This is a genomic window from Stenotrophomonas terrae (assembly GCF_039674165.1).
Lineage (GTDB): Bacteria > Pseudomonadota > Gammaproteobacteria > Xanthomonadales > Xanthomonadaceae > Stenotrophomonas > Stenotrophomonas terrae_A.
This window is the reverse complement of the sequence record NZ_JBDJMY010000014.1, coordinates 1-57671: the sequence shown is the minus strand read 5'-3', so window position 1 is coordinate 57671 and position 57671 is coordinate 1. Positions and strand designations below refer to the sequence as shown.

The following is a 57671-nucleotide window of genomic DNA, read 5'->3' as shown; positions in this document are numbered from 1 at the left end:
GATGAAACGCCGTCTATCCATGTTGTTGCCTGTAACCGGGATGTAGCCCAAGAGTAGCAGCGCCCAGCGGTAGAGCCGAGCCATGCTCGGCTGGGGCTTTACCGGGAAGGCTTCTGCCGAGCATGGCTCGGCACTACAGGTGAAGCGCTGCATCGCCGTGGGTAGAACCCGCTTACATATTGCGGCGGTACTCGCCGCCCACGTCGTACAGGGCGTGGCTGATCTGGCCGAGGCTGTGGGTTTTCACTGCTTCGATCAGCGCCTCGAACACGTTGCGGCGGTCGCGTGCGGTCTTCTGCAGGTAGGCCAGGCCGTGGCCATCGTGGGCTTCCTCGTTCGCGGCCAAGCCTTCAATCTCGTGCGAATGCGAGGTTTCGCCGGCCGGCGCCAGCGCATTGCGATTGCGCTGCCAGCTGTGCACGTTTTCGATCTGCTGGCCCTTCTCTTCCTCGGTCGAGCGGATCAACTCGATCTCGGTCGCCACTTCACCGGCATGCTCCTTGGGCAGGAACATGTTGACGCCGACCAGCGGCAGGCTGCCGTCGTGCTTCTTGTGCTCGTAATACAGCGACTCTTCCTGGATCTTGCCGCGCTGGTACATGGTGTCCATCGCGCCCAGCACGCCGCCGCGCTCGCTGATCGCCTCGAACTCCTTGTAGACGGCTTCTTCGACAATGTCGGTGAGCTTGTCGACGATGAAGCTGCCCTGCCACGGGTTCTCGCAGAAGTTCAGCCCCAGCTCCTTGTTGATGATCATCTGGATCGCCACCGCGCGGCGTACGCTCTCCTCGGTCGGCGTGGTGATCGCCTCGTCATAGGCGTTGGTATGCAGGCTGTTGCAGTTGTCGAACAGCGCATACAAGGCCTGCAGCGTGGTGCGGATGTCGTTGAACTGGATCTCCTGCGCGTGCAGCGAACGGCCCGAGGTCTGGATGTGGTACTTCATCATCTGGCTGCGCTCGTTGGCGCCGTAACGCTCGCGCATCGCGCGGGCCCAGATGCGGCGCGCCACGCGGCCGATCACCGTGTACTCCGGGTCCATGCCGTTGGAGAAGAAGAACGACAGGTTGGGCGCGAAGTCATCGATCTTCATGCCACGCGCCAGGTAGTACTCGACGATGGTGAAGCCGTTGGACAGGGTGAAGGCCAGCTGGCTGATCGGGTTCGCACCGGCCTCTGCGATGTGATACCCGGAAATCGACACCGAATAGAAGTTGCGCACCTTGTTGTCGACGAAATACTGCTGGATGTCGCCCATCATCCGCAGCGCGAACTCGGTGGAGAAGATGCAGGTGTTCTGCGCCTGGTCTTCCTTGAGGATGTCGGCCTGCACCGTGCCACGCACGGTGGACAGGGTTTCGGCCTTGATCCGCGCATAGGTTTCGGCATCCACCAGCTGGTCGCCGGCAACGCCGAGCAGTGCCAAGCCGAGGCCGTTGTTGGTCGGCGGCAGCTCGCCGTGGTACTGCGGGCGGCTACGGCCTTCGAACAGCTTGGCGATCCTGGCTTCCGCCTCGGCCCAGCGCGCGGGGTCTTCCTGCAGGTATTTCTCTATCTGCTGGTCGACGGCGGTGTTCATGAACATCGCCAGGATCATCGGCGCTGGGCCGTTGATGGTCATCGACACCGAGGTGGTCGGCGCGCACAGGTCGAAGCCGGAGTACAGCTTCTTCATGTCGTCCAGCGTTGGGATGTTGACGCCGGAGTTGCCGATCTTGCCGTAGATGTCCGGCCGCGGTGCCGGGTCTTCGCCGTAAAGGGTGACGCTGTCGAACGCGGTGGACAGGCGCGCGGCCGGCTGGCCCACGCTCAGGTAATGGAAGCGACGGTTGGTGCGCTCGGGCGTGCCTTCACCGGCGAACATGCGGATCGGGTCTTCGCCGCTGCGGCGATACGGGTAGACGCCGCCGGTATACGGGTACGAGCCCGGCAGGTTTTCCTTCTGCAGGAACACCAGCAGCTCGCCCCAACTGCGGTAGGTAGGCGCGGCGATCTTGGGGATCTGCTGGTGGCTGAGCGATTCGCGGTAGTTCTCGACGCGGATGGTCTTGCCGCGCACCTGGTACTCATTGACCGGCTCGGTGATCGACTTCAGACGTGCCGGCCACTCGCGCAGCAGCCGCAGTGCTTCGGAATCAAGCGACTGCACGGCGTCGTTGTAACGCTGACGCAGAGTCAACAGTGAACGATCAACCTGAGCCCCTCTCTCGGCGGGAGAGGGGTTGGGGTGAGAGCGCGACGCATCGGCATTGTCGACAGCCCTACCTTCTCCCCCGGAGGAAGAGGGGAGCAAGGCATCGCCGGCATACAGATCCAAGGCATTCGGCAACGCTGCATCGTCTAGCTCCTTCAAGGCCTGCCACAACCCCTGCGCGCGCTCGGCAACCTCGGCCTGCGATTCAATGCGGGCATTGATGCCCCTGCCCTGCTCGGCGATCTCGGCCAGGTAGCGCACGCGGCTGCCCGGTATCAATACCGTGGCGCGCGGCTCTTTCAGCGTTGTATCGATCTGCGGCGCCAGCTCGGCCTTGGTCTTCGCGCTCAGCAGGCGACACAGATTGGCGAACATCCAACTGATGCCCGGGTCGTTGAACTGGCTGGCGATGGTCGGGTAGACCGGCACATCTTCGTCCTTCATGGTGAAGGCGACGCGGTTGCGCTTCCACTGTTTGCGCACGTCACGCAGTGCGTCTTCGGCACCACGCTTGTCGAACTTGTTCAGCACCACCAGCTCGGCGTAATCGAGCATGTCGATCTTTTCAAGCTGGCTGGGCGCGCCGAAATCGCTGGTCATCACATACATCGGGAAATCGACCAGGTCGACAATCTCCGAGTCACTCTGGCCGATACCGGCGGTCTCGACGATCACCAGATCGAAGTGCAGCGACTTGAGGAAGCCGATGCAGTCACGCAGCACCGTATTGATCGCCGCATGCTGGCGGCGGGTGGCCATCGAGCGCATGTACACGCGCTTGGAACGCAGCGAGTTCATGCGGATGCGGTCACCCAGCAGCGCGCCACCGGTGCGGCGGCGGGTCGGGTCCACCGAGATCACCGCAATGCGCATCTGCGGGAAGCTGGCAAGAAAGCGATTGAGCAGTTCGTCGGTCACCGATGACTTGCCCGCACCGCCGGTGCCGGTAATACCGATCACCGGCGTGGCACCTGCCGCCAACTGCCACTGTTTGCGCAGGTGGGCCAGCTCCGCTTCGGAATGACTGCCATCTTCCAGCTCCGACAACACCCGGCCGATGCCGATCTCGTCCTCGATCAACGGCGTTTCGATGTCATCGTTGCGCGCAGCGGCGTCACGGGCCTTGCCGGCACGCGCCACCACATCTTCGATCATCTCCACCAACCCCATCTTCATGCCGTCGTTGGGATGGTAGATGCGCTCCACGCCGTAGGCCTGCAGCTCGCGGATTTCTTCCGGGGTAATGGTGCCGCCACCGCCGCCGAATACCTTGATATGGCCAGCGCCCTTTTCCCGCAGCATGTCGACCATGTACTTGAAGTACTCGACGTGGCCGCCCTGGTAGGACGACAGCGCGATGGCATCGGCATCTTCCTGCAGCGCGGCGCGCACCACGTCTTCCACGCTGCGGTTGTGGCCGAGGTGGATGACCTCCGCGCCCTGCGCCTGGATCAGGCGGCGCATGATGTTGATGGCCGCATCGTGGCCATCGAACAAGCTGGCGGCGGTGACAAAGCGCAGCGGGGTGGTTTCAGGCTGCGTCTGCGGGAGCTGGGAGGCGGGGGTACTCATGGGCCGTGCAACATCCGGTTTCTATTGCAACCGATGATAGAACCGCTGGCCCTGCAGGTCAGGTTGCAGCGCAGCGTGACCTTTTGCAGGTTTGCGCTCCCGATGGGCATACGGGGCGCCACCTGCAGCAAAGCCGGCGGCCATGGAGGGTAGCCAAGCCTGAACATTCCCCCAGCGCGAATGGATTAGAATGGCCCATCCGCGACCCGTCACTGCCCCGACGAAGTCGCATTTTTTGTTTTCCGGCCAGCCATTTTGGCCACACGATCACTGACGTTGTGGCAAACACGCCATCGGAGCCCGCATGTTGTTCGAAACCCTCGAGACCTCCGGCCATGAGCAGGTTCTGTTCTGCCAGAACCGCGATGCCGGCCTGAAGGCAATCATCGCCATCCACAACACCACGCTGGGTCCGGCCCTGGGCGGCGTGCGCATGCGCCCCTACGCCAACACCGACGATGCGCTGCGCGACGTGCTGCGCCTGAGCCGCACCATGACCTACAAGAACGCCCTGGCCGGGCTGAATGTGGGCGGCGGCAAGGCGGTGATCATCGGCGACCCCAAGACCGCCAAGAGCGAAGTCCTGTTCCGTGCCTTCGGCCGCCAGGTCGAAGCGCTGGCGGGCCGCTACATCACCGCCGAAGACGTGGGCACCGACGTCAACGACATGGAAAACATCTACCTGGAAACCGGCTTCGTCACCGGCGTGCACCAGGTCCATGGTGGCTCCGGCGACCCGGCACCCTTCACCGCCTATGGCGCCCTGCAGGCACTGATGGCCTCGGTAAAACGCAAATTCGGCCATGAGGAAATCGGCAAGCTCAGCATCGCCGTGCAGGGCCTGGGCCATATCGGCATGGAATTGGTGAAGCTGCTGCGCGAACGCGGCGCCAAGCTCTATGTCACCGATCTGGACCCGGTACTGGTGCAGAAGGCCGTGGCTGAATACGGTTGCGAGGCGGTCAAGCCCGACGCCATCTATGACGTGGCTGCCGACGTGTTCGCGCCCTGCGCGATGGAAGGCGCCATCGACATGACCACCCTTGAGCGGCTCAAGGCCAAGGTCATCTGCGGCACCGCCAACAACCAGCTGGCCAGCCATGCGGTCGGCGATGAGCTGTACAAGCGCGGCGTGCTGTGGGCACCGGACTATGCGGTCAATGCCGGCGGCGTGATGAACGTGTCGCTGGAGATCGACGGCTACAACCGTGAGCGCGCGATGCGCCTGATCCGCAGCATTTACCACAACCTCGGCAAGATCTTCGACCAGTCCGAACGCGATGCGGTTTCACCGCAGCGCGCGGCCGACCGCATCGCCGAAAACCGGCTCGAAGCCATCGGCAAACTGAAGATGCCGATGGGCCGCGCGGTCCCGCGCATGAACCGCCTGCGCGGCGAGTAAACAGCACCGCAAAAACACAGAAGGCGGGCGATCATCTCGCCCGCCTTCTGCTTTGTGGGCCTGCAAAGGCCGCGCCGATCAGAACGCCTGTTGCAGCCGCAACGACACCTGGCGGTTGTCACCGCGCGGACCGAAGCGCTGGTCATAACCCAGCGACAGCCGGGTATTGCGGGCCAGCCACGACTCCACCGACAGCCCGAACAGGCCGCCAGCGCGGGCAGGCTGCAGGCCGGCAATCGGCGCCCAGGCATCCACACCCACAAAACTGGCGTCCAGACTCAGGCCATTGCCGCCCACCGCCTGCTGCCATTCGGCATAGCCGTTGAACGCCACCTGCTTCCACAGGTACTGGCCACGCAGGCCGGCCAAGGCCTGCACGCGGCTGCTGCTCCAGTCATCGGCGCGCAGGCCAAAACCGTAGCCACCCTGTTCATTGAAGGCACCACCGTCGATACGCGTGTAATCGGCGCCCAGATACGGGGTGAGCTGGGCCGAACCACGCCCCAGCCGATAGCCGGCTTCCACGCTGCTGGACAGGAAGTTGCCGCTGTAACGCGCATGCACGCCGGCACGTTCGGCGCCCAGCAGCAGGCCACGGTCCAGCTCGCGCTGGTACTGACCAAACCCGGCCTGGCCCAGCACATAGGCATCGCCGCGCTGCCAACCCGCATACAACTGTGACTGGGTCTGGCGGTCGCGGCCGCGATCCTGGGTTACCCCGCCGTTACCGTTGGCACGGGTTTCACCAAACGCAAAGCCCAGCACGGCGTTGCCGGAGAGCGCCGCTTCGCCACCCATCATCCAGCCGGCAACACTGTAGTCACTGCCCAGGTAGCCACCCTGGCCGCTACCGCCCAGGTTGCGCATCCACACACCACTGGCCGCTGCCCGCGTGCCGCCTTCGGCAAACTGGCTGGACAGCGCGCGGCGGCTCATGTCGATGCTGTCGAAGGTCATTGCCGTGGCCGTGGCATGGGCTTGCCCGCTCAGGCTTTCCAGGCTCTGCGCCAGGCCGGAAAAACCGCCGCCCACGCCTTGCACGGAGCCCGCCGCCGCACCGAATGCCGTGGCCTGCAGGCCGGTATCGGTATCCAGCAGTTCGAAGGCCTGCTCCACCCGCTGCGCCGCCGACATCGCGCGCAGGCCGACGCCGGCCGTGTTCGCCATCGCGGTGACACTCACCTGATCCAACTGCAGCCAGGCGTTGTTGGCGTCGTAGCCATATTTGGCATCCAGCAGGGTCACGCCGGTGACACCGGTTGCCGCTGTCGCGAACTGTCCGGTAACCCCACCGCCGGCATGCAGCAGGTCCTGGCGACGGCCGTTCTGCGGCACATAGCCATTGACCGCACCACTGACCGTCACCCCGCCGTCCAGGCTGGCAGTGCCCGTCACCTGCAGGGCATTGGAGCCCAAGGCAACCATCAGCTGCGCGCCGGAGCGCTGCAGGTAGTTGCCCTCGATCGTTGCCGAACCCACATTGCTGAGCGCGATGACGCTGGCGCCATTGTCCACGTTGCCCACCACGCGTGTGGTGCCGCCCATGAACTGCAACGCAGCAGCACTGGGATTGGATTGCGCATCGATGGTGACGTTGGAACGGATCGAGCCTCCGTCCAGCAAGGCGAGCGTGCCCCGCTGGATGCGGGTAGCGCCGGCGTAGGTGTTGGCGGCCGACAACCCCAAGGAGCCGCTGCCACTTTTCACCAGGCCACCGGCGCCACTGATCGGATTGCTCCACACAGAACCCAGCCCGGTCTGGTTCACATCAACCTTGATATCGCCCCAGTCCGCCTTGCCCGGACCCTTCACTGCCTTGCCCACATTGAGCAGGCCATAGCCGAACACCGCATCCGGGCCGGCATCGCCCAGGTCGGTGGCGGTACCCAGCAGGGTCTGCCGCACCAGGTCGTTGTTGAAATAGGGGAAAGCCTGCCACACCAGTGCCGCCGCGCCTGACACCAGCGGTGCCGCATACGAGGTGCCGCTGCCATAGAAGTAGGCCAGATTGTTGGCGGTACTGTCGTGGCCGATGAACATCGATGTGCCCGGCGCCACCAGACAGTAATTCTTGGCCACACCGCAGGCGTTGGAGTAATACGCCAATGCAGTTGGATTGGCTGTATCCAGTGCCGCCACCGCCAACCAGCCGCGCTCCAGGTCCGCCGCCGGGTAGGTACCGGGGCCGCCCACCTTGCTCGGCAGCGCCGCCATGTCCGACGGATTGGCCTTGGACTCGTTGCCGGTGGCAAACACCACCAGGCCGTCATTGTCCTTGATGAAGGGGCGGTACTCGTTGGCGATCTCGGCGGTCACCGTAGGCCGGGTCCAGTACAGGCCGCCCCAGGAGTTGTTCATGATGCGCATGCCGTCGCGGATCAGGTCGGCATGGATGGGCGCCAGACCCAGCGCGCCGGTCACCTCATTGCCGTTACCGGAACCGTCGTCGGTAGGTGCCTTGTCGGCGATGATGCGTGCCGACAGGATCTGCGCCCCCGGCGCGATACCGCCCGGCCATTGCCCGGCGGGTGCGCCGGCAGCCAGCTGCGCCACCGTGGTGCCGTGGCCGACCACGTCGTCCACCGACAGGTTGTTCTGGGTTGAACTGATGTAGTTGCGATTGGACAGCACCCGCCCCGCCAGCGTCGGGTGGTTGCGCATCACCCCCGAATCGATCACGCCGATGGGGTAGCCAGCACCGGTCAGGCCCATCGCATGCGCGGCCTTGGTATTGGTCAAGGCCAAGTGGGCGTCAAACGCCGGTTGCGGGGTCACTGGTGGGGTGACGACGGGCGGTTTGGTGGTTGGCGGCGGGTTCACCGGTGGTGTCACCGGCGGCGGCGGATCGGATTTGGGTCCACTGCCACTTCCGCAGGCGGCCAACGCCAGCGCCAAAGAACTGACCAATACGCCGCGCGCCACGCTACGGCTTTCCATTGCACTGCTCATTACTTTCCCCTCCGTCCTGTGGATGATTCGCCAATTCAGGTATTACCTGATTTCGGTAGCGCTCCGGCTACCTTCTATACTGCAACGACAATCCCCTGTCTGTGGGGATGTGCCGTTGGTCCAATGTGCCCGGCCCCGCGGACGTTCGATAATTGCCGCAAGGTATAACCGAGATTGCTCATGTCTGACATCGTCATCGCCGCCGCCAAGCGTACCGCCATTGGCTCCTTCCTTGGCCAGTTCAACGGCGTCCCCACCCCGACCCTCGGTGCAGCCGCGATCAGCGCGGCCATGCAGCAGTCCGGCATCCCTGCCAGCGACGTGTCCGAAGTGATCATGGGCTGCGTGCTGCCCGCCAACCTCGGCCAGGCACCGGCCCGCCAGGCCGCGCTGGCCGCCGGCCTGCCGACCAGCACCGGCGCCACCACCCTCAACAAGGTCTGCGGCTCGGGCATGAAAGCCATCATGCTGGGCCATGACCTGATCAAGGCCGGCTCGGCCAGCATCGTGGTCGCCGGCGGCATGGAATCCATGTCCAACGCCCCGCACATGCTGCCTAATTCGCGCACCGGCAACCGCTACGGCAATTTCCAGGCGGTGGACCACATGGCGTGGGACGGTCTGACCAATCCGTACGACGGCCAGGCCATGGGCGTGTTTGCCGAGGCCACCGTGGCCAAGTTCGGCTTCACCCGCGAAGAACAGGACGCCTACGCCATCGAGTCGGTCAGCCGTGCCCAGGCCGCCGTGGCCAATGGTGCGTTTGCCGATGAGATCGTTGCCGTCAAGGTTGCCACCCGCAAGGGTGAAGTGGAGTTCAACCAGGACGAGCAGCCGGGCAAGTCGGACATCAGCAAAATCCCTACCCTGCGCCCGGCTTTCAAGAAGGACGGCAGCGTCACCGCCGCCAGTTCCTCCAGCATTTCCGACGGCGCCGCCGCGCTGGTACTGCTGTCTGCCGACGATGCCGCCAAGCGCGGCGTGCAGCCGCTGGCCCGCATCGCCGCGCATGCCACCTTCTCGCAGGAACCGGAGTGGTTCACCACCGCACCGATCGGCGCGATCACCAAGGTGCTGGAAAAAGCCGGCTGGAACATCGGCGACGTTGACCTGTTCGAAATCAACGAAGCCTTCGCTGTGGTGGCCATGGCACCGATCCGCGAACTGGGCATCCCGCATGCCAAGATCAACGTCAACGGTGGTGCCTGTGCATTGGGTCATCCGATCGGCGCTTCGGGTGCCCGCTTGGTGGTTACGCTGGTAAATGCATTGCGCACACGCGGCCTCAAGCGGGGCATTGCATCCCTCTGCATCGGCGGCGGCGAAGCAACCGCTATCGCCATTGAATTGATTTGATTGAAAAATTTCAGATATTTTCAAACCTGAATGCGGGACCGCTTGACAGTCAAAATGGGCTTGTCATCATGTTCCCGGCGCGCAATGGCGCGTTGCCTAATTTCACGACGAGGATTCACAAATGAGCATCAACAAGCTGCTGATCGCGATGACCCTGGGTCTGGCCCTGACCGCCTGCTCGAAGCAGGAACAGGCTGCTGACGCTGCCGCTGACGCCAACCAGGCTGCTTCGGAAGCACAGGTCGCTGCTGACCAGGCTGCTACCGCCGGCGCTGCTACCGCCGACGCTGCCCAGGCTGCTGCTGACACCGCCGCTACCGCTGCTGACGCCGCTGGCGAAGCTGCTGGCGCCGCTGCTGCTGCCACCACCGACGCTGCTGCTGGCGCCGCTGCTGACGCTGCCAAGGCTGCTGAAGACGTTGCTGGCCAGGCCAAGGACGCTGCTGAAGAAGCCAAGAAGTAATAACTTCTGCTTCCAAGCTAGTCTTGAAAAGCCGCTGGTTCGCCAGCGGCTTTTCTTTTGCCTGCAGCAAACCGCGCGACACCAGCGCATGGCTGCGGCAACCAGCTCGCATACCCGCCATCGCCCTGCACAGCGATTGCCGGAGCGGTTGCGCAGGCCCAGTCCCGCGCAGACGCCAGGGCTCACCAGCGCAGCGATGCGCGACAACAACGCAACAGGCACGCGCCGCCACGACATCCATGTCTGGCCCTTGCCCCGTCTGCGGCGCACACGACGCTGTTCCTCCCGCGTTGCCGCACGCGATGAGCCGTCTTCATCGTCAAGAGTGGATGTATCGCCTGCAGCAAACACCGCGCAGGCAACCCACTGGCTTGCGCGCATCAACTTGCTTAACCGATGCCCTCTGGAAAGCTTGGTCTTGACGCGATCTGAATACGCCAGCACCTAGGCTGTGGCCATCACTCAGACAACGGAGAGGCCCATGAAATCATTTATCCCCGTACTGGCCGCAGGCTTGATTCTGGCGCTGGCAGGGTGCAATGACCGCAACGCCGAGCAGGCCAAACAAGATGCCGCCGCAGCCGCTGACCACGCCGGTGATGCCGCACGCAACGCGGCCGCTTCGGCTGCCGACGCCACCCGCGATGCGGCCGATTCCGCAGCAGCTGCTACCCGCAGTGCAGCCGCCGAATCGCAACAAGCCCTGGACAAGGCCGCTGACGCCACCAGCAAAGCTGCCGATGATGCTTCCGTAGCAGCCAAGGACGCTGCCGCTGATGCCAGTGCCGCTACTGCGAACGCCGCACAGAAGGTGGCCGATGAGGCCCACGATGCCGCCGAGCACGCACGCGACAAGGCGGACGCAGCCAAGCATTGATAGACTTCACCGCGCAGCCGTCAGGTGACGGCTGCGTGGCATTCGCGCGGGATGCGTGATGCCATCGGGGGCCGGATGCAAACCATCCGAGCGGGCAGGTGATCCAGCGCGCATGGCAGCACGCGCGCATCACCTTGGTCATGCGGTCAAGGGCGCGATGCAGAAACGCACTAGCAGTAAATTCGCGCTGATATTCTCGGCGCTGGTTTTTGTCGCCATTGGCGTTGGTGTTTTTGTTGGTGCGCGACACTTCATTGCCGACGCACGGCTGGTGGCACACACCCATGAAGTCATCAGCCGCATCGACGAGATCCAGTCGACGGTGCTGGATGCCGAGTCGGCGGAACGTGGCTATCTGCTGACCGGCAGCCAAGCCTATCTGTTGGACTACCAGATGAGCGTCGAGCGCCTGCCACTGCTGCTGGCCGCGCTGTCCAGATCGGTTACCGACAATCCCGACCAGGTGCACAACGCCAGCAAGCTCAAGGAGCTGGTGAACCGGCGGCTGCAGCAGATCCAGCACGTGGTCGACATCTTCGATGCGCAGGGCCTGGACAGCGCCCGCGCGGCAATCAACCAGACCGCATCCCGCACCACCAGCGCCATCCGCGAACAGGTGCGGACCATGGTCGAGCAGGAACACGAGCTGCTGGTGGAACGCGCCGCCAGCTCGCGCCGCAGTGCCGACCTGCTGCTGGGCCTGGCGTTTGCCGGCATTCCGTTTGGCCTGGCCGTGGTCGCCTCGGTGTACGGCATCCTGCTGTCCGAACTGCGACGCCGCAGCCGCGCTGAAAAACGCGCAGCCAACGCCAGCCAGCAATTGGCCGGCAACCTGGAACAGATCGAGCGCTCCAGCGCCGACCTGCAGACGCTGGGGCGCTACACCGGCCTGCTGCAGAGCTGCGCCAATCCGGAGGAAGCACTGGACATCAGCGCACGTACGTTGGAAGCGCTGATGCCCAATGTCGCCGGCTCGGTCTATCTGCTGCGAGCATCCAATGACCGCGCCGAAAACATCGTCAGCTGGGGTACGCCACTGATCGAAACCAGTGCGTTCCTGGTACCCAGCGATTGCTGGGCAATCCGCCGTGGGCAACCGCATGTCATCGATGATCTGCTGCGCGACGCAAGTTGCCCGCACATCACTCGGCCCGAGCCCGGAAAAAGCGTGGCCACCGCCTGCATCCCGATGTCGGCACAAGGCACGCAGATCGGCTTTTTGTTTCTGTCCGGCGCCGGCCCTGGCCCGCTGCCGCGCCTGCACATCGCCGAATCGGCGGTGGAGCAGCTGTCATTGGCGCTGAGTAACCTGCGCCTGCGCGAGTCACTGCGGCTGCAGTCCATCCGCGATCCATTGACCGGCCTGTACAACCGCCGCTACCTGGAAGAATCGCTGACCCGGGAAATCGCCCGCTGCGGCCGCCGCGACTTCCCGCTGTCGGTGATCATGCTGGATGTGGATCACTTCAAGCAGTTCAATGACACCCACGGTCACGGCGGCGGCGACGCGTTGCTGGCCGCCATTGGCCAGCTGCTGAGTTCGCGCCTGCGCGGCGAAGACATCGCCTGCCGCTATGGCGGCGAGGAGTTCACCGTGATCCTGCCCGAATCGGACAACAGCAATGCGCTGCGGCAGGCAGAGGAACTGCGCCTTGCCCTGTCGCAGATGAGCGTGCCGCTGGCCGGCAAAACGCTGCCGCCGATCACCGCCTCGTTGGGTGTAGCGACCTACCCGGTCGATGGCGTGGCCGGCCTGACCTTGCTGCGCAAGGCCGATGCTGCCTTGTACCGGGCCAAGCGCAGCGGCCGCAACCGCGTCGTGCCCTTTGATGCCACGCTGGACGGCGCCGGCTGATCAGCTGTGCGGCAGCGCCCGTTCCAGTATTTCGCCAAACCCAACTTGCGCCGGCAGGACGCCATACACACCGGCCGCACGCGGTAACCGTGTCTGCACGAACCATGCTGCGAGCGGGCTGCCTGCGCGCAACAAGGCCGCTGCCTGCAACAACACCGCAATACCGCTGACCAGGCTGCGCGCACCGGCCTGTTCCAGTTCAGCGCCCTGCAGCTGGGTCAGCACAGCATCCAGCGCGTGATCGTAGCCAGCGTCGCGCCCGGCAACCTGCTGCAGCTCAGCCTGCAGCGCACCCCGGGTTTCCGGTTCGCGTTGCAGTGCGCGCAGCACGTCCAGGCATTGCACGTTGCCACTGCCTTCCCAGATCGAGTTCAACGGCGCCTGCCGGTACAGACGCGGCAACATCGACTCTTCCACGTAACCGGCGCCACCCAGGCATTCCTGCGCTTCGTTGACGAAGGCCGGTGCGCGCTTGCATATCCAGAACTTGCCGATGGCGGTGGCAATGCGTGCAAATGCCGCTTGCTGCGGATCATGGCCTGCGGCGTCCACCGCACCAGCCACACGCATCGCCAATGTGGTGGCCGCCTCCGATTCGATGGCCAGATCGCTCAATACATTGGCCATCAACGGATGCTCGACCAAGCGCTTGCCGAAGCTGCGCCGGTGCCGCGCGTGATGCAGCGCCTGCGCCAAGGCCATGCGCATCTGCGCGGCCGAGCCCAGCATGCAATCGAGCCGGGTCAGCATCACCATCTCGATGATGGTCGCCACGCCACGCCCCTCGTCACCTACACGGCGCGCCCAGGCGCCGCAGAACTCCACTTCGCTGGACGCATTGGCCCAGTCGCCGAGCTTGTCCTTGAGCCGCATCAGGTGAAAATTATTACGCCGCCCACAGGCAAGTCGACGCGGCATCAGGAAGCAACTCAAGCCGCCCGGCGCCTGCGCCAATACCAGCCAGCCGTCGGACATCGGCGCGGAGAAAAACCATTTATGCCCGACCAGGCTGTACTCGCCCTCGCCCGCCAAAGGCGTGGCCAAGGTGGTATTGCTGCGCACATCCGAGCCGCCCTGCTTCTCGGTCATGCCCATACCAACGGTGATGCCCGGCTTGTCGCCGATGGGCAGGTCACGGGCGTCGTAGAACGGCGCTGCCGCCTTGCTGGCCCACTCGGCCAACGCCGGCTCCTGCCGCAGCACCGGTACTGCGGCATGGGTCATGGTCAACGGGCAGCTGGTGCCGGCCTCGGCCTGATGATGCAGGTAACTCAGTGCGGCGCGCGCTACGTGCGCGCCCGGCTGCGGTGAGCGCCAGGACAAACCGGCGACGCCACGGGTTTTCGCCGCGGCCATCAAGCGGTGGTAGGCCGGATGGAAATCAACGCTGTCGATCCGGTTGCCCTGCGCGTCGTGGGTACGCAGCAGCGGCCGCTGCCTGTTGGCATCAAAGCCGATCCGGTACAGCTCGCCGCCAGCCAGTGCGCCGTACTGCTGCAATACGGCTGTAAAAGCCTGCGCACCTTCGCGCGCCACGCTCTGCTGCAGAACCTGATCATCCAGCCACAGATCGCGCTCGCCGAACGGCGGCGGCTGGTTGTCGACGACATGGGTTTCAAACGGTGGCGGCTGCGGCAGCATGGCGGCGACTCGGGGAGGACCGCCCTTGATTCTGCCGCATGCGCCCGTCGCCTGCGCGTCGTTCAGCGCTTCACGGCGACCTCGGCCAAGGCTGCGATGAAGTCATCCTGCAGTGCCAGCTTGCCGAACAGTCCGTGCTGGGTGCCGCTCAACACGCGCAGCATATGGCCGCGTCCGCCGGGCATGCGCCCCATCGGCTTGAACAGCAGGTCACGGCCGTTGGCGACCCAATCGCGATCGGATTGGAAAATCGGCGTCAGCCAGCGGCTCCAGAACTGGTACAGCCATACATGCGCCTTGCGCAGTTGCTGGTACTGCGCCAGCGCCGCGTCGATGTCCGGCTGCGCACGCAGGGCATCACGCAAGGCCATCGCATCCATCAGCGCCATGTTGACGCCCTGCCCCAACTGCGGGCTCATCGAATGTGCGGCGTCGCCGGCCAATACCAGCCGGCCGCGGTACCAGCGGTCCATCACCGCATCGCGGTAACTGGCGCGGGCCAGCTGCGTCTGCAAGCGGACCCCGGCAAGGCGCTCGCGTGCCTGCGGCCACAGCGTGGCGATCTCATCCAGCCACGGCTCCAGACCATCGCGCTCCCAGGCCTGGAAACCATCGCGCGGCAGGCTCCAGAAGAAGCTCAGGCGCTGCTCGCTGTCGCCCGGGCGGCTGCCCACCGGCAACAGCCCGATCATCTTGCGCGCCGCCACATAGCGCTGGCGCAGCTCATCGCCGTGCTGCCAGTCCCCGCGCGGCAGCAGGCACCACAGCGCGCCCCACGGGTAAACCCGGTCCAGCCGCGTGCCCTGCACCTGCGCGCGCAGCCCCGAGGCGGAGCCGTCGGTGGCGATCACCAGATCAAATGGCCCGTGCCAGTGGCCGTGCTGGTCCTGTACGCGCTGCAGGCTGTCATCGATGGCGCCGATGCGGCTGTCCACGCGCAGCGCCTGGCGGCCGTCCCAGGCTGCGTCCAACAGCGAAAACAAGGCCCCGCGCTGCATGCCGACGCCACACAAGCGCGCGTCCAGCCCGGCATAGTTCATGTCCATCACCGCGCGCCCGCACGGGGTTTCGCCATACAGGCGGCGCACCACCGCGCCGTGCTCGAGCACCTGCGGCATCAGCTGCATCTGCCACAGCGCCTGCAGGCCACTGGGCTGCAGCAGGAAGCCCGCCCCTACCGGACCCGGCGTGGCCGCCTGCTCGAACACCTGCACCCGGTGCCCGTCGCGCGAGAGCAGTACCGCCAGCGCCTGGCCGGCCGTGCCGTAGCCGACGATGGCGATATCCAGTGTCTTGTTCATTACAGTCCCTCCCTGGGCGACCGCCTTTGCTAAAAAAAAACCCCGCCGAAGCGGGGTTTTTCCGCACAGCCGGGTGGATTACTCGGCCGGCGTGATGTTCGAAGCCTGGGCGCCCTTCGGGCCCTGGGTCACGTCATAGCTGACGCGCTGGCCTTCCTGCAGGCTGCGGAAGCCCTTGGAATTGATCGCGGAGAAGTGCGCGAAGACATCGGCGCTGCCGTCCTCCGGTGAGATGAAGCCAAATCCCTTGGCGTCGTTGAACCACTTGACGGTACCGTTCGGCATGGTGATGCGAGACCTTCTTCGATGAATGGATTGATGTACGCTGAATGAAGCGCACTGGCGGAGTATGCAAAGCTTAAGCCGGGATGACAATCACCCCCGGGCCAATTCACCCACCAAAGTCGGCAAACCAGACGAAGCTGCGTCCACATTGGCCAAAACCTCGGCCATGGTGATCTCTGCCGCGTCACCGCAGCCGGCGGCCCAATTGGCCACAATCGCCAGACAGGCGTATTCCAGCCCCAGTTCGCGCGCCAGCCCGGCCTCGGGCATGCCGGTCATGCCGACCAGATCACAGCCATCACGGCGCATCCGCGCGATTTCCGCATTGGTTTCCAGCCGCGGCCCCTGGGTGGCGCCGTAGCAGCCGCCGTCCTGCATCGCCACACCCTTGGCCTTGGCCGCCGCCAGCACCTTGGCGCGGAACGCGGGGGTATAGGGGTGGCCGAAGTCCACATGCAGCACCTCGCTGCCGGGCTCCTCGCTGAGCGTGGAAATGCGGCCCCAGGTGTAGTCGATCAGCTGGTCCGGACAGGCCAGCACGCGCGGGCCGAAGTTGTCACCAATGCCACCCACCGTGTTCAAGGCCAGCACCCGGCTGGCGCCAAGCTGCTTGAGCGCGGCCAGATTGGCGCGGTAGTTGATCTTGTGCGGCGGGATCGAATGACCTTCGCCGTGGCGGGCAAGGAACGCCACCCGCTGGCCGTTCAACATGCCCACCCGCACCGGGCCGGACGGGGCGCCGTAGGCGGTTTCCACTTCATGGGTCTGGACATCGTCCAGCGCCGCCAACTTGTAAACGCCGGTGCCGCCGATCACGGCCAGGGCAATAGGTTCCATGCTCATTCCTGATGTTCCCGTTGGGCACGCGCAGGCCACGCGCATGGCGTGGCCTGTGTGCGGTCAAACCGATCGCCGATGCCAGGCATCGGCTGCCGGTATTACTGCTTCATTGCGTAGATGGCCGGCAGCGAGCGCAGCGCTTCGTTGACGTCCATGCCGAAGCCGAACACGAAACGGTCGGGCAGCTCGATGCCGGAGTAGTCGGCCTTGACGCCCGCCAGGCAGCGGTCGTGCTTCTTCACCGTCAGCACGGCGATGCGCACATCGGTAGCGCCCTGCTCCAGGCACCATTCGCGCACGCCCTGCAGGGTGAAACCTTCGTCCAGGATGTCGTCGACCAGAATCACCCGGCGGCCGAACAGGGCCGACACCGGGCGGTGCTTCCAGACCAGGTCGCCGCCGCTCTCGCCGTGGTAACGCGAGGCCTGCATGTAGTCGAACTGCGCGTCCTGACCACGTGCGCCCAGCTCCAGCGCCAGCTGGCCGGCGAACGGCAGCGCGCCGTTCATGATCGAGATGAACACCGGCACTTCGCCCTTGTAGTCGCGCGCGATGGCGTCGGCGATGCCGGCGATGGCGGTGTCGATGGTGGGGCGGTCGACCAGCAGGTCGGCCTGGGCCACGGCTTGTTCAAGAGTGAGTTTGCTGGACATCAGGCGGTTCTTCCAAGGTTTTCAGACAGATGATTACGGGTATCAGTGTGGCGGGCATCGGCCAGCAGGCCGCCCCAGCCCATCGCGCCGCGGCCGATCAGGCTCAGCAGCGCGGCGGTGTTCAAGCTGCGGCCGGACACGGCCTGCAGCGATTCTTCGACCAGCTCCGGGTGGCACACCAGCACCACGTCACAGCCGGCATCCAGGTGTGCATCGACCCGGGCCTTGACCCCACCGGCCGCGAACGACGCCGCCATGCCGATGTCGTCGGAGAACACCACGCCGCGGAAGCCCATCTGCTCACGCAGGATCTGATTGATCCAGCGCGGCGAATAGCCTGCCGGCTCGGGTGCCACCTGCGGGTAGATGACATGGGCCATCATCACCGCATCGGCACCGGCAGCGATGCCGGCACGGAACGGTATCAGGTCGTGCGCTTCAATTTCGGAGAGCGGGCGCGGGTCGACGGCGGTGTCCACATGGGTGTCTTCGCGCACCGTGCCGTGGCCGGGGAAATGCTTGAGCGTGGCCGCCATGCCGACCGAATGCATGCCGCGCACATAGGCTGCGGTCAGTGCAGCAACCACCTGCGGATCTTCGCCGAATGCACGGTTACCGATGGCCAGGTTGGCATGGCCCACGTCCACCACCGGGGCAAAACTCAGGTCCAGCCCGGTGGCGCGGATTTCGCTGGCCATCAACCAGGCATGCTGTTCGGCCAGCGCCAGGGCGGCGTCCGGATCGCTTGCATACAGCTTGCCGAAGCCTTCAAGCGGCGGCAGCTCGGCATAGCCGTCGCGGAAACGCTGCACGCGCCCGCCTTCCTGGTCGACGGTGATCAGCAGCGGCCGCGCGGTGGCGGCGCGGATCGCCGCGGTCAGTTCCGTGACCTGCTCACGCGAGGCGAAGTTGCGCTTGAACAGCACCACCCCGGCCACCGCGTCGTGCTGCAGCCAGCCTCGCTCCTGGGCGCTCAGTTCAGTACCGGCAACGCCGATCAAAAGCATGCAAGGACTCCAATCCACCGCGGACTGCGGCCTAGCGGAGCATTGTCGCAGATGGCGCCCGCCGCGTCAGAGCCCGCGTTCAGACGCTGCAGCCATCCGGGCCACAGGCCTGTTCATCCTGGCTGGCAGCCGGCGCGGGTGCCTGTTCAGCGGCTACCTTGCGCAGCACCTGGGCGAATACTTCCGGCGGTTGCCCGCCCTGCACTGCGTACTGGCCGTTGATGACGAAGGTCGGCACCGACTGGATGCCCAGCGCCTGCGCCTGGCCGATCCCGGCCTGGACTTCAGCCAGCCCCTCGTCCGAGGCCAACATGGCCTGCACCCGCTCGGCCGGGATATCGCCGGCAGCAGCGGCGGCGATCAATACCTGCGGGTCGGCCAGATTGCGGCCTTCGGCAAAATGCGCGCGGAACAACGCCTCACCGACCTGCTCCTGCACACCGTACTGCCCGGCCAGCCACAGCAGCCGATGTGCCGGCAGGGTACTGACCTTGACTTGGCCCTGGCTGAAATCCATTGGCAGGCCCATGGCCTGGGCAGCGGACTGGGTCTGCGCCAGCATCTGCTGGGTACGCTCGACCCCGCCGAATTTGGCCGCGTAGGCCTCCATCAACGGCACCGGCGTGGTGCCCGCCTCCGGATCAAGCAGGAACGGATGCCAGTGCACGTCCAACTGCGGCGCGTCCTCACCCAGCAGCTCAACGCCACGCTGGAAGCGGTGCTTGCCGATCCAGCACCAGGGGCAGACGACGTCGGACCAGATATCGATGCGCATGAGGGTTCCTAATATCCAATGTAGTGCCGAGCCATGCTCGGCAGGGGCTTCACCAGCAATGCCGTTGGTGCGGCGTCAGCCGCGAAGCCGGTGGCACATCCGATGGACACATATCTGCAATTGCAACAAACCCGGTTACCCGGTGGCTATCGGCTTCGCGGCTGACGCCGCTCCTACAAACAGCGTTTTACCACTGGCAATAGGGTTTCGACGCCAAGGCCAGATTGTAATAACGCAATTCGTCGGTCACTTCCGCACCGGCCCAATCAGGCTTGGCGAACACCTGGTCGGCGCTTTCCAGCTCCACTTCGGCCACCACCAGACCGGCGTTGTCGCCGAGAAACTCGTCCACTTCCCACAACAATCCGCCGTGCTGAACGAGGTGCCGGCGCTTGTCGATCAGGCCACCAACGCACAGCTGCAGCAGCTCCCGCGCCTCACTGACCGGCACCGGGTAATCGAACTCCTGGCGGGTATGGCCGAGCTCGCGCGACTTGATGTTCAAGTACGCCTCCTCGCCCTGGATGCGCACCCGCACCGAGGCTTTCTGCGCGCCACTGTCCATGGCCGCCATATCGTTGATATAGCCCTGCGCCATCGGAATCACCGCATGCGCGGCAGCGCGCCAGCTGTCATCGGTGACAAGGAACTTGCGTTCGATCTCGATGCCCATGGCTTAGTGCTTCTCGAACACGGCAATGCTTTCCACATGCGCGGTATGCGGGAACATGTCCATCGCACCGGCGGAAACCAGGGTAAAGCCCCGCTCATTGACCAGGTAGCCGGCATCACGGGCCAGCGAGCCCGGGTGGCAGCTGACGTAGACGATGCGTTTGAACTGATCCAGCGGCAACTGCTTGAGCACGTCGATCGCGCCCGAACGCGGCGGATCCAACAACAGCTTGTCAAAGCCCTGCTGCATCCACGGCGCACTGCTCTGATCCAGGGTCAGATCGGCGGCGTAAAACTCGGCGTTGTGCAAACCATTGCGCTCGGCGTTTTCCTTGGCGCGCGCGACCAGACCGGCCTCACCTTCCACGCCGACCACTGCGCGCACGGTGCGCGCCAGCGGCAAGGTGAAATTGCCCAGACCGCAGAACAGGTCAAGCACGCGCTCGTCCGGCTGTGCGTCCAGCAGAGTCAGCGCATGCGCGATCATCTTCTGGTTGAGCTTGGCATTGACCTGGATGAAATCCAGCGGCTGGAACGCCAGCTCCACATCCCATTGCGGCAACGCGAACGACAGCGCCACGCCCTCGGCGGGCCACAACGGTGCAACCGTGTGCAGGCCACCGGACTGCAGGTAGATCGCAAAACCGTGTGCCTGGCCGAACGCGATCCATGCCTGCCGATCCGCATCGCTGAGCGGCTGCAGGTGGCGCACGGTCAGCGCGATGGCGGCATCGCCGGCGATGAACTCGATCTGCGGGATGTCACGCTTGCCATCCAGCGTCTCGATGAATTCGGACAGTGCCGCAACCTTGCTGCCGATCTCCGGGATTACCGTCAGGCACTGCGACAGGTCGGCAACAAAACGGGGGTCCAGCTCGCGGAAGCCGACCAGGGTCTTGTCCTTCTTCTCGACGCGGCGCACCGAAAAACGGCCCTTGCGGCGATAGCCCCAGCTGTCACCCACCAGCGCCGGCAACACGCTGCCAGGGCTGACGTGACCGATGCGGGTCAGGTTCTCGGTCAGCACATGCTGCTTGGCCACGATCTGCTGCGACTCTTCCAGATGTTGCAGCACGCAGCCGGAACACACGCCGAAATGCGGGCAGCGCGGCTGCACGCGATCCGGCGAGGCCTTGAGCACTTCCACCGTCTTGGCTTCGTCGAAATGCCGGCTCTTGCCGGTCTGTTCAGCCATCACCGTTTCACCCGGCAGTGCACCGTTGATGAAGGTGACTTTGCCGCCCTCGCCGTCGCGGCGCGCAACGCCACGGCCATCGTGGCTCAGGTCGAGGATGTCGGTCTGGAACGGGGTTTTGTCTATGCGGGGGGATCTGGATCGGGCCACGTGGCAAAAGGCTGCGGGCAAAAGGGCGCACATTGTCGCAGATGCGCGCCGCGAACACCCCGACGGCTTGCACAACGCCACGCCCTCGCTAATATGCGGGCTGTAGCTGACATGGAGGCAGCAGATGAATACGCATCACCAAGGAAACCTACCGCGCCTGTTACTGGTCGAGGACGACATGACCAGCCAGGGCTTCTTCCAGTTCGTGCTGGAATCGCTGCCGGCCAAGGTTGATATCGCCGATTCCTGCGCCAGTGCGCTGCGCCTGGCCCAGGCCGGCGCTTACGACATGTGGCTGCTCGATGTGAATCTGCCCGACGGCAACGGCGCCAACCTGCTGCGCATTCTGCGTGAGCGGCATCCGCACACCGTTGCGCTGGCGCATACCGCCGACACCAGCCAGGAAATACAACGCACGCTGCAACAGGCCGGTTTCCAGGAAACGCTGGTCAAGCCCATCAGTCGCGATGCTTTGCTCAAAAGCGTGCGCCGCGCCCTGGCCAAGTCAGCGACAAAGGCCGAGGGCGAGGTTGCCGAAGCCGCGCTGGATTGGGACGAATCAGCGGCGATGAACGCGCTCAATGGGCAACAGGCGCATGTTCGTGCACTGCGCGAATTGTTCCTGTCCGAGTTGCCCAGCACCCGCGATGCGGTCAGCCACGCGCTGGAAGAACACGACGATAAAACCCTGCATGCACAACTGCACAAACTGCAGGCCAGTTGCGGTTTTGTCGGTGCTTCGCGGCTGGCCTATGCGGTGCGCCAGTTGAACCACGACCCCGCATCGATGCAGGCACGCCAGCAGTTCGGCAGCGCCGTCAGCGCACTGCTGCGCTGATCCCCTCAAATGCCCGATGTAGTGCCGAGCCATGCTCGGCAGGGGCGTTCCCGGTAAAGCCTCTTGCCGAGCATGGCTCGGCACTACGGTTGGATTTTGGGTACTGCGCCTGCCGAGCGTGGCTCGGCACTACGCTTGCGGGCGGGCCAGTTCGCCCAGCATTTCCCAGGATTTCAATCCACGCCCGCCGAGGTGATGCAGCAATACCGCACGCATCTGCAGGCGCAGGCTGGCCAGGTCGCTGTTGCGGGGCTGCTGGTCCAGGGCCAGCGCCAGCAAGGCACTGCCGGTGGCCAAGGTGCGGCGCTCGTTGTTGCGTTCATTGAGCAGGCGTAACGGGCCCTGCAGCGGGTCCAGCCGATAGCGGGCGGCCGGATCGATCGGCTCGCCGTCGGCGGCGCTGCTCCAGTCAAAGCCAACGCCCAATGCATCCAGCAGGTCGCGCTCGAAGCGCCGCAACGACCAGGCCAGCGTCGCCGGCTGGTCCAGCTGCGCACGCAGCTGGCCATAGGCCACATACAACTCGGGTAACGGGTCCTGCCGTGGCGTCAGACGCATTACCAGCTCATTGATATAGAAACCGGCCAACATCGCGTGACCGTGCAGGCGCGGGGCAACGTCCTGGCTTTCGGCACGGCGCAGCTGCGCCAACTCGCCAGTTTGCTGCGCATCGAAACGGATTGCCTGCAAAGGCTGCAGGGCAGCACGCAGCGCCTGTTTCTTCGGCCCCTGCACACCGCGCGCAAGCAAGCCGATGCGTCCATGCTCCAGGCTCAGCACCTCGACCAGCAGACTGGTCTCGCGCCAGGGCCGGGCATGCAGCACGTAAGCGGGCTGGTCTTCAATGCGCATTGCGGGGGAGCCGTGGGTCGGGATAGGCAACCGCCTGCGGCCGTAGCGGCGCAGGCTTCATCCAACATCTTAGCGGCCGGGCCCAAGGCGCAGGCAAGAAGCCGAAACAACCAGGCGTGTCGCGCCCCTGCCCTGTGTCAGTCGCGGGCGGCCGCCATGGCTGCCGCCCCTTTCGAACCAGCCATTGCCGGCCAGGAATTACTGCTCGCCGTAACCGAAGGCCTTCAGCGCGGCCTCGTCATCGGACCAGCCTTCACGCACGCGCACCCAGGTTTCCAGGAACACCTTGGCACCGAACAGCCGTTCCATCTGCAGGCGGGCCTTGGCGCCGATTTCCTTCAGGCGGGTGCCACCCTTGCCAATCACAATCGCCTTCTGGCCTTCGCGCTCGACCCAGATCACCGCGCCGATACGCAGCAGCGCACCGTCTTCGGCGAAGCGCTCGATCTCCACCGTGGTGGCGTACGGCAGTTCTTCGCCGAGCTGGCGCATCAGCTGCTCGCGGACCAGCTCGCCGGCCAGGAAACGCTGACTGCGGTCGGTGATTTCGTCTTCGCCATACATTGGCGGGGCTTCCGGCACCAAGCCGATCAGGTCGCGTACCAGCGACTCCAGGCCGTTGCGCTTGAGCGCCGAAATCGGGTGCACGGCAGCGAAGTCGCGGCCAACGGTAATCTCCTGCAGGAACGGCAGCAGCGCCCCCTTGTCCTTCATCCGGTCAACCTTGTTGACCACCAGCACCACCGGGATACCGGCGTCGCGCAGCACGTTGAACGCAAGGGTGTCTTCTTCGTCCCAGCGGCCGGCTTCGATAACCAGCAGGCCGGCGTCCACGCCTTCCAGCGAGGCCCGGGCGGCACGGTTCATCACCCGGTTCATCGCGCGCTTCTGCTGGCGATGCAATCCGGGTGTGTCGACCAGCACCAGCTGCCCTTCCGGGTAGGTGGCGATGCCGAGCAGGCGGTGACGGGTGGTCTGCGGGCGGTTGGAGACGATGCTGACCTTGGCGCCCACCAGGGCATTGGTCAGGGTCGATTTACCGACGTTGGGGCGGCCGATGACGGCGACGCTGCCACAGCGATGAGAGGAGGTGTCGTTCACTTGGAATCCAATTGCTCTATTGCGGCGGCTGCCGCCTGTTGTTCGGCCAGCCGTCGCGAAGTGCCTTCGCCTTCGGTACTTACGGCAGGGTCAGCCACGCAACAGCGCACATGGAAGTGCTTGGCGTGGTCGTCGCCGGTCTCCGATACCAGCTCGTATACCGGCAGAGGCTTCTGCCGGGCCTGCAACCATTCCTGCAGGCGTGTCTTGGGGTCTTTCTCGGGCTTGCCCACCGGCACCGCCGACAGCGAGGCTTCGAACCACGGCATGATCCGTTCGCGGCAGGCTTCGAAACCGGCGTCCAGGTAGATCGCGGCAACCACTGCCTCGACCGTGTCGGCCAGGATGGAGTCGCGGCGGTGGCCGCCCGACTTCATCTCGCCCGGGCCCAGCGTCAGCCGCTCGCCCAGCTCCAGGCTGCGCGCGATCACCGCCAATGCGCCTTCACACACCAGCGAGGCGCGGGCGCGGGTGAGCGCGCCTTCGTCAGCCTTGGGCCAGCGCGTGAACAGCGCCTCGGCGATCAGCATGTTGACGATGCTGTCGCCAAGGAATTCCAGGCGCTCGTTATGCGGCGCACCGGCACTGCGATGGGTCAGGGCCTGCTTCAGCAAACCCTGATCCTTGAATGGATGACCGATCAGGTCACCCCGTTGGAACGTTCTAGTCAACACTGCTTCCAGTCAATTCCTGCGAATTCTCGAAGTTGCCGACGATGTCCAGGTTACCCACCAGCGGACGGCGCACTTCGTACTTGACGTTCATGCGGACACCACCATCGATGCGCTCGAACTTGATGTTGTCACGGGTCACCGACTCGGAACTGTTGATGTCCATGCGCTTGAAGAACAGCTCCAGCGCCTTGTTCGGATCCGAGCTTCCCGGTTCCTGGGCCAAGGACTTCATCGAAGTCTTGACCGCGTAGAACTCCTGGTACATCGGGAACAGCTTCATTGCCACGTACAGGCCGAAGCCCACCACCGCCAACACCATCAGGAACGAGGTCAGCGTCATACCCGCTTGCTTGTGCTTCATTGCGATCTCCCCAGAAACGCGTTGTCCACTCATTGAATGCCCGTCCCGATACGTGACGGCTCGAAACTACCCTTGCAGAACCAGCCTTCACAGTTCAGCCAGATCAGGAAGGCCTTGCCGCGCAGGTTCTCTTCCGGCAGGAAATGGGTCTGCTGCCAGAAGCGACTGTCCTCGCTGTTGTCGCGATTGTCACCCATCACGAAGTACTGGCCTTCCGGCACCACCCAGTCGCCCTGCCCGCGCGGGTCGGCACGACCCAGCAGTTCCAGGATGGTATGGCTGCGACCCGGCAGCTGCTCGCTGAGCAGCGAGGCGCCGGTCATTTCTGCGCCACGGCCCTTGCCGACGTACTCGCCGCGGTCTTCGTAGACCATCGGCACGCCGTTGATCGACAAGGTATCGCCATGAAAGCCGATGCGGTCGCCCGGCAGGCCGATCACCCGCTTGATCCAGTTCTGGTCAGGCGCGTGCGGCGGCTTGAACACCACCACGTCGCCGCGCTTGGGCTCGGACACCGGGATGATCTTGGTGTTGGTGATGGGCAGGCGGAAACCGTAGGAGAACTTGTTGACCAGGATGAAGTCACCGATCAGCAGGTTGGGCATCATCGAGCTGGACGGGATCTTGTACGGCTCGGCCACGAAGCTGCGCAGGATCAACACCACTGCCAGCACCGGGAAGAACGCGCGCGAGTAATCCACTACCGCCGGCTCTTCGCTGTCCAGCAGGCTGGCCTTTTCGGCGCGGCGCTTGCGCAGGTACAACTTGTCCAGCAGCACCACCAGGCCCGAGCCCAGGGTCAGCACGACCAGGATGATTTCAAACCATTTCATTCGGTGTTCCTTCGGAATGGGACTGGTGACGGGGGCCGCCGGATGCGCGATTGCTGAAGCGGATGCCGCCCTCTGCAATCACGCGTCCCAAGCCCCCGATCACGGTTACTTGTCCATCTGCAGCACAGCGAGGAAGGCTTCCTGCGGGATCTCCACACGACCCACCTGCTTCATGCGCTTCTTGCCTTCTTTCTGCTTCTCCAACAGCTTCTTCTTACGCGAAACGTCGCCACCATAGCACTTGGCCAAAACGTTCTTGCGCATGGCCTTGACCGTGGTCCGGGCGATGATCTGCGCGCCCACCGCGGCCTGGATGGCCACGTCGAACATCTGCCGGGGAATCAGGTCCTTCATCTTTTCGCAGAGCTCGCGGCCGCGACGATCAGCATGGCTGCGGTGCACGATCAAGGACAGGGCATCGACCTTGTCGCCATTGATCAGCACGTCCAGACGCGCGAACGGGCCGGCCTCGAAACGCACGAAGTGGTATTCCAGCGAGGCGTAGCCACGGCTGACCGACTTGAGCTTGTCGAAGAAGTCCAACACCACTTCGGCCATCGGCAGCTCATAGCTGATCTGCACCTGGCTGCCCATGTAGTTGATGCCGATCTGGCTGCCACGCTTTTCTTCGCACAGCTTGATGATGCTGCCGATGTATTCCTCGGGGGTGAGGATGTTGGCGCGGATGATCGGCTCGCGGATTTCGGCCACGGCATTGCCCCCCGGCAACTTGGCCGGGTTGTCCATCATCAGGATGCTGCCGTCGGTCTTGAGCACCTCGTAGATCACCGTCGGCGCGGTGCTGATCAGGTCGAGGTTGTATTCGCGCTCCAGGCGCTCCTGCACGATTTCCATGTGCAGCATGCCGAGGAAGCCGCAGCGGAAGCCGAAGCCCATCGCCTCGGAGCTTTCCGGCTCGAAGCGCAGCGCGGCGTCGTTCAGGCGCAGCTTGTCGAGGGCTTCGCGCAGGTCCGGGTAGTCCTCGGCGTCGACCGGGAACAGGCCGGCGAACACGCGCGGCTGCATTTCCTGGAAACCGGGCAGCGGCTCGGCGGCCGGGTCGGCCAGCAGGGTCAGGGTGTCGCCGACCGGCGCACCGTGCACGTCCTTGATGCTGGCATTGATCCAGCCCACTTCACCGGCACGCAGCGCAGGCATTTCCTTGCGCTTGGGGGTGAACACGCCGACCTTGTCGACCAGATGCCAACGGCCGGTGGACATGACCTGGATCTTGTCGCCGGGCTTGATCTGGCCCTGCATCACGCGCACCAGCGAGACCACGCCCAGGTAGTTGTCGAACCAGGAGTCGATGATCAGCGCCTGCAGCTTGTCGCTGCCACGGTCAACCGGCGGCGGAATGCGGTGCACGATGGCTTCCAGCACCTCTTCCATGTTCAGCCCGGTCTTGGCGCTGACCGCGACTGCGTCGGAGGCATCGATACCGATCACCGCCTCGATCTCGGCCTTGGCACGGTCGATATCGGCGGTGGGCAGGTCGATCTTGTTCAGCACCGGCACCACTTCCAGGCCCTGTTCGATGGCCGTGTAGCAGTTGGCAACCGACTGCGCCTCCACACCCTGCGCCGCATCGACCACCAGCAGCGCGCCTTCGCAGGCGGCCAGCGAACGGCTGACTTCATAGGAGAAGTCGACGTGGCCGGGGGTATCGATGAAGTTCAGGAAGTAGGTCTGGCCGTTGCGGGCCGTATACGGCACCGACACCGACTGCGACTTGATGGTGATGCCACGTTCGCGTTCGATCGGGTTGTTGTCCAGGACCTGCGCTTCCATTTCGCGCGCGGTCAAGCCGCCACACAACTGGATGATGCGGTCGGCCAAGGTGGACTTGCCGTGGTCAACGTGGGCAATGATGGAAAAGTTGCGGATCATCCGCATTGAATCATGTGACATAGGTGGCGGCGGCGGCGCTGCGTCGTCAGGATAACGGGGCATTATCGCATGCCGGAGCCGGCCCCCGCACAGGGTTTGGCCGGCAGATGAACGAAAGGAGCCGCCCGAAGGCGGCTCCTGTAGGCACGACAAGGCCTGAGCGGCTTATTCGCCGGCCCGGATCGGGACAAAGGCACTGTTGGCGCCGGCGCGGATCAGCAGCATGACCACGTCACCCTTCTTGTAACCGGCCAGCTCCCGGTTCAGCGCGGCGACACTGCCTACCGGGGTACGCCCGACCTGCAGCACCACCATCCCCGGAGCCAGACGTGCCTCGCGGCCGGCCTGGCTGTTCACACCGGTGATGCGTACACCTTCACCGGCATCCAGACCCAGCTGGCGACGCTCGGCGGCGGTCAGGTCGGCCACTTCCAGCCCCAGCAAGGCATTGGCGCCCACCTGCGGCTTGCCCTCATCGGCACCGGCGGCGGTGTTACCCGGCCGCGCAGCATCTTCAGCCAGCTCGCTCAGGGTCACGGTGACCTCACGCGGCTTGCCTTCACGCATGATCCCCATCCGCACCTTGCTGCCGGGCGCCATCGCGCCAATCATCGGCGGCAGCTCGCTGGCATCGTTGATCTGGGTGCCATTGACCATACGAATCACGTCACCTACCTCGATCCCTGCCTTGGCGGCCGCGCTGTCCGCCACCATCTCGTTGACCAGCGCGCCACGGCTATCCGGCAGCTTGAGTCCCTCGGCGGCATCGCTGGTCAGCGGACCGACCAACACACCCAACTGGCCACGGCTGACCTTGCCGGTCTTCTTGATCTGCTCAACCGCATTCATCGCCAGATCAATCGGGATCGCGAAGCTGATGCCCATGTAACCGCCGGACGCGGAGAAGATCTGCGAGTTGATGCCGACCACCTCACCGCGCGTATTCAGCAAAGGACCGCCGGAGTTGCCCTGGTTGATCGCCACGTCGGTCTGGATGAACGGCACATAGCGCTGATCGTTGCCACCGGTATTGCGGCCCAGCGCACTGACGATGCCGGCGGTGACCGAGTGGTCCAGGCCAAACGGGGAGCCGATCGCCACCACCCACTGGCCGGGCTTGAGCGTATTGGAGTCACCTACGCGCACGGTCGGCAGGTTGCGGCCTTCGACCTTCAGCAAGGCCACGTCGTACTGGGCGTCGCTGCCGACCACCTTGGCGGTGAACTCGCGGCGGTCGCTCAGGGTGATCTTGACCGACTCGGCGCCATCGATGACGTGGTGGTTGGTCAGCACATAGCCGTCATTGGAAATGATGAAGCCCGAGCCCATGCTGCGGCCACGCGGGCCGCTATCCGGCCCCTGCTGGCCCGGCCCCGGCATCTGGAAGTCCGGCCCGAAGAAACGGCGGAAGAACTCCGGCATCTGCTCCATGTCCGGGCCTTGCTGGGCAGTGCGCGGATTGCGGCGGGCGCCAATCACGGTATCCACCTTGACCACGCCCGGACCGACCTGATCGACCAGCTGGGTGAAGTCAGGCAGGCCCTGCACCAGCTGCGGTGCGGGCGCGGCGCGGGTAGCGGCCACCTGTTCGGTCGGCGCATTCGGCGCCGGGCTCTGCGCGCAGGCCACCAACGGCAGGGTCATCGCCAACAGGCCAAACACCTTGTTTTGGATAAGTGGGGTCATCAGCTCGAGCCTCCAATTCAGTCAAAGCGGGAAAGAACAGCCAAGCCCGGTACGCCCAACCACAGCGCACAAACCTGGAATCCGGGGAAAACCGGTCGCCCAGAGGTGGACGACCGGCAAGCACTACTTACTGACGCGGCAACAGCCTGCGCGACTCGCCATCGTCGGCGCTTTGTGCCGGCATGCGCGGTTCAAACGGGTAGAACGTCGCCCCACGCTGCTCCTGTGCCGGGAAACTTGCGTTAAGCGCCCCCTGCGACAGCGTCGGCGCAACCGACGAGCGCGGCCAGGGCCGGGCATGCAGCACGCCGTTGCCGGTGGCGAACGGGTCCTGACGCAAGGCCGGCGTTGCCGGCAGCACCGGTGCGGCGGCAATCGCCCGCTGCGGCTCGGCCATGCGCGCAGTGCCGGCGCGTGCCGCCTGCTGGGTGCGGGTGGCGCTGCCACGGCGGGCCGTGGCGTCCTGACGACGACTCACCGCTGCGGCAACCGCAGGCGCGGCCGCAACCAGGCCAGCGACATTGCCCGCATCCGCCGAAGTCGGCGCAGAGGGCTGCACAGGCGCGGGAGCGACTTCGGCAGTAGTGGCAATCACCGGAGTAGGTGCATTGGTCTCGGGCAACTGCTCACGGGCCATGAACAAGGCCACCGCCGCTACCGACGCCGCCAACGCGGCACCGCCGCCCCAACGACGCCAACCACTGCGGGACTTGCCCGGCGCAGCGGGTGCGACAATCACCGGCCCGTTCTGCTGGGCATCGGCGTCCATCGCCTGGCGCACGCGCGCACTGAAATCCAGCGGGGCCGGTGCGCAGGCTTGGCCGCGCATCACATCGCCCAGCACCTGCCAGCGCTCCTGGCAGGCGGAAAGCTCGCTGTCGTGTTCCAGCCGGCGCAGCATGAAGCGCGCCTCATCGGCCGCCAGCTCGCCATCCACCAGCGCCGACAGCTGCTGGCGGTAATGCAATTCGAATTTGTCCGGCGCAGCTGCGGCCGGGTTACGGTCTTGCGTGCTCATACGCGACTCCGTTCACGGGTAGCGCTGGGGGTATCCAGCAAGGGACGCAGCTGTGCATCGATTGCCTCACGGGCACGGAAGATCCGCGACCGCACCGTTCCGATAGGGCATCCCATTTTCTGCGCGATATCCTCGTAACTCATGCCTTCCACCTCTCGCAACGTAATGGCCGAGCGCAGCTCTTCGGGCAACGCGTCGACCGCCTTCATCACGGTCTGTTCCAGTTCCTGGCGCATCAACTCACGCTCGGGCGTGTCGTTGTCACGCAGCCGGACCCCGCTGTCGAACTGCTCGGCGTCACCGATCTCGATGTCGTCGGTGGGCGGGCGCCGGTTGTGTGCTGCCAGGTAGTTTTTTGCGGTATTCACTGCGATCCGATGCAACCAGGTATAGAACTGGGCGTCGCCACGGAAATTCCCGATCGCGCGGTAAGCGCGGACGAAAGTGTCCTGGGCCACGTCCTGACATTCACTCCAGTCGGCGATGTAGCGCCCGATCAACGCGATGATCCGATGCTGGTACTTGCGTACCAGGACATCGAACGCCGCGCTTTCGCCGCGCTGCACACGCCGGACCAGTTCCAGGTCCAGCTCCTGCGGTGTTTCAACCTCGGCCATAACGGGCCGCACTCCTGTCAGCCCAACCGACGTCGGGCAATAAGACCGCTGTTCGCGGCAAAAGTTCAGCACCCTGTCGCAGCGGTACCGCACCAGCTTTTAACTCCCGTTCGGTTAGCCTCGCGGGGCGCTGACCAGATAAGCCCAACACACTTCCTGACATTGGGATTTGACGGCGGGGAAACAACCTCTGGATCATAGCGGTCTTCTCCATACACAACCGGATGGAACGTCCCATGCTTTCAGGCTTCGACGGGCTCCGCTTCAATCATTGGCACACCGAACTGCGCGAAGACGGCGTGGCTGTGCTCAGCCTCGACCGCAAAGACAGCCCGGTCAATGCCATGTCGCAGGACGTGCTGCTGGAACTGGGCGACATCATCGAGCGCCTGGCCATCGACCCGCCCAAGGGCGTGGTGGTGCGTTCGACCAAGGCGGCCGGCTTCATCGCCGGCGCCGATCTGAAGGAATTCCAGGAATTCGACCGCCGCGGCACCGTCAACGACGCCATCCGCCGCGGCCAGACCGTTTACCAGAAGCTGGCCGAGCTGCCCTGCCCGACCGTGGCCGCGATCCACGGCCACTGCCTGGGTGGCGGCACCGAGCTGGCCCTGGCCTGCCGCTACCGCGTGGCTTCCAACGACCAATCCACCCGCATCGGCCTGCCGGAAACCCAATTGGGCATCTTCCCGGGCTGGGGCGGCAGCTCGCGCCTGCCGCAGCTGGTGGGCGCGCCGGCGGCAATGGACATGATGCTGACCGGCCGTACCCTGTCGGCATCGGCCGCGCGCGCCATCGGCCTGGTCGACAAGGTAGCTGCCCCGGCGGTACTGCTGGATGCAGCCGTGGCCCTGGTACAGACGGGGGTGACCCGCCCGTTCAAGCAGCGCGCCACCGCCTGGGCCACCAACACCTTCCTTGCCCGCAAGATCCTGGCCCCGCAGATGGCCAAACAGGTCGCGCGCAAGGCCAAGAAGGACCAGTACCCGGCGCCTTACGCGCTGATCAGCACCTGGGAGCGCACCGGCGGCAGCCCGATCCAGAAGCGTCTGGACGCCGAGCGCCGCGCCGTGGTCAAGCTGGCCAGCAGCCCGACCGCACGCAACCTGATCCGCATCTTCTTCCTGACCGAGCGGCTCAAGGGCCTGGGCGGCAAGGACTCGGGCATCAAGCATGTGCACGTGGTGGGTGCCGGTGTGATGGGCGGCGATATTGCTGCCTGGGCCGCCTACAAGGGCTTCAATGTGACCCTGCAGGACCGCGAGCAGCGCTTCATCGACCCGGCCATGGCCCGCGCGCAAGCCTTGTTCGACAAGAAGGTCCGTGACGAGAGCAAGCGCCCGGAAGTGGCCGCACGCCTGAAGGCCGACCTGGCCGGCGACGGCGTGGCCCAGGCTGATCTGGTGATCGAAGCCATCATCGAGAACCCGGAAGCCAAGCGCGAGTTGTACCAGACGCTGGAGCCGAAGATGAAGGCCGACGCGCTGCTCACCACCAATACCTCGTCGATCCCGCTGGTCGAGCTGCGTGACCACATCCAGCGCCCGGCGCAGTTTGCCGGCCTGCACTACTTCAACCCGGTGGCACAGATGCCGTTGGTGGAAATCATCCACCACGACGGCATGTCGCCGGAGACGGAGAAGCGCCTGGCGGCATTCTGCAAGGCACTGGGCAAGTTCCCGGTGCCGGTCGCCGGCACCCCGGGCTTCCTGGTCAACCGCGTGCTGTTCCCGTACATGCTGGAAGCCGCAACCGCCTACGCCGAGGGCATCCCCGGCCCGGTGATCGACAAGGCTGCGGTCAAATTCGGCATGCCGATGGGCCCGATCGAGCTGCTGGATACGGTGGGCCTGGACGTGGCCGCTGGCGTCGGCAAGGAGCTGGCGCCATTCCTGGGCCTGCAGATCCCGGCCGCATTGGCGACAGTGGAGCCGAACAAGCGCGGCAAGAAGGACGGCCAGGGCATCTACAAGTGGGAGAACGGCCGCGCGGTGAAGCCTGAAGTGGCCAAAGACTATCAGGCGCCGTCGGATCTGGAAGACCGCCTGATTCTGCCCCTGCTCAACGAAGCGGTAGCCTGCTTGCACGACGGCGTGGTGGCCGATGCCGACCTGCTCGATGCCGGCGTGATCTTCGGCACCGGCTTTGCCCCGTTCCGCGGCGGCCCGATCCAGCATATCCGTGCGACTGGCGTGGATGTACTGGTCGAGAAGCTGAAGACCTTGCAGGCCCGGCACGGTGATCGTTTCGCACCGCGGCCGGGCTGGGACATGCCGGAGCTGCGTGAGCCGGTTGTTTGATTTTTAGTGGCTGATTGAATGAAAAACGGAGCCGAAAGGCTCCGTTTTTCGTTCCACCTGTAGTGCCGAGCCATGCTCGGCAAGGGGTCTTGCCGGCAATTCATCAGCGGTGTTTGTAGGAGCGGCGTAAGCCGCGAAGCCAAAGATCAATCAGATTGCAGTTGTTCCGGTAATTCCAGCAATGCCAGCTTCGCGGCTTACGCCGCTCCCACAATGCCAAAGCGCCACCGGTAAAGCCCCTGCCGAACATGGCTCGGCACTACCTTTAGCGGTGCACATGCCCATGATGACCTTGATCATCCGGCCCGTGCGCATGACCTTCGTGATCATGATCAGCACCGCCCGCCTTCTTGTCAGCACAATCGTCGCCACAGTGATCAGCTTCCACCTGCACCGTCACGTGGTCGATATCAAACCGCTCATGCAGCAGATCGGCCAACTGCCGACGCAGTACGTCCGGCGCCTGTCCATCTTCCATCACCACGTGCACGGTCAAGGCCGGCGTGCTCGATGCCAGCGCCCATACATGCAGATCATGGATACCGGCCACGCCAGCATGACCGCGCAGCGCCTGCTCGATATCGGCCAACACCACGCCCTTGGGCACGCCTTCCAGTAATACGTTGATCGCATCGCGCAGCAGCACCCAGGTGCGCGGCAGCACCCACAAACCAATCAGTACCGCCAGAATCGGATCAACCAAGGTCCAGCCGGTGAAGTGGATGATCAGACCGCCGATGATCACCGCCACCGAGCCAAGCATGTCACTCCACACTTCCAGGTAGGCGCCCTTGACGTTCAGGCTCTCGCCACTGCCCGCACTGAGCAGACGCATCGCGATCAGATTCACCACCAGGCCGAACGCGGCAACCCACATCATCCCGGTCGAGGCAATCGCCTGCGGCTGCTGGAAGCGTTGCGCGGCCTCAAACAAGATATAGATGCCAACGCCGAACAACAGCAGGCCGTTCGCCACCGCACCCAGTGCTTCCAGGCGGGCGTAACCATAAGTGCGCCTGGCATCGGGCGGGCGCCGGCTCAGGCGCACGGCGGTCAGCGCGATCATCAGCCCGAGCGCATCGGTGGCCATATGCGCGGCATCGGACAGCAGCGCCAGGCTGTTGGTCCAGAACGCGCCGATGACTTCGACCACCAGGTAAGCGGTGGTCAGTCCCAGCGCCCACCACAATGGTTTTTCGTGGCGGATCTCGCTGGGCAGATGATTGTGGTCGTGACTCATGGCTGGCTCCTTATGGCGGGGCCAGCTTAGTCAGCCTGTTGTGGCGGAGACTATTACATCGCCGCCACCGATTCAGCGATCAGCGCGGACCCAGTACGGTCTGCATGTCATCACCCTGCGGCATGCCCGAACGCATCTGCACCGTGCCGTCCGCGTCCTTGAACAGAATGCCCGGCGTGCCCTGGAAGCCGAGATCAAGCATCAACGCTTCATTGGCACGCAGCTTGGCCTGTACCGCAGCCGGCACCGTCGCCAGCGGCTTGATGCCGCCCTTGTCGAAATCACGCTCGTTCTGCACCAGCGCCTGCTCCGGCGAGGCTGCACCGAGAATCGCCGCAGCCTTGTTGGCGCTGTCCTCGCGGATCACGCCGACCAGGATCTGCCGGATCTGCACCTTGCCCGCTGCCACCCACGGCTGCGCCGCCTGCCAGAAATGATTGCAGTACGGGCAGTTCGGATCGGAGAAGGAATAAATGATGCGCGGCGCATCCGCCTTGCCATCGCGGACCCAGTGGCTGGCTTCCACCTTGGCCCAGGCCTGCTGGCCCATCGGCCCGGACACCAGCTCCTTGAGCTTGGCTGCGCTGACATCTTCGCCCTTGGCGTTGACCAGGGTGCCCACCACCGCGTACTGGCCATCCTTGGATACGTACACGCCCAGCGGGCGTTGGCCGGCGACACCGGCGTAGCCGGTCAGGCCAACCGGCGTTTCGAACGTGCCCATGAACTCCACTCCCTGCGAACGCAGGGTCTTCACCACGGCCGGTTCATCGGCCGCGGCCGGCTTGGTGGCAGGCGCAGCCGGAGCCGGAGCACTGGCGGTCTGTGCGCAGGCCAGCGGCGACAGCGCCATGGCGGACAACAACAGCAACATGGAACGGGAACGCATCATCGTGTGTCTCTTTCAGTAAAGGAGTTATTGCATCTCGCGCAGACGCGCTTCCAAGGTGGCGCGCGACAACTCGCCCATATGCACATTGCGCAGCCGCCCATCGGCAGCAAAGAACAGCGTTGTCGGCAATGCGCGGGCGCCGGTCTGCTGCATCACCCGCGAGTCGGCATCCAGCAGCACATTGCTCAACTGCATTTTTTCAGCGCGCAGATAGTCGGCAACTTCGTCGCGGGTTTCGCCCTGGTTGGCGAATACGAACTGCACATGCGGGTGCGCCAGCTGCGCCTGTTCCAGCACCGGCATCTCGCGCCGACACGGCCCACACCAGGTCGCCCAAAGATTGATCACGGTGGGCTTGCCAGCGAAGGCGGCCAGCGGCGCCGGCTTGCCCTGCATATCAACCAGCACTGCATCGGGCAACGGAATCGAAGACCGCTGCAACGCGAACAGCGCCATCCCGCCGATCAGCCAGAACGCCGCGCCAGCGGCGAGTCCCAGCAACACTGGCTTGCGCAGAAGGCGTTGGCGCGTTTTCCACAACGCATAAGCGGCGGCGACCAGCAGACCGGCCCAGATCGAATAACCGCCATCGCCCAGGCGAATGATGGACAGCGGCTGCGTCAGGTAGTCACTGGCATGCATAGCCACATGGGCCAGGCGTGCACCCAGCAAACCCAGTAGAAACGCATCCAACACCACCGCGCCGGCACGGCTGCGCATTCCATCGGCAGCCGGTGCCAACGCACGCGCGAAGAACCAACCAATCGCCAGCGCCAACAATGCAACCAACGCCATCAACGGAAACGGACCGGCGCTGATCATTCAGCCAATCCGATGCCGCCAAGCACAACCCAACTTGAACAAACAGTGAATTCAACCATCAACACAAAGTCCTCAAAAAACTGCTGTTGTTGCCGATAATGACCGGCTGCCTCTTGGCACTTTACCGGTCGTACGCATGAATATCGCCCCCTCGCCCCATCCCTCTTCCGACACCGACAGCAGCGCGCTGGCCGACGCCTGGAAACTCAGCCTCGAGGCTGCCGGCCCCGCCGCAGGCAACGTGCTGGCCGATCTGGCCGAGGGCCATGCCGCCGAACTCGCCGCACATTTTTACAAGGTCATGATGAATGACGCGCGTGCCTCACGCTCGATGTCACATGATCAGGTGCGGGTGCGCCTGCAACCGGCGATGCAGCGCTGGGTACGTGATCTTCTGCGGGCCAGCACCGCCGACGTCGAACAGTTGATCGCCCACCAGCGTGTCATCGGCGATGTGCACGCACGCGTGGGCATACCGGTGGACTTGGTCACCCGCGGCACCCGCGTGCTGAAACAACGCCTGTTCCAGTTGATCGGCGAACAGGCCGGGCATGGCGAAACCGCACACGCGGCCATCGCCAGCCTTACCGCTTCGTTCGATATCGCGCTGGAGGGTATGACACTTGCCTATTCCAATGCACGGGAACGTTCATCACGCACCGATGCGGCGTACCGCCTGTTCTCGCTGGTGCAGAACGTCAGCACCGAGCGCGAACGCCAGCGCGCCTTGCTGCTGGACTGGGAAAACACCTTGCTTTACGCACTTGCGGCGCAGGGCGACATGGGCGGTTTCCAGACCCTCGCGCGCTCGGAGTTCGGCCTGTGGTTCAACCACAAGGGTATTCCGAGTTTTGGCGAGAGCTCGGAAACCCGCCAGATCAGCGCCCTGATCAGCGAGGTTGACCAGTTGCTGCAGCACACCCTGCAGCAGGACGGCGACCCCGCCGTGCGCAGTGCGCAGCTGCAGGAGGTACGCACCAAGGTCAGCCAGGCGCGCAGCCTGCTGGGCATGTTGTTCGAACGCATCGGCGAACTGGATGCCGGCTGCGACGCCTTGACCAATCTGCTAAATCGGCGCTTCCTGCCCACTGTGCTGCGCCGTGAGATAGAACTGGCGGAAAAGTCATCCGACGGCTTTGCCGTGCTGTTGCTGGACCTGGACCATTTCAAGGCAATCAACGACACCCATGGCCACGAAGCCGGCGACCGCGCCCTGCAGCATGTGGCCGGCATCCTCAGCCAGTTCACCCGGGGCAGCGATTACGTGTTCCGCTATGGCGGCGAAGAGTTTGTGGTGGTGCTGGTCGCCGTCGACGAACGGCAGGCCCTGGTGATCGCCGATGGCCTGTGCCGGCGCATGGCCGATACCCCCGTCACCCTGGCCGATGGCCAGCTGCTGGAGATCAGTGCCAGCATCGGCGTGGCCCTGTATGACGGTCACCCCGACTACGAGAGAGTAATGGCACGCGCCGATGCCGCCATGTACCAGGCCAAGAAGCAGGGACGCAACCGGGTGGTACTGGGCAATGACGCCCTGCCGGTTGCACCGGGACGCAGCGGGCTGCGCCGCGATTGAGCGCGCGCAACCAACCGATAGCACATGCCGTGCGGGCAGCAACGGCCTAGGCTGGGCACGGGTGCATCAGGTCACCCGACTCCGGAATCCGTCATGCCCGCAACCCGCGCCCTGCTCATCGCGCTGCTGTGCAGTGCCCTGCCCCTGTGGCAGGCCAACGCCCGCGAAGTGCCTGAACCGGCCGACCACGTACCGGCCGATGGCCCTTACCTATTCCGCGACGGCAAACGGCTGCAGGCGCAGTGGATCTGTGACGACCAGGTCATCACCCGCCAAGTCAAACGGAAGCGCGACATCGCCCGCGGCGTGATGCCCGAATGCGGCTACCCGCATCCATTGCACATCGCCCCACTTGCCGATCCCGCCGTAGCCATATTGCCGGCGGTGCCGCGCATCGTCGCCGTCTCCGACATCCACGGCCAGTACGGTCTGCTGCGGCAACTGCTGCGCGCCAACGGCGTCATCGACCCGAACGACAACTGGGCGCTGGGACAGGACACGCTGGTGATCGCCGGCGATGTATTCGACCGCGGCCCGCAGGTCACCGAAGCATTCTGGCTGCTGTACAGCCTGCAGCAGCAGGCCGCGCAGGCTGGTGGCGCAGTGCACTTCGTGCTCGGCAACCACGAGACCATGGTGCTGTACGACGACCTGCGCTACGTCAATCCCAAGTACCTGCGCAGCGCGCAGCTGCTGGGCCGCAGCTACCCGCAGTTGTATGGAGCCGATACGGTGATCGGCCAATGGCTGCGGACCCGGCCGGTATTGCTGCGCATCGGCGATACCTTGTTCCTGCATGGCGGCATTTCGCCCGAGGCCTTGCCGCTGGCTCTGGATCAAACCACAACCAACGCGGCCTACCAGGCATCGCTGGGCCGGCCCAAGGCCGAGGTCAAAGCCGATCCAATCACCGCACCGCTATACGACGGCAAGACCAGCCCGATCTGGTACCGCGGCTATTTCGACGGGCGCCTGGACACGGCCGGCGTACAGGGCGTGCTCGACCAGCTCGGGCTCAAGCGCATCGTCGTCGGCCACACGTCCATGCCGCATGTCAGCAGCTTCCATGGCGATCGCATCATCGCCATCGACAGCAGCATCAAGGATGGTCAGAACGGCGAACTGTTGTTCATCGAGAACGGCAAGCTCAGCCGCGGCTTGCTGGATGGCAGCCGCGTGCCATTGGCGACCGGTCAGATGGAAAGCGAGGACTGAAGAACACGTCGCAAAAAGCTCTCAGAAATTGACTCTTTATGACGTCAGGTTTCATCTGACATTCACATAGCAATAACCTCATCTCGACCATGGTAAATGAGCAGGCTCGGCGCAGATTCGAGGGAGGCGGTCGGCGCGCGGGTAGCGGTTGAACTGGTGATCCCGTGGCAGGAATCCGTTCCGGCCGCCAATGGTGTTTCTCCCCCCGGAACACGCGATGAAACCACTGACGCTGGCCACATTGCTGCCATTTGCACTGCTGCCCGCCACGGCAGGCGCGCAGGACTCCGTTGCCGCCCTGCGCGCAGAAATCGCCCAGGCCCAGCAACACCTGCAGTCGCTCAACGCTCGGCTTGATGCACTGGAACAAGGGCAGCCCAGTCCTTCGGCGAAACCTCCGCCATCGCCGACCTCGGCATCGCAGCTCACAACCGCGCCGCCCAACCCCGAGACTCCGCGCAACAGCCAGTCATCGATTGCGCAGACCATCATTCCCGCCCGCGATTCGGTTGCCGATCCGTCTACCGGCGCCTCGCGCCCGGACAACGCCCCCTCGCCCAACGACCCGGAACTGAAAGGCTTCATCGCCATTCCTGGCACCCAGACCCTGATCCGGCTCGGTGGCTACGCCAAGCTCGACGCCATCGCCGATAGCCGCGCCGCCGGCGACACCGAGCAGTTCATTCCCTCGTCGATGCCGGTGGATGGCCCGCACCGCGATGTCTCGCATTTCGGCATGCATGCCAAGCAGACCCGTTTCAGCTTCGAAGCGCGTCGGCCAACCACGCATGGGAACCTGCGCTTCTACCTGGAGAACGACTTCTTCGGCAGCAGCGACAGCTATGAGTTCCGCCTGCGCCATGCCTACGGGCAGCTGGGCAACACCTATGCCGGCTACGGCTATTCCACCTTCATGGATGCCGACTCGCTGCCGGATACCCTGGACTTTGCCGGGCCCGGTGCGGCCGGCTACCTGCTGGTTGCCGGCATCCACCACAGCTTCGCGCTGGGCAAGGGCAATACCTTGACCGTGGCCGCCGAAGATCCGGATTCACAGCTGGCCAACATCGGCCAGAACGACAGCAGTGTGGAGCACCTTCCCGATGTCAGCCTGATCGCGCGCATGGAGCGCGATTGGGGCCATCTGCAACTGGGCGCGGTGCTGCGCAGCCTGCGCTATGACGGCGACGGCCGCAGCGACCGCACGTTTGGCGGCGGCCTGCAGTTGAGCGGCTCCTATGCCGTGGCCGAGCGCGACCTGTTGCTGTTCGGGCTGGTCGGCGGCAAGGGCATCAGCCGCTATACCGCCGACCTCACCGGATCCAACCTGGATGCCGCCATCGATGGCGACGGCCGGCTCAAGGCGCTGCCGCTGCGCGGCGGCTTCTTCGGCTACACCCATTACTGGTCGGAGCTGTGGCGGTCCAACCTCATCTACGGGCAACTGCAGATCGACAGCGCCGACGCGCTGGCCAGCGATGCGTTCCGCCGCAGCCGCTATGCCGCACTGAACCTGCTCTGGAGCCCGGCACCGTCGTGGACCATGGGCATGGAGCTGCTGTACGGCCAGCAACAACTGCAGGACCGCCGTGATGCGGACACGCTGCGCCTGCAGGGCAGCCTTCAATACAACTTCATCAAGTAACAGGCAGCCGATGCCTGCACGCACCACGTGCAGCTCGCCACCCAACGATTCACGCAATGTCCTTCCCATCGAATGAACCGGCTTAGCCGGTGAAAGGAGATAGTCATGGCAGGTCAGAAGAAAATCGGGGTCGTTGGCGCGACCTTCCTGGTGGCAGGCAACATGATGGGCTCAGGCGTGTTCCTGCTGCCATCGAGCCTGGCCAAAATCGGCACCGCCTCGATCTGGGGTTGGCTGGTAACCACGGCCGGTGCGTTGCTGCTGGCCTTCGTATTCGCAAAGCTCGGCAAGCTGGCGCCCAAAGCCGGTGGCCCCTACGCCTATGCACGTGACTGGTTCGGCCCGTACATGGGCTTCCAGACCAATACCATCTACTGGTTCGCCAACTGGATCGGCAATGTCGCCATCCCGATCGCAGCCGTCGGTTACTTCAGCTACTTCTTTCCCATTCTTTCCGAACCATTGCCCCGCTGCATCGCGGTACTGCTGCTGGTATGGGCATTGAGCTTTGCCAACGTGATCGGCCCGTCCTTCGTCAGCCGCGTGCAGACGGTGACCACAAGCTTCGCGCTGGTGCCGATCCTGGGCATTGCCATCTTCGGCTGGTTCTACTTCGACCCCACCATCTTCAAGGGCGCCTACAACGTTTCCGGCCAATCCAATTTCGGTGCGGTCTCCAGCGCGGCAGCGCTGACCCTGTGGGCCTTCATTGGCGTGGAATCGGCGTCGGTTACCGCCGGCGTGGTGGAAAACCCGGAAAAGAACGTGGCCCGCGCAACCCTGGCCGGGGTATTCCTGGCGGCAATTGCCTATATCGCCAGCTCGTCGGTGATCATGGGCATGGTACCCAACGCCGACCTGCAGGTATCGGATGCGCCGTTCGCGTTGGCCGCGGCAAGCGCGGTGGGTGGCTGGGGCGGCGCGTTGGTGAGCCTGTGCGCCTTCGTCGGTGCCGCCGGTTCATTGGGCGGCTGGATCCTGTTGACCGCGCAGAGTGCCAAGGCGGCCTCGGATGATGGTCTGTTCCCCAGCGTTTTCAGCAAGATCAACAAGGACGAGGTGCCCGTCAGGGGCGTGCTGATCGTCGCCGTGCTGATGACGCTGGCGGTGCTGATCACCTCCACCTCGGAAACCGCCTCAGCGCAGTTCGACGTGATCACTTCGGCGGCGGTGGTGCTGACCCTGCTGCCCTATATCTACTCCTGCGTGGCCTGCTACTTCGTGGTCGAGCGCTCGCATACGCTGGCCCACACCGGCGCGTTCTGGCTGTTGACCAGCATCACCGTCGTCTACTGCCTGTGGGCCATCTATGGTTCGTCCGGCAGCATCGTGCAGTACGCCTTCCTGTTCGTACTGTTCATCACCGTGTTCTATCCGTTCTTCAGCGATGAGCGCCGCAAGCAGCGCCTGGCCAAATTCACTCCGACCGGCACTGCACGTGCCACCTCGAACTGATCCCCCGCTCGGTAGATAGGAACAACGCCATGTATTTCAAATCACTGGACTACCCGATCATCATCATCGATGCCGACTACGAGTCGCCGCGCATCAACGGCATCCTGATCCGCGCCCTGGCCGATGAGCTGCGCAGGAACGACCAGCGCGTGCTCTCCGGCCTGAACCTGGACGATGCCCGCGCCGGCGCACGCACCTATGTGGCCGCCTCGGCGGTACTGATCTCCATCGACGGTACCGAGGACGACGACGATCAGTTCCAACGCCTGCTGGCATTCCTGCGTGAGCAAAGCCAACGTCGCGCCGACCTGCCGGTGTTCCTGTATGGCGAACGCCGCACCATCGAGAAAATACCGAGCAAGCTGCTCAAGTTCGTGCACGGCTACATCTTCCTGTTCGAGGACACCAAGAGCTTCATCGCCCGCCAGGTGATGCGCGCGGCCGAGTCGTACATGGGCAAGCTGCTGCCACCGTTCTTCAAGGCCCTGGTGCACCATTCTGCGGAGTCCAACTATTCGTGGCATACGCCAGGCCATGCAGGCGGCGTCGCCTTCACCAAGTCACCGGTGGGGCGTGCGCTGCATCAGTTCTATGGTGAAAACACCCTGCGCAGCGATCTGTCGATCTCGGTGCCGGAGCTGGGTTCGCTGCTCGACCATACCGGCCCGATCCGTGAGGCCGAAACCGAGGCCGCACGCAACTTTGGTGCGGACCATACCTTCTTCGTCACCAATGGCACCTCCACCGCCAACAAGATCGTCTGGCATGGCACGGTCGGACGCGGCGACATCGTGTTCGTGGACCGCAACTGCCACAAGTCGCTGCTGCACGCGCTGATCATGACCGGTGGCATCCCGGTCTATTTCACTCCCAGCCGCAACGCGCACGGCATCATCGGCCCGATCAGTCTGGATCAGTTCTCCGCAGAAGCACTGCAGAAGATGATCCAGGCCAATCCCTTGGCCAGCAAGGCGGCCAAGCCCGGCGTCAAGCCGCGCATCGCGGTGGTCACCAACTCCACCTATGACGGGCTTTGCTACAACGCCGAGAAGATCGCCGACAACCTCGGCACAGCGGTGGACTTCCTGCACTTCGACGAAGCCTGGTACGCCTATGCCGCGTTCCATCCTTTCTACGAGAACCACTACGGCATGGCCAAGGGCAAGCCGCGCGAGCAGGACGCGATCATCTTCACCACCCATTCCACGCACAAATTGCTGGCTGCGTTCTCGCAGGCATCGATGATCCATGTGCGCAATGCCGCCACGCGCGAACTGGATGCCGAGCGTTTCAACGAATCGTTCATGATGCACACTTCCACCAGCCCGCATTACGGCATCATCGCCGCCTGCGATGTCGCCTCGAAAATGATGGAGGGTGAGGCCGGCAAATCGCTGGTGCAAGAAATGCACGATGAAGCCGTCACCTTCCGCCGGGCGATGCTGCATGTCGGCGAAGACCTGGGCCGTGATGACTGGTGGTTCAAGGTCTGGCAACCCGATGGCGTGGAGCGCAACCTGGCCAAGGGCGACAGCTCCAAGCCGATGGTCACCTCGCGCCCGGACTGGTACCTGCGCCCGGCTGCGCACTGGCACGGTTTCGACAACCTGGCCGATGACTATGTGCTGATCGATCCGGTCAAGGTGACGTTGCTGACGCCAGGGCTGGCGATGGACGGAGAGATGGGCAAGTTGGGCATCCCGGCGGCGGTGCTGAGCAAGTTCCTGTGGTCACGCGGCATCACCGTGGAGAAGACCAATCTGTATTCGGTGCTGTTCCTGTTCTCGATGGGCATCACCAAGGGTAAATGGAGCACGCTGGTCACCGAGTTGCTGGCGTTCAAGGACCTGTACGACGCCAACGCACCACTGAGCCAGTCGCTGCCCAGCCTGCTCGAAGGCGGTGCGACGGCCTACGCTGGCTGGGGGCTGCGCGATCTGTGTACGGCCCTGCATGACTTCAACCGCGAATTCCGCGTGGCCGAGGTGATGCGCGAGATGTATGTGGAGCTGCCGGAACCGGTGATCACCCCGGCCGAAGCCTACAACCACCTGGTGCGCGGCGAGATTGAACGGGTGGACATCGACCAGCTCAGCGGCCGCGTCGCTGGCACCATGCTGGTGCCCTACCCGCCAGGCATCCCGACCATCATGCCCGGTGAACGTTTTGGCGCCAGCGACGAGCCCATCATCCAGTCACTGCGCATCGCCCGCGAGCAGAACGCGCGCTTCCCGGGGTTCGAATCGGATGTGCATGGTTTGATCATCGACACCAGCGGCGAGAAGCCGAGTTATCGGGTAGAGGTTTTGAAGATTTGACCGCAAGGAAAAAGCGGAACCCAGGCTGTTTCTTCTCCCGCTTGCGGGAGAAGGTGGCCCGCAGGGATGGATGAGGGGAGCTTTTGGCTTTTGGCTTTTGGCTTTTGGCTTTTGGCTTTTGGCTTTTGGCTTTTGGCTTTTGGCTTTTGGCTCTGGCTCCGCTCCGCTCCGCTCTGCTCTGCTCAGATCAAAATCTGCTCCACGTGCTATCAAAGCGCCCTCACCCCAACCCCTCTCCCGTAAACGGGAGAGGGGCTTTCAAAGCCTGCCCCCCCCTTACATGGCTACTGCGCCGTCAACCCGCAAATGACCAGCACACGGAAAGAACAACAGGTGTTGCAACGCTCTATCGCCGCAACCGTACTGGTCGCGGCGATCGGTTTCTTTGGCGGCATGCTTGCCCGCTCGCAGGCGATCCTGTTCGATGGCATCTACAGCATGGTGGATCTGGCGCTGACGCTGGTGGCACTGGCGGTGCTGCGGCTGATGGCCAAGGAACAGAGTCCTCGCTTCCAATATGGGTTCTGGCACCTGGAGCCCATGGTTGAAGCGCTGGGCGGCGCCATCCTCAGCCTTGCCTGCATCTACGCGCTGGCCAACGCGGTGATCGGCCTCAGCGATGGCGGCCATGAAACACGACTCGGCCCCGGCCTGCTCTGGGCCGCGCTGCTGGTGGTGGTGGACCTGGCGATGGCAGTCTGGATCGGTCGCCACGCCCGTCGACTGCAATCGGGCCTGCTGGCGCTGGATGCGCGCGCCTGGCTGCTGACCGGCTTGATGAGCCTGGCGGTGGTGCTGTCCTTCGTCATCGCCTTGGCACTGCGCGGTGGCGCGCATGAACACTGGATTCCCTACCTGGACCCGCTGGTGCTGGCCTGCATCAGCCTCGCTACGCTGCCGGTACCGCTGCGTGGCGCGTGGAAGGCCGCCCGTGAAGTGCTGCAGGTTGCCCCCGACGAGCTGGACCAGCTGGTGCAACAGGTGATGCAGCAGTTCGTCGACAAGCATCGGTTTGAAGGCTTCACCAGCCATGTGGCCAAGATCGGCCGCATGCAGTTCGTCGAGATCCACATCCTCACCCGCGCCGACACCCAACTGGGCAGCATCGGTGACGTCGACCGCCTGCGCGATGAAATCGCATCACAGCTGGACGCACGCTCCGGCCGCTTCTGGCTGACCATCGATTTCACTTCCGATCCGGCCTGGACATGAGCACGGCAACACCCCGGAAAATGGGCCTGACCATGGCGACCATGCTGGTCGCCGGCAACATGATTGGCACTGGCGTATTCCTGCTGCCGGCCAACCTGGCCACGGTCGGCAGCATCTCCTCGGTGGGCTGGCTGATTGCCACCGCCGGCGCCATCGCGCTCGGGCTGGTGTTCGCCCGCCTGTCGCAACTGGACCCGCAACCGGGCGGGCCGTACGCCTACGCGCGCGACGCATTCGGCAACTACATCGGCTTCGTCAGCAACTACGCGTATTGGTTCGGCAACTGGATCGGCAATGTCGCCATCGCGCTGGTCGTGACCGGTTACCTCAGTCACCTGTGGCCATGGCTGCAGGATGTCTATCCGCGCCTTGGCTTCACCCTGGCGGTGATCTGGCTGCTGAGCCTGGCCAATGCACGCGGCGCCCGCTGGATCGGCGCGCTGGAAACCGGCACCTTGCTGTTGGCGCTGATCCCGATACTGGGCATCACCATCTTCGGTTGGTGGTGGTTCGACCCGGCGCTGTTCAGTGCCGGCTGGAACGTCAGCGGCATGGACGACAGCGCGGCGATCTCGCGCAGTGCGTCCATCGCGCTGTGGGCGTTCATGGGCGTGGAGAGCGCGGCGGTATCGGCCGATGTGATCGACAACCCCAAACGCAACATCCCGCTCGCCACCCTGCTTGGGCTGGCGCTGGCAGCGGTGATCTACATCAGCTGCTCACTGGTGATCATGGGCATGGTGCCGATGGCCCAGCTGCGCGATTCCTCGGCGCCGTTCGCCGATGTCGCGCAGTTGATGGTCGGGCCGTGGGGCGTGCTGGTGATCGCACTGTGCGCCATCTTCAAATCGGTGGGTGCGCTGGGCGGCTGGATGTTGCTGGTCGGGCAATCGGCCAAGGCGGCGGCAGAGGATGGCCTGTTTCCGCGCGTGTTTTGCCGGCTCAACCGCCACGGCATGCCAGGCACCGGGCTGATGATCGTGGCGGTGTTGATGAGCGGCCTGCTGCTGGTGACGTCCTCGCCCACCCTGGCCCGCCAGTTCGACCAGCTGACCAATATCGCGGTACTGCTGACCATCATTCCTTACCTGTTCTCGGCCGGCGCGCTGATCACCACCACGCTTGAGCGTGGCGAACAGGGCTGGATGCGCGCCGCCTGCCTGCTGACTGCCGCCGTGGCTGTCACCTACTGCCTGTACGCCCTGCTCGGCGCAGACGCCGAACTGCTGGCCTACGCCACCGTGGCAGTCCTGTTCAGCGCGGCACTGTACCCGTTCTTCCGCCAGCGGATGCTGGGGACTGGCAAGACCAGCAGGCCATCGCGCAGCGACTAGGTCAAAGCCTGGAAGACCGTAGTCGATAGCGATGCCGCTCGCCATCCAGCTGCGTACGCAGTCGCTCCGCAGCCAACCGTCGGGCCATCGCAACGATCTCCCCGGTTTTCGTGCATCGCCGGTTCTGGACTGGACGCCGCGCCCTGTGCGAGCGGCACAAGCCGCGCAAATCGCGCACTTGTCCGCTGCAGGCACCAGCGCATTGGCGCCCCTCAGCATCGCAATCCTTGCATATCACCTGCATCGGTCTTGATGAAAATCAAACATCTACCCAACAACAAGCGCCAGCGCGGCGGCCCGTTGCAATGTTCCAATTCAACCAACTCACGCCAACGTGTTGACACCTGCATCACCTGTTGAACATCTTCGTTCCCGCAGATAACGGCAGTCACCCATCAATACCCGTGGAGCTGAGCCCGCAATGGAAGCTAGTGCGACATCGCAGACACGACCATCAACAGGCAACATGCTGCAGGCAGCGAAGATGCCACCCGCTCCGCGTTATCGCAGTGACGATACTCAGCGAACGAACCCGCTTTTCTTTGCTACCACCATCAGCTGTCGCCGACGGATCTCCCCGCCTCACCCGCCAGTGCCAGATCTCTGCAAGGCAGCGCACAACGGGTTGAGGCGCCCGCACTGCACACCGGCCACGAGTCTTCCGCCACACGCCGCCAGCAAGGCCTTTGCTTCGATTGACGCCGCCCCGATCGATCACCCGGGCAAAGCATCGAACGGCGCCACTGGCGACACCTGAGCACTCGCTGCGCTGAGCGCTCATGTAGCGGCGTTCCAGCGCAGCTTTCCCCTTCCATCAACACGGTCGCTTCCGCGCGGTGCGGAACGCGAATGGGCAACGCCGTGCCTGAAAAAAAACCACCCCGCCATCGCCCCGCACTGCCAGCACCCGCAATACCAACGCGCAGTACCGCAGCAGAAAAGCAGGCGTACAAAGCCCCGGCACCGCCGGTTCCGTACCACCACCACTGGAGAGAGTTCATGCAGAAATCGTTCGCCCCGCCAAGACGGCGGGCTGCAGCCATCAACGGTATCAGTCGCCTGTCCTTGGCCCTGCTTTCAGCAATGGCCGCTACACAGCCGGTAATGGCCCAACAGCCGGCAACCGAAGCGGAAACCGCTACCAAGGATCTGGACGCTGTGATGGTCAGGTCCACGCACCAGGTAAAGCCGCTTCAGCGCACGCCGATCTCGATCAGCGTCGTTACCGCCGAACAGCTTGATCGCACCAATATGAGCAACATCTCCGACCTGCAGTATCTGGCCCCGGGCGTTTCGTTTTCGGCCACCGCAGGCACCGCCAACGGCGGCGGCTTCCAGGTTCGCGGTATCGGCACGCAAGCGTTCAGCGTCGCCTCCGAGCAGACCGTGGGCACGGTGGTTGACGATGTCGTCATCGGCATCCCACGCGACCCCGGTGTGACCGGCTTCAGCGATATCGAACATATCGAAGTGCTGCGTGGCCCGCAGGGCACCTTGTTCGGCAAGAACGCCTCTGCCGGCGTGGTCAACATCAGTACCCGCAACCCCGAGATTGGCAGCAACGCCACTTCACTGTCGCTGTCGCTGGGCCAGCGCAACGAACATGTGGCGCGCGTCACCACCAATCTTGCCGTCGGCGATACGTCCGCATTCCGCCTGTCGGCCTATTTCAAGGAGCAGGACGGGTCCATAGCAAGTGCCTTCCACGATTGGAATATCGGCGACCAGACCGGTCGCGGAGTACGCGGCAAGTGGCTGTGGTCGCCCACCGAAAACCTCGACCTGCTGCTGATCGCCGAGCGGCAGACCTTGCTCAATCGCACGATTGCCATACCGTACACGCTGGGCACCGACCAAGGGTTCAACAATGCGCTTGCCGGGCTTGGCGAGGTGGGTGGCGACAACTTCCGCAGCCTGGGCGACGCCGATGCAATGGCGTTTCAAGGGGTGACCGGCTTTTCCGCAAAGGCCGATCTGAAGCTACCCAATGGTGCCCAGCTCACTTCGATCAGCGCTTACCGTGGTTCCACCGTGAACCAGATGCACGACATCGACCAGACCCCAGCCAACTTTCTGAACAACAACCTCACCACCATCCGCGCCCATCAGATCAGCCAGGAATTCCGCCTTGCCGACAGGCTGTTGGATGAGCGGATGGACTATGTCCTGGGCGCCTATTACGTCAACGTGGCCAGTACCTACGAGTATTTTGCCTACGGCGGTTTCAACTACGACATGCCTGAGCCCGATTCCCTGTTTTCACTGAACGGACCAAAGCAGCATGTGGACGCGGACACCAAGAGCTATGCCTTCTACGCCAATACCAGCTACCAACTGAGTGATCGCTGGGCGGCCAGCGCTGGCCTGCGCTATACCCATGACAAGGTGGTCGCAGGCATGACCCCGATCGACGTAGCCACCATCAATGGCAAGCCGCTGCTGCCAATGAACACCGTGCTGGCCTCGTCGGGGCAGATCAGCAAGGACAACGTGTCTGGAAAGGTTGCGGTGCAATTCCAGCAGACGCCTACGTTGATGTGGTACGCGAATGCGGGCACGGGATACAAAGGCCCGACCATAGACCCCACAAACACTGGGTCAGACCGGATCCAGCCTGAGAAATCCACAGCCTACGAAGTCGGTATGAAGTCGCAGTTCCTTGACCGCAGCCTGACTGTGAATGCCAGCCTGTACCGTTCGGACTTCAAGGATTTCCAGGCGCAGGTGTATGTGCCGGAAACCACCGGCTTTGCGATGTCCAACGCCGGCAAGATGCGCACCCAGGGCATGGAGCTGGAGATCAACTGGCGGCCTACCGCTGACTTCACTGTCAATGCCAATGGCGCGATCACCGATGCCGAGTTCATCGATTACTTTGGCCGCTGCAATCCCACCAGCGAAGCAAAATGCACGATCGTTGACGGCATTCTGCAAGGGGACCTGTCCGGCTTCGCGCCAACATTCGTCTCCAAGTACAGCTATTCCCTCAACGGCATTTACTACCGTTCCTTCGGTGAAGGCCTGGCCTTCAATGCCAGCGCCGGCTGGACCCACAAGAGTGGGTTCTACAACGCCGTTGCGCAGGCCCATACCAAGAGTGACGGCTACGGTTTGCTCAACCTTTCCGTCGGCATTGGTGCTGAAGACGGACGCTGGGATGTGTCGGTGTATGCACGCAACGTGCTCGATGAGCATTACCGCAGTCTCATTGATTACGGCATAGTCAATACCGGCGGAATCATGCAGTTCCTGTCGCCCGATAGCTTCCGCACCGTCGGCGTAACGCTGAGCATGAACTTCTAGCCGGGCAGCTGGCAGCGTCCGGATCGCAACGCAGGCGACACTCCTCTCGTTGGCGGCAACCACGCCCCCAATGCGCCTTCGTTGCGATGCGGCAACACGCCGTTCTCAACCGCTCCGGTCAGTCCGATGCGGTCAACCGGCAGTACTCCAATCGCGCATATCCGGCCCTGAATACCCACCACGGCACGCCGCCTGCCAGCACGCAGGCACCGCGGCTTGGACCGCCCGGCCAGCGCCAGCCCGCTCGGGCTTCGTCCTGCCACGGCACAACGCCTACAATGCTCCTCTTTGCGGCAGCCCCCTGCCCGACCGACAAAGTGGACCCCGCGTGACCGAGAAGAAGCCCGAACACACCCCGTTGATGAAGCAATTCTTTGCAGCCAAGTCCGAGTACCCGGACCTGCTGCTGTTCTTCCGGATGGGCGATTTCTACGAACTGTTCTATGACGATGCGCGCAAAGCCGCGCGCCTGCTGGACATCACCCTGACCCAGCGCGGCAGCTCCGGCGGTGCGCCGATTCCGATGGCCGGTGTACCCGTGCATGCCTTTGAGGGCTACTTGGCGCGTTTGGTGGCCGTGGGCGAATCGGTGGCGATCTGCGAGCAGATCGGCGACCCGGCGCTGGCCAAGGGCTTGGTCGAGCGCAAGGTGGTGCGCGTGGTCACGCCTGGCACGGTCACCGATGAAGCACTGCTGGACGAGCGCCGCGACACCTTGCTGATGGCATTGTCACGTGGCAAGGCCGGTTATGGCTTGGCCTGGGCCGATCTGGCCGGTGGCCGCTTCCTGGTCAACGAGGTGGACACCGATGACGCATTGGAAGCCGAGCTGGCCCGGCTGGAACCGGCCGAATTGCTGGTCCCCGACGAAGACAACTGGCCCGAGTTCCTGCGCCATCGCAATGGCGTGCGCCGCCGCGCACCGTGGCTGTTCGATGCCGACAGCGGCCGCCGCCATCTGCTTAACTTCTTCAAACTGCATGACCTCACCGGTTTCGGCATCGATGACAAAGCGCGCGCCACCGGCGCTGCCGGCGCGCTGCTGGGCTACGTCGAGGAAACCCAGAAGCAGCGCCTGCCGCACCTGACCTCCATCTCGATGGAAAACGCCGGCGAAGCGATTGCGATGAATGCGGCCACCCGCCGTCATCTGGAGCTGGACACGCGCGTCGATGGCGACACCCGCAACACCTTGCTCGGCGTGCTCGACAGCACCGTCTCGCCGATGGGCGGGCGCCTGCTGCGGCGCTGGCTGCACCGCCCGCTGCGTCTGCGCAACGTGCTGCAGCAGCGCCACCACGCGGTTGCCACGCTGATTGATCGCGGCACCGACGCCGATCTGCGCGACAGCTTCCGCGCGCTCGGCGACATTGAACGCATCCTCACCCGCATGGCGTTGCGCTCGGCACGCCCGCGCGACTTCTCCACTCTGCGCGACGGTCTGGGCCTGCTGCCGGCAATCACCGCGCAGCTGGAAGCGCTGGATTCGCCGCGCCTGCAACAGCTGCGTGCCGAGCTTGGCTCACACGATGAAAGCGCGCACCTGCTGGCCAGCGCCGTTGCCGAGCAGCCGCCGTTGAAGCTGTCCGATGGTGGCGTGATCGCCGAAGGCTACGACGCCGAGCTCGATGAACTGCGCCGCCTGTCCACCCACGCCGACCAGTTCCTGATCGATCTGGAAGCGCGCGAGCGCCAGGCCAGCGGCATCGCCACCCTGAAGGTTGGCTACAACCGCGTACACGGCTATTACATCGAAATCAGCAAGGGCCAGGCCGACAAGGCGCCGGTGCATTACACCCGTCGCCAGACCCTGACCAACGCCGAGCGCTACATCACCGAGGAGTTGAAGAACTTCGAGGACAAGGTGCTGTCAGCGCGCGAGCGCTCGCTCAGCCGCGAAAAGCTTCTGTATGAAGGCCTGCTCGATATCGTCGGCCAGCACCTGGAGCCGCTGAAGCGCTGCGCCGGTGCATTGAGCGAACTGGACGTGCTGGCCGCATTCGCCGAACGTGCGCAGGCGCTGGATTGGTCGCAGCCGGAACTGCAGGAAGACGCCTGCCTGCGCATCGAACGCGGCCGCCATCCGGTGGTCGAAGCGGTGCGCGATGCGCCGTTCGAACCCAACGATCTGGACCTGCACCCTGACCGCCGCATGCTGGTCATCACCGGCCCGAACATGGGCGGTAAGTCGACCTATATGCGGCAGAACGCGCTGATCGTGCTGCTGGCCCATATCGGCAGCTTCGTGCCGGCCAGCCGCGCGGTGATCGGCCCGATCGACCGCATCCTGACCCGCATCGGCGCCGGCGACGACCTGGCCAAGGGCCAATCCACCTTTATGGTGGAAATGGCCGAGACCAGTTACATCCTGCACCACGCCACCGAGCATTCAGTGGTGTTGATGGACGAAATCGGCCGCGGCACCTCGACCTACGACGGTCTTGCCCTGGCCGACGCGGTGGCCCGCCACCTGGCCTACCAGAACCGCTGCTACACCTTGTTCGCCACCCACTATTTCGAGCTGACCGCACTGGCCGATGAAAGCCATGAAGGCGGCGCCAGCGGCATCGCCAATGTTCACCTGGATGCGGTGGAACACGGCGACACGCTGGTATTCATGCATGCGGTGAAGGATGGCCCGGCCAATCGCAGCTTCGGCCTGCAGGTGGCCGCGCTGGCGGGCCTGCCCAAGTCCACCGTTGCCCAGGCGCGGCGCCGCTTGGCCGAACTGGAACAGCGTGGCGGCGAAACCCAGAGTGCAGCGATGGCACCGCAGGCGCTGGATGCGCCGCAGCAGTTTGGTTTGTTCGCCGCGCCGAATTCAGCGGCGTTGGATGCCTTGCAGGCAATCGACCCGGACGAGCTGACGCCGAAGCAGGCCTTGGAGGCCTTGTATCGGGTGAAGTCGTTGATCTGAGGCGGGCGCTGGCGATCTGCTTTGAGCCCCTCTCCCCTTACGGGAGAGGAGTTGGGGAGAGGGGCGCCGGAGTAGCAATTTGAAGCCGTCGAAGCAGTACCACGAAGCCCGCTGTTGCCGGAAAAGACCGGGGAAACTGCCAGAGCTTGATCTCCTCGGCGGTTCCGTTGCTCCCAGCTTCGCGGCTTATGCCGCTCCCACAGCTTCAACAGCTTCAACAGCTGGGATCAATGCATCGTCCTTGGCGTTGGCACGCAGCGCTGCCGGCCGCTGCAGATGCGGCGCGACATAGTTCTCGAACGCCGCCAGCGGCTCCAGCTCGCCTACCCGCATGTAGTAGCCGAGGAAGGCGACCATATACAGATCGGCCACGGTGAAGCGGTCGCCGACCAGGTACTTCCTGCCTTGCACCGCACCGATCAAGGTGCGCATCAGGTCCGCCTCGCTGCCGTAGCCGGCCTCGATTGCCGGTGCGAGCGCGCCGTGGCGGCGTGCGGTGATGAAGGACTCCACCGGCCCCGCTGCAAAGAACATCCAGCGATAGCACAGGCCGCGCTCGGCGCTGCCTACCGGCGGCAGCAGGCCCTTGTCCGGCACCAGGTCGGCCAGGTGCAGGCAGATGGCCGCGTTCTCGGTCAGCACCACATCGCCCTGGCGCAGCGCCGGTACCTTGCCCATCGGATTGATCGCCAGGAACTCAGGCGATTTCATGCTTTTGCCGTACTCCAGCAGTACCTCGTCGTAAGCCAGGCCGGTTTCCTCCAGCATCCAACGGGCGATACGGGCGCGGGAATAAGGATGGGTATAGAACGTCAGCGTGTTGCTCATGGCAGGCACCTCGTTGGAAGAGCCTGCAGTGTGCGCAGGGGCTGCTGACAGCTGCTGTCAGCAGTCAACCCTTGCGGTGCTGCAGCTGCAGCGCCCGCCAGCGCTTGAGCAGGCTGTGGCGCTGATCGGGATAGCGGCGGCCCGTGTCCTCCAGCGCCAGCATCCGGTCGGCGCGGAAATGACGGAAATCGCCACGCATCTCGCACCAGGCCGCCAGAAACCGCAGCTCGGCCATGAAGGCCATCGCAAATGGCCAGATCACCCGTTCGCTGGCCTGCCCTTCGGCATCGCAGTACTGGATGCGCACCGCATTGCCTTCGCGGATGGCACGCCGCAGTGCCGGCAACCACGGTTCGGGTTCGCTGCGCTTCCATTGCGGGGCGAACAAGCCACTGGTTTCCACCTGCAGCCGCAGCGGCTCGGGCAACACGCCGGTGAGCCTGTCCAGCGCGTTGCCGGCGGCGGCAGCCAGTTCCGGATCGGCATGCGATACCACCCAGCGTGCACCCAGCAACAGGGCTTCCAGCTCTTCGGCGGAGAACATCATCGGCGGCAGCAGAAAGCCCGGCCGCAGTTGGAAGCCAATACCCGGATCACCGACGATCTCGGCGCCCTGCCCGCGCAATGCATCGATATCCCGGTACAGCGTGCGCAGGCTTACCTCCAGCCGTTGCGCCAGTTCGGCGCCGCGCACCGGCGTGCGGCGGCGCCGCAATTCGTCCAGCAGATGCAGTAATCGGGTGGCGCGCTGACTCATGGAACGGTCCACTGAAAGGGGTACGGCAGCAGTGCGCGCAGGAAGCCGACGCTACACCGGGCTTGAAAGAGGCGGGATCGATTCAAGCATGCTGACTGATAGGCAGACCCTATGGCAATGAACGGATCATTTGATTACTCATTTAACGATTCCGTGGTTAAAGTCGATGAAAGATGTCCCCCAACGCCAGCAGGAGCCAGCCATGAGCAACGACACCAAGCCGACCTGTCCGTATCACCAGGCCCCGTCACCGGAACAGGCTGCGCAATCGCAGCGTGACACCAGCACCACACCCAAGCAGAAGCACGGCGATGCCCCCGTCACCCCGCTGACCACCGCCTTCGGTGCACCGGTGGTGGACAACCAGAACAGCAAGACCGCCGGCCCGCGTGGCCCGCTGCTGATGGAAGATGTGTGGCTGCTGGAGAAGCTTGCCAACCTCAACCGCGAAATCATTCCCGAACGCCGCATGCACGCCAAGGGCTCCGGCGCATTCGGCACCTTCACCGTCACCCACGACATCAGCAAGTACACCCGCGCCAAGCTGTTCTCGGCGGTGGGCAAGCAGACCGAGATGTTCGCCCGCTTCACCACCGTGGCCGGTGAGCGCGGCGCGGCCGATGCCGAGCGCGATATCCGTGGCTTCGCGCTGAAGTTCTATACCGAAGAAGGCAACTGGGACCTGGTGGGCAACAACACGCCGGTGTTCTTCCTGCGTGACCCGCGCAAGTTCGGCGACCTCAACAAGGCGGTCAAGCGCGACCCGCACACCAACCTGCGCAGCGCCCGCAACAACTGGGACTTCTGGACCCTGCTGCCGGAAGCGCTGATGCAGGTAACCGTGGTGATGAGTGACCGCGGCATTCCGCGCAGCTTCCGCCACATGAACGGCTTCGGCTCGCATACCTACAGTTTCACCAATGAAGGCGGCGAGCGTTTCTGGGTCAAGTTCCACTTCGTCACCCAGCAGGGCGTGCAGGCACTGACCGATGCGCAGGCCGAAGTGCTGGTCGGCAAGGACCGCGAAAGCAATGGCCGCGACCTGTTCCAGGCGATCGAGCGCGGCGAGTTCCCGAAGTGGAAGCTGTTCGTGCAGGTGATGCCGGAGCTGGAAGCGGAAACCTACCGCATCCATCCCTTCGACCTGACCAAGGTGTGGCCCAAGAGCGATTACCCGCTGATCGAAGTGGGCGAATTCGAGCTCAACCGCAATCCGGACAACTGGTACATGGACGTGGAGCAGTCGGCATTCGCACCGAGCAACCTGGTGCCGGGCATCGGCCCGTCGCCGGACAAGATGCTGCAGGCGCGGCTGTTCGCCTATACCGATGCGCAGCGCTACCGGCTGGGCGTCAACCACCATCAGATCCCGGTCAACGCCGCCCGCTGCCCGGTCTTCAGCAATCACCGCGATGGCGCAATGCGCGTGGACGGCAACTACGGCGGCCTGCCGCATTACGAGCCCAACAGCTTTGGCCAGTGGCAGGAACAGCCGCAGTACCGCGAACCGGCCCTGAAGATCCGTGGCGATGCCGACTTCTGGAACTTCCGCGAAGACGACAACGATTACTTCAGCCAACCCGGCGCGCTGTTCCGCAGCTATAACGCCGAGCAGAGGCAGCGTCTGTTCGAGAACACCGCCCGCGCCCTGGGTGATGCGCCGGACTTCATCAAGCAGCGCCATATCGACAACTGCAACAAGGCCGACCCGGCCTATGGTGCCGGTATTGCCGCCGCCCTGAAGAAGCTGGCCGATGCCAGCGCGTCGGCCGATCCGTTCGCACCGCCGCCGCACCCGGGCAGTGATTTCCCCGCCGGCACCCCGGGCGCGGAGGACATCGAGCTGTAAGCCCGGCCAGAGGCTGAAACGCTGACAGACACACCGCCCGCCGCACGCGGGCGGTGTTGTTTCTACCCACAAACCAACACGTCACTGGCCTCTTCACTTACGCCCCCTTGCGGGAGTTACCATTCCGCTCGGCAACCCAACCTTCAAGGATCCACCTGATGAGCCTGACCGACGACCTCCTCTCCCAGCTGCAGGGCGCACCGCTGCAGCAGGTTTCGCAGCAGCTCGGCATCGACAGCCAGCAGGCCTCGACCGCGATCAGCGCCGCACTGCCGCTGTTGATGGGCGCATTGGGCAACAACGCGGCCAAGCCACAGGGCGCCGAAGCGCTGTTTGGTGCATTGCAGAACAACCATAGTGGTTTGGACATCGGCAGCGTGCTGGGCGCGGTGATGGGCGGTGGCAGCAGCCCGGCAGCCAACGGTGCCGGCATCCTCGGCCATATCTTCGGCGGCAGCCAGGACCGCGCTGAAACCGGCCTGGCCCAGGCCACCGGCCTGAGCCCGAGCACCTCCAGCCAGCTGCTGAAGATCCTCGCCCCGATCGTGATGGCCTACATCGCCCAACGCATGAGCAGCGGCGCAGCACCGGCCAATCCGGACGGCCTGGCGCAGGTCCTGGGCCAGGAGAAGCAACAGGTTGCGCAGGCTGGCGGCATCGGCGGCGGCCTGCTGGGCAGCGTGCTGGACCAGGACGGCGACGGCCAGTTCGGCGTCAGCGATCTGATCAAGCTGGGCAGTGGCCTGCTGGGTAGCGGCAAGCGCTGAGCGGCAAACGACCCACAGAAAACGCCACCGCAAGGTGGCGTTTTTGTATGTAGTGCCGAGCCATGCTCGGCAGGAGGCTTCACAAGCAATGCCCCGTAGTGCCGAGCCATGCTCGGCAGAGGCTTCACCGGCAATGCCCCGTAGTGCCGAGCCATGCTCGGCAGAAGCTTCACCGGTAATGCCC

The 57671-nt window shown here is 64.2% G+C and carries 44 protein-coding genes (1 of these 44 running past the window's edge); 18 read left to right on the top strand and 26 right to left on the bottom strand.

The window, feature by feature from the left end; all coding sequences use genetic code 11:
* A protein-coding gene (locus tag ABE493_RS08645) for a S66 peptidase family protein (RefSeq protein ID WP_346498527.1) crosses the window boundary here: on the bottom strand, positions 1–21 show its 5' portion. It extends 1020 nt beyond the left edge of the window; the window shows 21 of its 1041 coding nt (coding positions 1–21); the start codon lies at positions 19–21; its stop codon lies beyond the left edge, outside the window.
* A 151-nt stretch (positions 22–172) separates the two neighbouring features.
* Positions 173–3766, bottom strand: coding sequence for a methylmalonyl-CoA mutase family protein (locus ABE493_RS08640; RefSeq protein ID WP_346498526.1), 3594 nt, complete (start codon positions 3764–3766; stop codon positions 173–175).
* A gap of 304 nt (positions 3767–4070) precedes the next feature.
* Here ABE493_RS08640 and ABE493_RS08635 point away from each other — a divergent pair, with 304 nt between their 5' ends.
* Positions 4071–5168 carry a Glu/Leu/Phe/Val dehydrogenase dimerization domain-containing protein gene (locus tag ABE493_RS08635; protein ID WP_346498525.1) on the top strand — a complete coding sequence of 366 codons (1098 nt, stop codon included), beginning with the start codon at positions 4071–4073 and terminating at the stop codon, positions 5166–5168.
* A gap of 78 nt (positions 5169–5246) precedes the next feature.
* Here the strand turns inward: ABE493_RS08635 and ABE493_RS08630 are convergent, their stop codons facing one another.
* Entirely contained in the window at positions 5247–8105 is a 2859-nt protein-coding gene (locus ABE493_RS08630; RefSeq protein ID WP_346498568.1) for a S8 family serine peptidase, read from the bottom strand.
* 192 nt (positions 8106–8297) lie between these two features.
* Here ABE493_RS08630 and ABE493_RS08625 point away from each other — a divergent pair, with 192 nt between their 5' ends.
* The 4 genes from ABE493_RS08625 (at position 8298) to ABE493_RS08610 (ending at position 12668) form a co-directional block, all read left to right on the top strand.
* Entirely contained in the window at positions 8298–9473 is a 1176-nt protein-coding gene (locus ABE493_RS08625; RefSeq protein ID WP_346498524.1) for a thiolase family protein, read from the top strand.
* Between the two features lie 121 nt (positions 9474–9594).
* Entirely contained in the window at positions 9595–9936 is a 342-nt protein-coding gene (locus ABE493_RS08620) for a hypothetical protein (RefSeq protein WP_057626557.1), read from the top strand.
* A gap of 481 nt (positions 9937–10417) precedes the next feature.
* On the top strand, positions 10418–10813 hold the full coding sequence (locus tag ABE493_RS08615) for a hypothetical protein (protein WP_346498523.1): 396 nt from the start codon (positions 10418–10420) through the stop codon (positions 10811–10813).
* A 112-nt stretch (positions 10814–10925) separates the two neighbouring features.
* Complete coding sequence (locus tag ABE493_RS08610; RefSeq protein ID WP_430980734.1) at positions 10926–12668, top strand: diguanylate cyclase; 1743 nt, start codon at positions 10926–10928, stop codon at positions 12666–12668.
* Here ABE493_RS08610 and ABE493_RS08605 read toward each other — a convergent pair whose 3' ends face one another.
* The 9 genes from ABE493_RS08605 to rlmD all read right to left on the bottom strand — a co-directional run bounded on the left by ABE493_RS08605 (position 12669) and on the right by rlmD (position 21187).
* Complete coding sequence (locus ABE493_RS08605; protein WP_346498522.1) at positions 12669–14309, bottom strand: acyl-CoA dehydrogenase family protein; 1641 nt, start codon at positions 14307–14309, stop codon at positions 12669–12671.
* 62 nt (positions 14310–14371) lie between these two features.
* Positions 14372–15610 (bottom strand): FAD-dependent oxidoreductase, encoded by a 1239-nt coding sequence (locus ABE493_RS08600; RefSeq protein WP_346498521.1) that lies wholly within the window; start codon positions 15608–15610, stop codon positions 14372–14374.
* A gap of 78 nt (positions 15611–15688) precedes the next feature.
* Positions 15689–15895, bottom strand: a complete 207-nt coding sequence (gene cspE / locus ABE493_RS08595) for a transcription antiterminator/RNA stability regulator CspE (protein ID WP_057506519.1) — start codon at positions 15893–15895, stop codon at positions 15689–15691.
* A gap of 90 nt (positions 15896–15985) precedes the next feature.
* Positions 15986–16738 (bottom strand): S-methyl-5'-thioinosine phosphorylase, encoded by a 753-nt coding sequence (locus ABE493_RS08590; protein ID WP_346498520.1) that lies wholly within the window; start codon positions 16736–16738, stop codon positions 15986–15988.
* Positions 16739–16833: 95 nt separating this feature from the next.
* On the bottom strand, positions 16834–17388 hold the full coding sequence (locus ABE493_RS08585; RefSeq protein ID WP_346498519.1) for a hypoxanthine-guanine phosphoribosyltransferase: 555 nt from the start codon (positions 17386–17388) through the stop codon (positions 16834–16836).
* Positions 17388–18395 carry a beta-N-acetylhexosaminidase gene (gene nagZ / locus ABE493_RS08580; protein WP_346498518.1) on the bottom strand — a complete coding sequence of 336 codons (1008 nt, stop codon included), beginning with the start codon at positions 18393–18395 and terminating at the stop codon, positions 17388–17390. Before nagZ ends, ABE493_RS08585 begins: the two co-directional genes overlap by 1 nt.
* Before the next feature lie 79 nt (positions 18396–18474).
* Complete coding sequence (locus tag ABE493_RS08575) at positions 18475–19170, bottom strand: DsbA family oxidoreductase (protein WP_346498517.1); 696 nt, start codon at positions 19168–19170, stop codon at positions 18475–18477.
* 187 nt (positions 19171–19357) lie between these two features.
* Positions 19358–19843: a CYTH domain-containing protein gene (locus ABE493_RS08570; RefSeq protein ID WP_346498516.1), complete on the bottom strand. Its 486-nt coding sequence runs from the start codon at positions 19841–19843 to the stop codon at positions 19358–19360.
* A gap of 3 nt (positions 19844–19846) precedes the next feature.
* Positions 19847–21187, bottom strand: a complete 1341-nt coding sequence (gene rlmD / locus ABE493_RS08565; protein WP_346498515.1) for a 23S rRNA (uracil(1939)-C(5))-methyltransferase RlmD — start codon at positions 21185–21187, stop codon at positions 19847–19849.
* Positions 21188–21311: 124 nt separating this feature from the next.
* On the opposite strand from rlmD, the gene ABE493_RS08560 reads away from it, so the two are divergent.
* Entirely contained in the window at positions 21312–22025 is a 714-nt protein-coding gene (locus tag ABE493_RS08560) for an Hpt domain-containing response regulator (RefSeq protein ID WP_346498514.1), read from the top strand.
* Positions 22026–22154: 129 nt separating this feature from the next.
* Here the strand turns inward: ABE493_RS08560 and recO are convergent, their stop codons facing one another.
* The 9 genes from recO to rpoE form a co-directional block, all read right to left on the bottom strand.
* Positions 22155–22877: a DNA repair protein RecO gene (gene recO / locus ABE493_RS08555; RefSeq protein WP_346498513.1), complete on the bottom strand. Its 723-nt coding sequence runs from the start codon at positions 22875–22877 to the stop codon at positions 22155–22157.
* 198 nt (positions 22878–23075) lie between these two features.
* Entirely contained in the window at positions 23076–23978 is a 903-nt protein-coding gene (gene era / locus ABE493_RS08550; RefSeq protein ID WP_057626568.1) for a GTPase Era, read from the bottom strand.
* A complete protein-coding gene (gene rnc, locus ABE493_RS08545) occupies positions 23975–24652 on the bottom strand; it encodes a ribonuclease III (protein WP_346498512.1) in 678 nt (225 codons plus the stop codon). The genes era and rnc overlap by 4 nt, the downstream gene beginning before the upstream one ends.
* Positions 24642–25013 carry a DUF4845 domain-containing protein gene (locus tag ABE493_RS08540; protein ID WP_346498511.1) on the bottom strand — a complete coding sequence of 124 codons (372 nt, stop codon included), beginning with the start codon at positions 25011–25013 and terminating at the stop codon, positions 24642–24644. Before ABE493_RS08540 ends, rnc begins: the two co-directional genes overlap by 11 nt.
* Positions 25014–25042: 29 nt before the next feature.
* Positions 25043–25846: a signal peptidase I gene (gene lepB / locus ABE493_RS08535; RefSeq protein ID WP_346498510.1), complete on the bottom strand. Its 804-nt coding sequence runs from the start codon at positions 25844–25846 to the stop codon at positions 25043–25045.
* Positions 25847–25951: 105 nt separating this feature from the next.
* Positions 25952–27742, bottom strand: a complete 1791-nt coding sequence (gene lepA / locus ABE493_RS08530) for a translation elongation factor 4 (protein WP_346498566.1) — start codon at positions 27740–27742, stop codon at positions 25952–25954.
* Positions 27743–27901: 159 nt separating this feature from the next.
* Positions 27902–29422 (bottom strand): DegQ family serine endoprotease, encoded by a 1521-nt coding sequence (locus ABE493_RS08525; RefSeq protein WP_346498509.1) that lies wholly within the window; start codon positions 29420–29422, stop codon positions 27902–27904.
* Positions 29423–29549: 127 nt separating this feature from the next.
* Complete coding sequence (locus ABE493_RS08520) at positions 29550–30440, bottom strand: sigma-E factor negative regulatory protein (RefSeq protein WP_346498508.1); 891 nt, start codon at positions 30438–30440, stop codon at positions 29550–29552.
* Complete coding sequence (gene rpoE / locus ABE493_RS08515) at positions 30437–31057, bottom strand: RNA polymerase sigma factor RpoE (RefSeq protein ID WP_062168440.1); 621 nt, start codon at positions 31055–31057, stop codon at positions 30437–30439. Before rpoE ends, ABE493_RS08520 begins: the two co-directional genes overlap by 4 nt.
* A gap of 236 nt (positions 31058–31293) precedes the next feature.
* Between rpoE and ABE493_RS08510 the strand changes: the two genes are divergently transcribed.
* Positions 31294–33357: a 3-hydroxyacyl-CoA dehydrogenase NAD-binding domain-containing protein gene (locus ABE493_RS08510; RefSeq protein WP_346498507.1), complete on the top strand. Its 2064-nt coding sequence runs from the start codon at positions 31294–31296 to the stop codon at positions 33355–33357.
* Positions 33358–33622: 265 nt separating this feature from the next.
* Here the strand turns inward: ABE493_RS08510 and ABE493_RS08505 are convergent, their stop codons facing one another.
* The 3 genes from ABE493_RS08505 to ABE493_RS08495 all read right to left on the bottom strand — a co-directional run bounded on the left by ABE493_RS08505 (position 33623) and on the right by ABE493_RS08495 (position 36311).
* Positions 33623–34597 carry a cation diffusion facilitator family transporter gene (locus tag ABE493_RS08505; protein WP_346498506.1) on the bottom strand — a complete coding sequence of 325 codons (975 nt, stop codon included), beginning with the start codon at positions 34595–34597 and terminating at the stop codon, positions 33623–33625.
* A gap of 79 nt (positions 34598–34676) precedes the next feature.
* A complete protein-coding gene (gene dsbG, locus ABE493_RS08500; protein WP_346498505.1) occupies positions 34677–35489 on the bottom strand; it encodes a thiol:disulfide interchange protein DsbG in 813 nt (270 codons plus the stop codon).
* Positions 35490–35513: 24 nt separating this feature from the next.
* Positions 35514–36311: a TlpA disulfide reductase family protein gene (locus ABE493_RS08495; protein ID WP_346498504.1), complete on the bottom strand. Its 798-nt coding sequence runs from the start codon at positions 36309–36311 to the stop codon at positions 35514–35516.
* Between the two features lie 136 nt (positions 36312–36447).
* On the opposite strand from ABE493_RS08495, the gene ABE493_RS08490 reads away from it, so the two are divergent.
* From ABE493_RS08490 to mutS, 9 genes are all read left to right on the top strand, one after another.
* A complete protein-coding gene (locus ABE493_RS08490; RefSeq protein ID WP_346498503.1) occupies positions 36448–37887 on the top strand; it encodes a GGDEF domain-containing protein in 1440 nt (479 codons plus the stop codon).
* A gap of 93 nt (positions 37888–37980) precedes the next feature.
* Positions 37981–39102 carry a metallophosphoesterase gene (locus ABE493_RS08485; protein WP_346498502.1) on the top strand — a complete coding sequence of 374 codons (1122 nt, stop codon included), beginning with the start codon at positions 37981–37983 and terminating at the stop codon, positions 39100–39102.
* Positions 39103–39319: 217 nt separating this feature from the next.
* Entirely contained in the window at positions 39320–40747 is a 1428-nt protein-coding gene (locus ABE493_RS08480; protein ID WP_346498501.1) for a DcaP family trimeric outer membrane transporter, read from the top strand.
* A gap of 105 nt (positions 40748–40852) precedes the next feature.
* Positions 40853–42202, top strand: coding sequence for an arginine/agmatine antiporter (gene adiC, locus ABE493_RS08475; RefSeq protein ID WP_346498500.1), 1350 nt, complete (start codon positions 40853–40855; stop codon positions 42200–42202).
* 29 nt (positions 42203–42231) lie between these two features.
* Positions 42232–44520: an Orn/Lys/Arg decarboxylase N-terminal domain-containing protein gene (locus ABE493_RS08470; protein WP_346498499.1), complete on the top strand. Its 2289-nt coding sequence runs from the start codon at positions 42232–42234 to the stop codon at positions 44518–44520.
* Positions 44521–44853: 333 nt separating this feature from the next.
* Positions 44854–45732, top strand: a complete 879-nt coding sequence (locus tag ABE493_RS08465; protein WP_346498498.1) for a cation diffusion facilitator family transporter — start codon at positions 44854–44856, stop codon at positions 45730–45732.
* Complete coding sequence (locus tag ABE493_RS08460) at positions 45729–47066, top strand: amino acid permease (RefSeq protein WP_346498497.1); 1338 nt, start codon at positions 45729–45731, stop codon at positions 47064–47066. The genes ABE493_RS08465 and ABE493_RS08460 overlap by 4 nt, the downstream gene beginning before the upstream one ends.
* 999 nt (positions 47067–48065) lie before the next feature.
* On the top strand, positions 48066–50369 hold the full coding sequence (locus ABE493_RS08455) for a TonB-dependent receptor (RefSeq protein ID WP_346498496.1): 2304 nt from the start codon (positions 48066–48068) through the stop codon (positions 50367–50369).
* A 361-nt stretch (positions 50370–50730) separates the two neighbouring features.
* Positions 50731–53286 carry a DNA mismatch repair protein MutS gene (gene mutS, locus ABE493_RS08450; protein ID WP_346498565.1) on the top strand — a complete coding sequence of 852 codons (2556 nt, stop codon included), beginning with the start codon at positions 50731–50733 and terminating at the stop codon, positions 53284–53286.
* Positions 53287–53472: 186 nt separating this feature from the next.
* Here mutS and ABE493_RS08445 read toward each other — a convergent pair whose 3' ends face one another.
* Together ABE493_RS08445 and ABE493_RS08440 are read right to left on the bottom strand one after the other, a co-directional pair.
* On the bottom strand, positions 53473–54114 hold the full coding sequence (locus ABE493_RS08445; RefSeq protein WP_346498495.1) for a glutathione S-transferase family protein: 642 nt from the start codon (positions 54112–54114) through the stop codon (positions 53473–53475).
* 64 nt (positions 54115–54178) lie between these two features.
* Entirely contained in the window at positions 54179–54871 is a 693-nt protein-coding gene (locus tag ABE493_RS08440; RefSeq protein ID WP_346498494.1) for a helix-turn-helix transcriptional regulator, read from the bottom strand.
* A gap of 202 nt (positions 54872–55073) precedes the next feature.
* Here ABE493_RS08440 and ABE493_RS08435 point away from each other — a divergent pair, with 202 nt between their 5' ends.
* Positions 55074–56720: a catalase gene (locus ABE493_RS08435; protein WP_346498493.1), complete on the top strand. Its 1647-nt coding sequence runs from the start codon at positions 55074–55076 to the stop codon at positions 56718–56720.
* 158 nt (positions 56721–56878) lie between these two features.
* Positions 56879–57487, top strand: a complete 609-nt coding sequence (locus tag ABE493_RS08430; protein WP_346498492.1) for a DUF937 domain-containing protein — start codon at positions 56879–56881, stop codon at positions 57485–57487.
* The last annotated feature ends 184 nt before the right edge of the window (positions 57488–57671 follow it).

Coding starts and splice junctions, on each gene's coding strand:
- ABE493_RS08480 (WP_346498501.1), top strand. CDS start 39,320: ATGAAACCACTGACGCTGGCCACATTGCTGCCATTTGCACTGCTGCCC.
- ABE493_RS08435 (WP_346498493.1), top strand. CDS start 55,074: ATGAGCAACGACACCAAGCCGACCTGTCCGTATCACCAGGCCCCGTCA.
- ABE493_RS08540 (WP_346498511.1), bottom strand. CDS start 25,013: ATGAAGCACAAGCAAGCGGGTATGACGCTGACCTCGTTCCTGATGGTG.
- ABE493_RS08640 (WP_346498526.1), bottom strand. CDS start 3,766: ATGAGTACCCCCGCCTCCCAGCTCCCGCAGACGCAGCCTGAAACCACC.
- ABE493_RS08445 (WP_346498495.1), bottom strand. CDS start 54,114: ATGAGCAACACGCTGACGTTCTATACCCATCCTTATTCCCGCGCCCGT.
- ABE493_RS08455 (WP_346498496.1), top strand. CDS start 48,066: ATGCAGAAATCGTTCGCCCCGCCAAGACGGCGGGCTGCAGCCATCAAC.
- ABE493_RS08610 (WP_430980734.1), top strand. CDS start 10,926: ATGGCAGCACGCGCGCATCACCTTGGTCATGCGGTCAAGGGCGCGATG.
- ABE493_RS08505 (WP_346498506.1), bottom strand. CDS start 34,597: ATGAGTCACGACCACAATCATCTGCCCAGCGAGATCCGCCACGAAAAA.
- ABE493_RS08585 (WP_346498519.1), bottom strand. CDS start 17,388: ATGTCCAGCAAACTCACTCTTGAACAAGCCGTGGCCCAGGCCGACCTG.
- adiC (WP_346498500.1), top strand. CDS start 40,853: ATGGCAGGTCAGAAGAAAATCGGGGTCGTTGGCGCGACCTTCCTGGTG.
- ABE493_RS08490 (WP_346498503.1), top strand. CDS start 36,448: ATGAATATCGCCCCCTCGCCCCATCCCTCTTCCGACACCGACAGCAGC.
- ABE493_RS08430 (WP_346498492.1), top strand. CDS start 56,879: ATGAGCCTGACCGACGACCTCCTCTCCCAGCTGCAGGGCGCACCGCTG.
- ABE493_RS08620 (WP_057626557.1), top strand. CDS start 9,595: ATGAGCATCAACAAGCTGCTGATCGCGATGACCCTGGGTCTGGCCCTG.
- dsbG (WP_346498505.1), bottom strand. CDS start 35,489: ATGATGCGTTCCCGTTCCATGTTGCTGTTGTTGTCCGCCATGGCGCTG.
- ABE493_RS08635 (WP_346498525.1), top strand. CDS start 4,071: ATGTTGTTCGAAACCCTCGAGACCTCCGGCCATGAGCAGGTTCTGTTC.
- mutS (WP_346498565.1), top strand. CDS start 50,731: ATGAAGCAATTCTTTGCAGCCAAGTCCGAGTACCCGGACCTGCTGCTG.
- lepA (WP_346498566.1), bottom strand. CDS start 27,742: ATGCGGATGATCCGCAACTTTTCCATCATTGCCCACGTTGACCACGGC.
- rpoE (WP_062168440.1), bottom strand. CDS start 31,057: ATGGCCGAGGTTGAAACACCGCAGGAGCTGGACCTGGAACTGGTCCGG.
- ABE493_RS08510 (WP_346498507.1), top strand. CDS start 31,294: ATGCTTTCAGGCTTCGACGGGCTCCGCTTCAATCATTGGCACACCGAA.
- ABE493_RS08600 (WP_346498521.1), bottom strand. CDS start 15,610: ATGAACAAGACACTGGATATCGCCATCGTCGGCTACGGCACGGCCGGC.
- ABE493_RS08485 (WP_346498502.1), top strand. CDS start 37,981: ATGCCCGCAACCCGCGCCCTGCTCATCGCGCTGCTGTGCAGTGCCCTG.
- recO (WP_346498513.1), bottom strand. CDS start 22,877: ATGCGCATTGAAGACCAGCCCGCTTACGTGCTGCATGCCCGGCCCTGG.
- lepB (WP_346498510.1), bottom strand. CDS start 25,846: ATGAAATGGTTTGAAATCATCCTGGTCGTGCTGACCCTGGGCTCGGGC.
- ABE493_RS08625 (WP_346498524.1), top strand. CDS start 8,298: ATGTCTGACATCGTCATCGCCGCCGCCAAGCGTACCGCCATTGGCTCC.
- nagZ (WP_346498518.1), bottom strand. CDS start 18,395: ATGCTTTTGATCGGCGTTGCCGGTACTGAACTGAGCGCCCAGGAGCGA.
- ABE493_RS08570 (WP_346498516.1), bottom strand. CDS start 19,843: ATGGGCATCGAGATCGAACGCAAGTTCCTTGTCACCGATGACAGCTGG.
- ABE493_RS08525 (WP_346498509.1), bottom strand. CDS start 29,422: ATGACCCCACTTATCCAAAACAAGGTGTTTGGCCTGTTGGCGATGACC.
- ABE493_RS08615 (WP_346498523.1), top strand. CDS start 10,418: ATGAAATCATTTATCCCCGTACTGGCCGCAGGCTTGATTCTGGCGCTG.
- ABE493_RS08460 (WP_346498497.1), top strand. CDS start 45,729: ATGAGCACGGCAACACCCCGGAAAATGGGCCTGACCATGGCGACCATG.
- ABE493_RS08630 (WP_346498568.1), bottom strand. CDS start 8,105: ATGGAAAGCCGTAGCGTGGCGCGCGGCGTATTGGTCAGTTCTTTGGCG.
- ABE493_RS08440 (WP_346498494.1), bottom strand. CDS start 54,871: ATGAGTCAGCGCGCCACCCGATTACTGCATCTGCTGGACGAATTGCGG.
- ABE493_RS08575 (WP_346498517.1), bottom strand. CDS start 19,170: ATGCGCATCGATATCTGGTCCGACGTCGTCTGCCCCTGGTGCTGGATC.
- ABE493_RS08470 (WP_346498499.1), top strand. CDS start 42,232: ATGTATTTCAAATCACTGGACTACCCGATCATCATCATCGATGCCGAC.
- ABE493_RS08520 (WP_346498508.1), bottom strand. CDS start 30,440: ATGAGCACGCAAGACCGTAACCCGGCCGCAGCTGCGCCGGACAAATTC.
- cspE (WP_057506519.1), bottom strand. CDS start 15,895: ATGCCGAACGGTACCGTCAAGTGGTTCAACGACGCCAAGGGATTTGGC.
- ABE493_RS08590 (WP_346498520.1), bottom strand. CDS start 16,738: ATGAGCATGGAACCTATTGCCCTGGCCGTGATCGGCGGCACCGGCGTT.
- ABE493_RS08605 (WP_346498522.1), bottom strand. CDS start 14,309: ATGCTGCCGCAGCCGCCACCGTTTGAAACCCATGTCGTCGACAACCAG.
- ABE493_RS08560 (WP_346498514.1), top strand. CDS start 21,312: ATGAATACGCATCACCAAGGAAACCTACCGCGCCTGTTACTGGTCGAG.
- ABE493_RS08495 (WP_346498504.1), bottom strand. CDS start 36,311: ATGATCAGCGCCGGTCCGTTTCCGTTGATGGCGTTGGTTGCATTGTTG.